Origin of the sequence: Nocardioides sp. J54 (assembly GCF_000519005.1) — a bacterium.
GTDB lineage: Bacteria > Actinomycetota > Actinomycetes > Propionibacteriales > Nocardioidaceae > Nocardioides.
In genome coordinates, this window is the sequence record NZ_JAER01000008.1 from 112,700 (window position 1) to 161,909 (window position 49,210).

49 protein-coding genes and 1 pseudogene (1 of these 50 only partly in view) are annotated in these 49,210 nt (G+C 71.9%); 11 read left to right on the forward strand and 39 right to left on the reverse strand.

All coding sequences use genetic code 11. The features are described 5' to 3' along the window. Positions 1–10, reverse strand: the 5' portion of a protein-coding gene (locus NOCJ54_RS0108060; RefSeq protein WP_028655096.1) for a DUF2243 domain-containing protein. Its footprint begins 518 nt before the window's first position; only the first 10 of its 528 coding nucleotides appear in the window; it begins with the start codon at positions 8–10; the stop codon falls past the left edge of the window. Between the two features lie 207 nt (positions 11–217). Between NOCJ54_RS0108060 and NOCJ54_RS0108065 the strand changes: the two genes are divergently transcribed. The 7 genes from NOCJ54_RS0108065 (at position 218) to mnhG (ending at position 8,214) form a co-directional block, all read left to right on the forward strand. After that, positions 218–1,843: an ABC-F family ATP-binding cassette domain-containing protein gene (locus NOCJ54_RS0108065; protein WP_028655097.1), complete on the forward strand. Its 1,626-nt coding sequence runs from the start codon at positions 218–220 to the stop codon at positions 1,841–1,843. A 64-nt stretch (positions 1,844–1,907) separates the two neighbouring features. Further along, the gene (locus tag NOCJ54_RS0108070) at positions 1,908–4,784 is read left to right on the forward strand and encodes a Na+/H+ antiporter subunit A (RefSeq protein ID WP_028655098.1); all 2,877 of its coding nucleotides are present in this window, start codon (positions 1,908–1,910) and stop codon (positions 4,782–4,784) included. Next, the gene (locus NOCJ54_RS0108075; protein ID WP_028655099.1) at positions 4,784–5,212 is read left to right on the forward strand and encodes a Na(+)/H(+) antiporter subunit C; all 429 of its coding nucleotides are present in this window, start codon (positions 4,784–4,786) and stop codon (positions 5,210–5,212) included. Before NOCJ54_RS0108070 ends, NOCJ54_RS0108075 begins: the two co-directional genes overlap by 1 nt. Next, positions 5,209–6,912: a Na+/H+ antiporter subunit D gene (locus NOCJ54_RS0108080; RefSeq protein ID WP_028655100.1), complete on the forward strand. Its 1,704-nt coding sequence runs from the start codon at positions 5,209–5,211 to the stop codon at positions 6,910–6,912. The genes NOCJ54_RS0108075 and NOCJ54_RS0108080 overlap by 4 nt, the downstream gene beginning before the upstream one ends. Then, a complete protein-coding gene (locus NOCJ54_RS24540) occupies positions 6,909–7,571 on the forward strand; it encodes a Na+/H+ antiporter subunit E (protein WP_051485605.1) in 663 nt (220 codons plus the stop codon). Before NOCJ54_RS0108080 ends, NOCJ54_RS24540 begins: the two co-directional genes overlap by 4 nt. Further along, complete coding sequence (locus tag NOCJ54_RS0108090) at positions 7,568–7,855, forward strand: monovalent cation/H+ antiporter complex subunit F (RefSeq protein ID WP_028655101.1); 288 nt, start codon at positions 7,568–7,570, stop codon at positions 7,853–7,855. The genes NOCJ54_RS24540 and NOCJ54_RS0108090 overlap by 4 nt, the downstream gene beginning before the upstream one ends. Continuing rightward, on the forward strand, positions 7,852–8,214 hold the full coding sequence (gene mnhG / locus NOCJ54_RS24545; RefSeq protein WP_036517246.1) for a monovalent cation/H(+) antiporter subunit G: 363 nt from the start codon (positions 7,852–7,854) through the stop codon (positions 8,212–8,214). Before NOCJ54_RS0108090 ends, mnhG begins: the two co-directional genes overlap by 4 nt. Positions 8,215–8,268: 54 nt before the next feature. On the opposite strand, the gene NOCJ54_RS0108100 is transcribed toward mnhG, so the two are convergent. The 17 genes from NOCJ54_RS0108100 to NOCJ54_RS24565 all read right to left on the reverse strand — a co-directional run bounded on the left by NOCJ54_RS0108100 (position 8,269) and on the right by NOCJ54_RS24565 (position 23,843). Next, positions 8,269–8,892: a TetR/AcrR family transcriptional regulator gene (locus NOCJ54_RS0108100; protein WP_198020150.1), complete on the reverse strand. Its 624-nt coding sequence runs from the start codon at positions 8,890–8,892 to the stop codon at positions 8,269–8,271. A gap of 49 nt (positions 8,893–8,941) precedes the next feature. Continuing rightward, a complete protein-coding gene (locus tag NOCJ54_RS0108105; RefSeq protein WP_028655103.1) occupies positions 8,942–9,394 on the reverse strand; it encodes a MaoC/PaaZ C-terminal domain-containing protein in 453 nt (150 codons plus the stop codon). Continuing rightward, the gene (locus NOCJ54_RS0108110) at positions 9,387–10,442 is read right to left on the reverse strand and encodes an acyl-CoA dehydrogenase family protein (protein WP_028655104.1); all 1,056 of its coding nucleotides are present in this window, start codon (positions 10,440–10,442) and stop codon (positions 9,387–9,389) included. Before NOCJ54_RS0108110 ends, NOCJ54_RS0108105 begins: the two co-directional genes overlap by 8 nt. Next, on the reverse strand, positions 10,439–11,572 hold the full coding sequence (locus NOCJ54_RS24550) for an acyl-CoA dehydrogenase family protein (protein WP_036517248.1): 1,134 nt from the start codon (positions 11,570–11,572) through the stop codon (positions 10,439–10,441). The genes NOCJ54_RS0108110 and NOCJ54_RS24550 overlap by 4 nt, the downstream gene beginning before the upstream one ends. Further along, a complete protein-coding gene (locus NOCJ54_RS24555; protein ID WP_051485606.1) occupies positions 11,569–12,633 on the reverse strand; it encodes an ABC transporter permease in 1,065 nt (354 codons plus the stop codon). The genes NOCJ54_RS24550 and NOCJ54_RS24555 overlap by 4 nt, the downstream gene beginning before the upstream one ends. Beyond that, the gene (locus NOCJ54_RS24560; protein WP_198020151.1) at positions 12,630–14,183 is read right to left on the reverse strand and encodes a sugar ABC transporter ATP-binding protein; all 1,554 of its coding nucleotides are present in this window, start codon (positions 14,181–14,183) and stop codon (positions 12,630–12,632) included. The genes NOCJ54_RS24555 and NOCJ54_RS24560 overlap by 4 nt, the downstream gene beginning before the upstream one ends. Before the next feature lie 70 nt (positions 14,184–14,253). Beyond that, on the reverse strand, positions 14,254–15,357 hold the full coding sequence (locus NOCJ54_RS29825) for a sugar ABC transporter substrate-binding protein (RefSeq protein WP_028655105.1): 1,104 nt from the start codon (positions 15,355–15,357) through the stop codon (positions 14,254–14,256). Between the two features lie 116 nt (positions 15,358–15,473). Next, positions 15,474–15,833 carry a carboxymuconolactone decarboxylase family protein gene (locus NOCJ54_RS0108135; RefSeq protein ID WP_232221714.1) on the reverse strand — a complete coding sequence of 120 codons (360 nt, stop codon included), beginning with the start codon at positions 15,831–15,833 and terminating at the stop codon, positions 15,474–15,476. Then, positions 15,830–16,978, reverse strand: coding sequence for a thiolase family protein (locus tag NOCJ54_RS0108140; protein WP_028655107.1), 1,149 nt, complete (start codon positions 16,976–16,978; stop codon positions 15,830–15,832). The genes NOCJ54_RS0108135 and NOCJ54_RS0108140 overlap by 4 nt, the downstream gene beginning before the upstream one ends. Before the next feature lie 27 nt (positions 16,979–17,005). Beyond that, the gene (locus NOCJ54_RS0108145) at positions 17,006–17,707 is read right to left on the reverse strand and encodes an SDR family oxidoreductase (protein WP_028655108.1); all 702 of its coding nucleotides are present in this window, start codon (positions 17,705–17,707) and stop codon (positions 17,006–17,008) included. Beyond that, entirely contained in the window at positions 17,704–18,150 is a 447-nt protein-coding gene (locus tag NOCJ54_RS0108150) for a hypothetical protein (protein ID WP_028655109.1), read from the reverse strand. Before NOCJ54_RS0108150 ends, NOCJ54_RS0108145 begins: the two co-directional genes overlap by 4 nt. 37 nt (positions 18,151–18,187) lie before the next feature. After that, positions 18,188–19,654, reverse strand: coding sequence for an aldehyde dehydrogenase family protein (locus tag NOCJ54_RS0108155; protein WP_036517291.1), 1,467 nt, complete (start codon positions 19,652–19,654; stop codon positions 18,188–18,190). Positions 19,655–19,704: 50 nt separating this feature from the next. Beyond that, positions 19,705–20,814 (reverse strand): LLM class flavin-dependent oxidoreductase, encoded by a 1,110-nt coding sequence (locus NOCJ54_RS0108160; RefSeq protein ID WP_028655111.1) that lies wholly within the window; start codon positions 20,812–20,814, stop codon positions 19,705–19,707. Between the two features lie 123 nt (positions 20,815–20,937). Next, positions 20,938–21,336: a RidA family protein gene (locus tag NOCJ54_RS0108165; protein ID WP_028655112.1), complete on the reverse strand. Its 399-nt coding sequence runs from the start codon at positions 21,334–21,336 to the stop codon at positions 20,938–20,940. Between the two features lie 10 nt (positions 21,337–21,346). Then, a complete protein-coding gene (locus NOCJ54_RS0108170) occupies positions 21,347–22,219 on the reverse strand; it encodes an amidohydrolase family protein (protein ID WP_028655113.1) in 873 nt (290 codons plus the stop codon). Then, positions 22,216–22,614: a RidA family protein gene (locus NOCJ54_RS0108175; RefSeq protein ID WP_028655114.1), complete on the reverse strand. Its 399-nt coding sequence runs from the start codon at positions 22,612–22,614 to the stop codon at positions 22,216–22,218. The genes NOCJ54_RS0108170 and NOCJ54_RS0108175 overlap by 4 nt, the downstream gene beginning before the upstream one ends. Positions 22,615–22,652: 38 nt before the next feature. Continuing rightward, positions 22,653–23,843 (reverse strand): LLM class flavin-dependent oxidoreductase, encoded by a 1,191-nt coding sequence (locus NOCJ54_RS24565; protein WP_051485608.1) that lies wholly within the window; start codon positions 23,841–23,843, stop codon positions 22,653–22,655. Between the two features lie 190 nt (positions 23,844–24,033). Between NOCJ54_RS24565 and NOCJ54_RS28930 the strand changes: the two genes are divergently transcribed. Next, positions 24,034–25,182 (forward strand): flavin reductase, encoded by a 1,149-nt coding sequence (locus tag NOCJ54_RS28930; protein ID WP_028655115.1) that lies wholly within the window; start codon positions 24,034–24,036, stop codon positions 25,180–25,182. Between the two features lie 49 nt (positions 25,183–25,231). Here NOCJ54_RS28930 and NOCJ54_RS30510 read toward each other — a convergent pair whose 3' ends face one another. The 15 genes from NOCJ54_RS30510 to NOCJ54_RS0108260 form a co-directional block, all read right to left on the reverse strand. Continuing rightward, a complete protein-coding gene (locus NOCJ54_RS30510) occupies positions 25,232–27,502 on the reverse strand; it encodes an ATP-binding protein (protein ID WP_051485609.1) in 2,271 nt (756 codons plus the stop codon). A 124-nt stretch (positions 27,503–27,626) separates the two neighbouring features. Then, positions 27,627–28,103: a hypothetical protein gene (locus NOCJ54_RS0108195; RefSeq protein WP_157514828.1), complete on the reverse strand. Its 477-nt coding sequence runs from the start codon at positions 28,101–28,103 to the stop codon at positions 27,627–27,629. Beyond that, positions 28,100–29,608 (reverse strand): GMC family oxidoreductase, encoded by a 1,509-nt coding sequence (locus NOCJ54_RS0108200; protein ID WP_028655117.1) that lies wholly within the window; start codon positions 29,606–29,608, stop codon positions 28,100–28,102. Before NOCJ54_RS0108200 ends, NOCJ54_RS0108195 begins: the two co-directional genes overlap by 4 nt. A 10-nt stretch (positions 29,609–29,618) precedes the next feature. Continuing rightward, complete coding sequence (locus NOCJ54_RS0108205; RefSeq protein ID WP_028655118.1) at positions 29,619–31,109, reverse strand: aldehyde dehydrogenase family protein; 1,491 nt, start codon at positions 31,107–31,109, stop codon at positions 29,619–29,621. An 11-nt stretch (positions 31,110–31,120) separates the two neighbouring features. Next, positions 31,121–32,206 (reverse strand): LLM class flavin-dependent oxidoreductase, encoded by a 1,086-nt coding sequence (locus NOCJ54_RS0108210; RefSeq protein ID WP_028655119.1) that lies wholly within the window; start codon positions 32,204–32,206, stop codon positions 31,121–31,123. Positions 32,207–32,263: 57 nt separating this feature from the next. Further along, positions 32,264–33,667 carry an ammonium transporter gene (locus NOCJ54_RS24575; RefSeq protein WP_051485610.1) on the reverse strand — a complete coding sequence of 468 codons (1,404 nt, stop codon included), beginning with the start codon at positions 33,665–33,667 and terminating at the stop codon, positions 32,264–32,266. A 104-nt stretch (positions 33,668–33,771) separates the two neighbouring features. Further along, positions 33,772–34,260 carry a flavin reductase family protein gene (locus NOCJ54_RS0108220; RefSeq protein ID WP_028655120.1) on the reverse strand — a complete coding sequence of 163 codons (489 nt, stop codon included), beginning with the start codon at positions 34,258–34,260 and terminating at the stop codon, positions 33,772–33,774. After that, positions 34,257–34,808 carry an NADPH-dependent FMN reductase gene (locus NOCJ54_RS0108225; protein WP_028655121.1) on the reverse strand — a complete coding sequence of 184 codons (552 nt, stop codon included), beginning with the start codon at positions 34,806–34,808 and terminating at the stop codon, positions 34,257–34,259. The genes NOCJ54_RS0108220 and NOCJ54_RS0108225 overlap by 4 nt, the downstream gene beginning before the upstream one ends. A gap of 108 nt (positions 34,809–34,916) precedes the next feature. Further along, positions 34,917–35,696: an enoyl-CoA hydratase/isomerase family protein gene (locus tag NOCJ54_RS0108230; protein ID WP_198020153.1), complete on the reverse strand. Its 780-nt coding sequence runs from the start codon at positions 35,694–35,696 to the stop codon at positions 34,917–34,919. A 148-nt stretch (positions 35,697–35,844) separates the two neighbouring features. Continuing rightward, a complete protein-coding gene (locus tag NOCJ54_RS0108235; protein ID WP_036517251.1) occupies positions 35,845–37,077 on the reverse strand; it encodes a cytochrome P450 in 1,233 nt (410 codons plus the stop codon). 69 nt (positions 37,078–37,146) lie between these two features. After that, a complete protein-coding gene (fdxA, locus tag NOCJ54_RS24580; RefSeq protein ID WP_051485611.1) occupies positions 37,147–37,446 on the reverse strand; it encodes a ferredoxin in 300 nt (99 codons plus the stop codon). Between the two features lie 11 nt (positions 37,447–37,457). Beyond that, on the reverse strand, positions 37,458–37,898 hold the full coding sequence (locus tag NOCJ54_RS24585; protein ID WP_051485612.1) for a nuclear transport factor 2 family protein: 441 nt from the start codon (positions 37,896–37,898) through the stop codon (positions 37,458–37,460). A gap of 2 nt (positions 37,899–37,900) precedes the next feature. Further along, the gene (locus tag NOCJ54_RS0108250) at positions 37,901–38,761 is read right to left on the reverse strand and encodes an SDR family NAD(P)-dependent oxidoreductase (RefSeq protein ID WP_198020154.1); all 861 of its coding nucleotides are present in this window, start codon (positions 38,759–38,761) and stop codon (positions 37,901–37,903) included. After that, on the reverse strand, positions 38,758–39,210 hold the full coding sequence (locus NOCJ54_RS0108255) for a nuclear transport factor 2 family protein (RefSeq protein WP_028655125.1): 453 nt from the start codon (positions 39,208–39,210) through the stop codon (positions 38,758–38,760). Before NOCJ54_RS0108255 ends, NOCJ54_RS0108250 begins: the two co-directional genes overlap by 4 nt. Positions 39,211–39,212: 2 nt before the next feature. Then, positions 39,213–39,419 (reverse strand): ferredoxin, encoded by a 207-nt coding sequence (locus NOCJ54_RS0108260; RefSeq protein ID WP_028655126.1) that lies wholly within the window; start codon positions 39,417–39,419, stop codon positions 39,213–39,215. Between the two features lie 235 nt (positions 39,420–39,654). On the opposite strand from NOCJ54_RS0108260, the gene NOCJ54_RS0108265 reads away from it, so the two are divergent. Next, positions 39,655–40,788: a sugar ABC transporter substrate-binding protein gene (locus NOCJ54_RS0108265; protein ID WP_028655127.1), complete on the forward strand. Its 1,134-nt coding sequence runs from the start codon at positions 39,655–39,657 to the stop codon at positions 40,786–40,788. A gap of 128 nt (positions 40,789–40,916) precedes the next feature. Here the strand turns inward: NOCJ54_RS0108265 and NOCJ54_RS0108270 are convergent, their stop codons facing one another. From NOCJ54_RS0108270 to NOCJ54_RS0108295, 6 genes are all read right to left on the reverse strand, one after another. Further along, positions 40,917–41,183 carry a hypothetical protein gene (locus NOCJ54_RS0108270; RefSeq protein WP_157514829.1) on the reverse strand — a complete coding sequence of 89 codons (267 nt, stop codon included), beginning with the start codon at positions 41,181–41,183 and terminating at the stop codon, positions 40,917–40,919. A 95-nt stretch (positions 41,184–41,278) separates the two neighbouring features. Continuing rightward, a complete protein-coding gene (locus tag NOCJ54_RS0108275) occupies positions 41,279–42,532 on the reverse strand; it encodes a cytochrome P450 (protein ID WP_051485613.1) in 1,254 nt (417 codons plus the stop codon). Next, complete coding sequence (locus NOCJ54_RS24590; RefSeq protein ID WP_157514830.1) at positions 42,529–43,608, reverse strand: ABC transporter permease; 1,080 nt, start codon at positions 43,606–43,608, stop codon at positions 42,529–42,531. The genes NOCJ54_RS0108275 and NOCJ54_RS24590 overlap by 4 nt, the downstream gene beginning before the upstream one ends. Then, entirely contained in the window at positions 43,605–45,167 is a 1,563-nt protein-coding gene (locus NOCJ54_RS0108285; protein WP_051485615.1) for a sugar ABC transporter ATP-binding protein, read from the reverse strand. Before NOCJ54_RS0108285 ends, NOCJ54_RS24590 begins: the two co-directional genes overlap by 4 nt. A gap of 9 nt (positions 45,168–45,176) precedes the next feature. Next, the gene (locus NOCJ54_RS0108290) at positions 45,177–45,983 is read right to left on the reverse strand and encodes an SDR family NAD(P)-dependent oxidoreductase (protein ID WP_028655131.1); all 807 of its coding nucleotides are present in this window, start codon (positions 45,981–45,983) and stop codon (positions 45,177–45,179) included. Beyond that, the gene (locus NOCJ54_RS0108295; protein ID WP_028655132.1) at positions 45,980–47,422 is read right to left on the reverse strand and encodes an aldehyde dehydrogenase; all 1,443 of its coding nucleotides are present in this window, start codon (positions 47,420–47,422) and stop codon (positions 45,980–45,982) included. The genes NOCJ54_RS0108290 and NOCJ54_RS0108295 overlap by 4 nt, the downstream gene beginning before the upstream one ends. Positions 47,423–47,670: 248 nt before the next feature. Between NOCJ54_RS0108295 and NOCJ54_RS24595 the strand changes: the two genes are divergently transcribed. Continuing rightward, positions 47,671–48,924, forward strand: a complete 1,254-nt coding sequence (locus tag NOCJ54_RS24595; RefSeq protein ID WP_084254986.1) for an NAD(P)/FAD-dependent oxidoreductase — start codon at positions 47,671–47,673, stop codon at positions 48,922–48,924. Further along, positions 48,921–49,210 (forward strand): annotated as a pseudogene (locus NOCJ54_RS0108305) (2-oxoacid:acceptor oxidoreductase family protein); the annotation flags it as partial. The gene NOCJ54_RS24595 and the pseudogene NOCJ54_RS0108305, both read left to right, overlap by 4 nt.

Below are 49,210 nucleotides of genomic sequence, written 5' to 3' on the forward strand. Positions count from 1 at the left end.
CTGCCGTCATGCCCGACGCGGTACCCGCACCGGGCGCGACAAAATCGCTGTCGCCCACCCCGCTGCGACCCGTACAGTCCACGCCATGTGCTGCTACGCGAAGAAGCCCTGGTCGAGCCGCTGACGGCGGCAGACCCCGACTGACCTCTCGCCGCCGTCCGGATACCGCCGGGCGGCCCGCGTGCTGCCCGGCTCCCGACGAGCCGAGAGATCACGCATGCTTCGCACTCCTTCATCCCTCATTGCCGGCACACCCACCGACGTCGCTGCCGACCTGTCCGCGGGCGCCGCGGCGCACCTGCGCGCCGAGGGCGTCACCGTCGCGCGCGGCGGCCGCACCGTCCTGTCCGGCGTCGACGTGACCGTCGGCGCCGGGTCGCGCCTCGCCGTGGTCGGCGAGAACGGCCGCGGCAAGACCACGCTCCTGCACGTCCTCGCCGGCGACCTCCCTCCGGACCGCGGCACGGTGAGCCGCGCCGGCACGCTGGCCCTGGTCGAGCAGACCCTCGACGTCGCCGACGACCGCACGGTCGGCGACCTCGTCCGCGACGCGGTCGGCGACGCGCTCGACGCCCTCGACCGACTGGAGGCCGCGACGGAGGCACTCGCCGCCGGGGAGCCGGACGCCGAGGACGCCTACGCACGGGCGCTCGAGGCCGCCACCCGGCTCGACGCCTGGGACGCCGAGCGCCGTGTCGACGTCGCCCTGGCCGGCCTCGGCGCGTGCACCGACCGGGGCCGGCGGCTGTCCACGCTGTCGGTCGGCCAGCGCTACCGGGTGCGCCTGGCCGTCGTCCTCGCCTCCGGTGTCGACCTGCTCCTGCTGGACGAGCCGACCAACCACCTCGACGCCGCGGCCCTCGACTTCCTGGCCCGCCGCCTGCGCGAGCACCCCGGGGGCGTCGCCGTGGTCAGCCACGACCGCGCGCTCCTGCGGGAGGTCACCACCACCTTCCTCGACCTCGACCCCAGCCGCGACGGACGGCCCCGCGTCCACGCCGGCGGGTACGACGGCTGGGTCACCGGCCGCCGGCGCGAGCGCGAGCGCTGGGAGCAGGAGCATGCCGAGCAGGTCGCCGAGCACGCAGCGCTGGAGCGGGCGGCCGACGAGGCCCGGGGGCGGCTGCGCACCGGGTGGCGCCCGGACAAGGGGACGGGCAAGCACCAGCGGGCGACCCGCGCGGGCGGCGTGGTCCGCGCCCTCAACCGGCGCGTCGGGGAGCTCGACGAGCACCGGGTCACCGTCCCGGAGCCCCCGCGAGCACTGTCCTTCCCCGCCCTGCGCGTACGACGGGGGCGGCCGTTGCTCGACGCCCGCGGGGTCGCCGTGGCCGGCCGGCTCCGGGGGCACCTGGACCTCTCGCTCGCTGGCGGCGACCGGCTCGTGCTGACCGGACCGAACGGGGTCGGCAAGTCCACGCTGCTGGCGGTGCTCGCCGGCGGGCTCGAGCCGACCGACGGCGAGGTGCGCACGCACGACGGCGCCCGGGTGGTGCTGCTGTCGCAGGAGACGTCGACCGGCCTGTCGGCCGCCGGCCACGAGGCCGCGGTGCGAGCCACCGGCCTGCTCGACGAGGAGGCGCTGCGCACCCCCGTCGACCGGCTCTCCGAGGGTCAGCGGCGTCGCCTGCACCTCGCCCTCTGCCTCGCCGCACGCCCCGACGTCCTGCTGCTCGACGAGCCGACGAACCACCTCTCGATCGCCCTGGTGGACGAGCTCACCCGAGCGCTGGAGACGACCTCGTGCGCCGTGGTCGTCGCCACCCACGACCGCCAGCTGCTGGCCGACACCGCCAATTGGCCGCGCCTGGCGCTGGGGGATCGCGGGCCGAGGACCGGGTAGAGCACCGAAGGGCGCGCTCGGTAGGATTCCGGGCACGACCCTTGAACCCCTGCCGAGGATGCGCGTGCACCTGATCGTCCTGCTCCACTTCGTGGCGGGACTGGGGGCGCCCTGGCTGGTCCGTCGCCTCGGGACGCGCGCGTTCGCCGTCCTGGCCGCCGTCCCTGCAGGCAGCCTCGTGTGGGCCGTCGCGCACACCGGGGCGGTGCGCGAGGGGGACGGCCCCACCGACGTGCTGTCGTGGGTGCCGTCGCTCGACCTCGAGGTCGCACTGACGATGGGCGTCCTGCAGTGGCTGATGTTCCTCGTCGTGGTCGGGATCGGTGCCCTGGTCCTGGCCTACTGCACCTGGTACTTCACCGACGACGACGAGGGGATCGGCACGTTCGCGGGCGTGCTGGTCGCCTTCGTCGGCGCGATGCTCGGCCTCGTCCTCGCCGACGACCTGCTGCTGCTCTACGTCTTCTGGGAGCTGACGACGGTCTTCTCCTACCTGCTGATCGGCTACGACCCGACGAAGACGTCGTCGCGCCGCTCGGCGCTGCAGGCCCTGCTGGTCACCACCTTCGGTGGCCTGGCGATGCTGGTCGGTCTGCTGGTCATCGGCCACGAGGCCGGCACGCTGCGGATCTCGGAGATCCTCGCCGACCCGCCGGGCGGCACCTCCGTGACGATCGCCGTCGCGCTGCTGCTGGTCGGCGCGCTGAGCAAGTCCGCGCTCTTCCCCTTCCACTTCTGGCTGCCCGGCGCGATGGCCGCGCCGACGCCGGTCAGCGCCTACCTGCACGCCGCGGCGATGGTGAAGGCCGGTGTCTACCTGGTCGCGCTGCTGGCGCCGGCGTTCAGCACCGTCGCCGGGTGGCACGCGAGCCTGCTCGTCCTGGGAGTGCTCACGATGGTGCTGGGCGGGCTCCGCTCGCTGCGCCAGTACGACGTCAAGCTGCTCCTCGCCTACGGCACGGTCAGCCAGCTCGGGTTCCTCATGGTGGTGCTGTCGATCGGCACCCGTCACGCGGCGCTCGCCGGCCTGGCGCTGCTGCTGGCGCACGCACTCTTCAAGGCGACGCTCTTCCTCGTCGTCGGCATCGTCGACAAGTCCACCGGCACGCGCGACCTGCGCAAGCTCTCCGGGCTCGGTCGGCGCCAGCCGGTGCTGCTCACGATCGCCGGCCTCGCCGCGCTGTCCATGGCCGGCGTGGTGCCGCTGCTCGGCTTCGTCGCCAAGGAGTCGAGCTTCGAGGCACTCGTCGACGTCGCGGAGACCGGCACCGAGCTGCCCGCGTGGGCCGGCTGGCTCGCCGTCGCCGGCGTCGTGGTCGGCTCGGTCCTCACCGTCGCCTACACCGCCCGCTTCGTGTGGGGCACCTTCGCCGACAAGCCCGCGGTGGACGACACCCCGCTGACCCCGCCCGGCGCAGGCTTCCAGGCCGCCCCGGCGGTGCTCGCGATGACCGGCCTCGTCCTCGGCTTCGCCGGCTCCCCGCTGACCAGCCAGCTCGCGCCGTACGTCGACCAGTTCCCTGCGGCCGAGAAGGAGCCCTACCTCGCGCTGTGGCACGGCGTCGGGCTCCCGCTGCTGTTCTCCGTGCTCGCCGTCGGCGTCGGCCTGCTGATGTTCTGGAAGCGCGAGCGCTTCGCCCGCGCCCAGGCCCGGGTGACCACCGACCTCAGCACCGAGCGCGGCTACGGCTGGACGATGCGGGCCGTCGACCGGGCCGCCGTCGAGGTGACCGGCTGGGTCCAGCGCGGCTCCGTGGCGGCGTACCTCGCGATCATCCTGCTCGTCGTCATCGGGCTGCCCGGGATGGCGGCACTGCTCAACGTGGACCCCGACGACCTGCGGGTCGTCCTGTGGGACTCGCCGGCCCAGGCCGCCGTCGGCCTCGTCATCGTCGTCGCGGCGGTGATGACCGCGCGGTCGCGGCGCCGGCTGCGCGCGGTGGTGCTGGTCGGCGTGACCGGCTACGGCACGGCCCTGCTCTTCCTGCTCCACGGCGCTCCCGACCTCGCGCTGACGCAGGTGCTGGTCGAGACCGTCAGCCTCGTGGTCTTCGTGCTCGTGCTGCGGCGGCTGCCGGAGTACTTCACCGACCGGCCGCTCACCTGGCACCGCTACCTGCGGGTCGCGCTCGGCGTCGGCGTCGCTGCCGGCGTCACCGGCTTCATGCTGCTGACGACCTCGGCGCGCACGCACGACCCGGTGTCGGTGGAGTTCGCCGAGCAGGCGGTCGAGTACGGCGGGGGCGAGAACATCGTCAACGTCACGCTGGTCGACATCCGCGCCTGGGACACCTTCGGCGAGATCTCGGTCCTCGTGGCGGCCGCGACCGGCGTCGCGAGCCTGATCTTCCTCGACACCCGGCTGTCCGGGATCCGGCGCCTCCGCGAGATCCCCTACCCGGTCGGCGTGACGAAGCAGCGGGCCACCGCCGGCCGCCGGGCGTGGCTGCCCGCGCCCCGGACCCTCGACGCGGACCGGCGCTCGATCGTCTTCGAGGTCGTCACCCGGCTGGTGTTCCACAGCATCGTCGTGTTCAGCATCTACCTGCTGCTGGCGGGCCACAACCAGCCCGGAGGCGGCTTCGCGGCCGGGCTGGTCACCGGCATCGCACTGATCATCCGCTACCTCGCGGGCGGCAAGTACGAGCTCGACGAGGCGGCGCCGGTCGACGCCGGCATCCTGATGGGCAGCGGCCTCGGCATCGCGGCGACGTCCGCCGTCGTACCCCTCTTCTTCGGCGGCGCCGTGCTGCAGAGCGCGATCGTCGACGTCTCGCTCGGGCCGCTCGGCAAGCTGCACCTGGTGTCGTCGACCGGGTTCGACATCGGCGTCTACCTGATCGTGGTCGCGCTCATCCTCGACCTGCTGCGCACCTTCGGCTCGCGCATCGACCGCCAGGTCCAGCGCGAGCGCCGCGAGGCAGAGGGGAGCCCTGCCTGATGGACGCGAACCTGACCCTGGTCCTCACCGGCGCCGCCATGATCGGCTGCGGCGTCTACCTCGTGCTGGAGCGCAGCCTGACCCGCGTGCTGGTCGGCCTCGTCGTGCTGAGCAACGGGGTGAACCTCCAGTTCCTCGTCGCCGGCGGCAAGGCCGGCGAGGCGCCCATCGTCGGTGAGGCCGCCGCGTCGGAGATGAGCGACCCGCTGCCGCAGGCACTGGTCCTCACGGCGATCGTGATCACCCTCGCCATGGTGGCGTTCGTGCTGGCGATGGCCTACCGCAGCTGGCAGCTCAACGACCACGACGACGTCCAGGACGACGTCGAGGACGCAGCCATCCGTCGGCTCGCGGAGAGCGACGAACAGTCCGACAGCTTCGACCTCTCCAGCGACGAGCCCGAGACCTTCGAGCAGGAGGGCGCATGAACGTCAGCCTCCTCGTCCCGCTCCCCGTCGTCCTCCCCCTCCTCGGCGCCGGGGCGGCCCTGGTGCTGTCCCGCCGGCCGCACGCGCAACGGGCCGTCAGCGTCACCGTCCTGGCCGCGATGGCCGCCATCGCCGCGGTGCTCGCCGTGGCGGCCGACCAGGAAGGACCACAGGTCGCGTGGATCGCCGGCTGGCCGGAGCCCCTGGGCATCGCCCTGGTCGCCGACCGGCTCTCCGCCCTGATGCTGCTCGTCTCGTCGCTGGTGACCCTCGCGGTCCTCACCTACTCCGTCGGCCAGGGCATGACCGGCGACGGGGAGGAGCGCACGCCGATCTCCGTCTACCACCCGACCTTCCTCGTGCTCGTCGCCGGCGTCGCCAACGCCTTCCTCGCCGGCGACCTGTTCAACCTCTTCGTCAGCTTCGAGATGCTGCTGTTCGCCAGCTACGTGCTGCTGACGCTCGGCGGCACCATGGCGCGGATCCGCGCCGGGACGATCTACGTGGTCGTCAACCTGCTCTCGTCGATGCTCTTCCTGGTGGCACTGGCCGCCGTGTACGCCGCGACCGGCACCCTCAACCTCGCGCACCTCTCCACCCGGCTGGCCGAGCTCCCCGACAGCGTGGCCCTGGTGCTGCAGCTGATCCTGCTGGTGGTGTTCGCGATCAAGGCCGCGATCTTCCCGTTGTCGATGTGGCTGCCGGACAGCTACCCGACCGCCCCCGCGCCGGTGACCGCGGTGTTCGCCGGCCTGCTCACGAAGGTCGGCGTCTACGCGATCCTGCGGATGCAGTCGCTGCTCTTCCCCGACCAGCCGCTCACCGACCTGCTGATGTGGGCGGCGCTCGCGACGATGATCATCGCGATCCTCGGCGCGATCGCGCAGTCCGACATCAAGCGCATGCTGTCCTTCACCCTGGTCAGCCACATCGGCTTCCTGGTGTTCGGCATCGGCCTGGGCTCCGCCGCGGGCTTCTCCGGGGCGATCCTCTACGTCGCCCACCACATCACCATCCAGACCGCGCTGTTCCTGGTCGTCGGCCTGATCGAGCGGCGGGCCGGCAGCTCGTCCCTGGTGCGCCTCGGCGGCCTCGCCCGGCTCGCTCCCCTGCTGGGCATCCTGTTCTTCGTCCCCGCGATGAACCTCGCCGGGATCCCGCCGTTCTCCGGGTTCATCGGCAAGGTGATGCTGATCGAGGCCGGTGTCGCCGACGGCAGCGTGCTCGCCTGGCTGCTGGTCGGCGGCAGCGTGGTCACCAGCCTGCTCACCCTGTACGCGGTGGCGAAGACCTGGTCGCTGGCGTTCTGGCGCACGCCCCTGGAGGCCCACGAGATGGCTGCCCGGCTGGTGACCGCCGAGGACGAGGCGTCGCCGCCGCGGGGCGCCAGCCCCCGCGAGGACAGGCCCGTCCGGCTCGGGCACGGCGAGGGCCCGGGGCTGGTCGCCCAGGGCCTGGACGAGGTGGAGCGGGTCCACGACCCCGACCACCCCGACCGCGACCTGCACCAGCGGCTGCAGGACGGCGACCTGCCGGACCGGCTCCCGCGCTCGATGGTGTGGTCGACGACCGGCCTGGTCGCCATCACCGTGGCCCTGACCTTCGTCGCCGGGCCGCTCGCGGGCTACACCGACCGGGCCGCGGTCGACCTGCTCGAGCGCACCCCGTACGTCTCGGCCGTCCTGGAGGACACGCCATGACCGCCGACGTGGCCCCCGCCCCGGTGCCGGACCAGCCCTCCGCCGTACGCCGGCGGCTGGCGAACGTCCAGCTCGGCGTGACGCTGTGGCTCACCGTCCTGTGGCTGGTGCTGTGGCGCGACCTGACCTTCCCGCTCGTGGTCGGCGGACTGCTCGTCGGCGTGGTCGTGCAGCTGGTGTTCCCGCTGCCGCCCCTGCGGATGCACCTGCGCCCGCGTCCGGTCGGGCTGCTCGTGCTGGTCGCGGTGTTCCTGCGCGACGTCGTCGTCGCGAGCTGGCAGGTCACCCGGATCGTGCTGCGCCCCGGCCCGGTCACCAACGCCGTCGTCGAGATCCAGCTGCGCACGCCCTCGGACTTCGTCCTCACCATCGTCGGCGAGATGCTGACCCTGATCCCGGGCAGCGTCCTGGTCGAGGCCCGCCGGGCGAGCCACACCATCTACATGCACGTCCTGGACGTCGCCGACGAGGACGACGTCGAGGAGTTCCGCCAGCTCGCGCTCGCCCAGGAGCGCCGCGTGCTGCGGGCCTTCGGCATCGACGACAGCCACCTGTCGCTGCCGCCGGAGCAGGCGCAGCAGGCCGTGCGCGACCGCGCGGCGGGCGAGGACGTGCAGGGTGTCGTCCACGGCGTGCACGACGAGGAGGGCTTCGGATGAGCGTGACCGACTGGGTGCTCGGCGGGTGCGTGGTCGTGCTCGCCGTCGCCGCTCTGCTCCTCACCGCCCGGATCACGATCGGTCCGACCACGCTCGACCGGATCATCGCCATGGACGCCCTCATCGCCGTCCTCATCTGCGGCCTCGCCCTCGACGCGGCGGTACGACGCAGCACCGACACCATCCCGATCCTGCTCACGCTCACCGTGCTGGGGTTCGTGGGATCGGTGAGCGTCGCCCGGTTCACCCGCGGGCGCACCGACATCGAGGGGGACCCGCGATGACCTGGCCCGGGGTCGCCGACGCACTCGCCGCCGTGTGCCTCTCGCTGGGCGCGTTGCTGACGCTCGTCGCAGCGATCGGCATGCTGCGCTTCCCGGACCTGCTCACCCGGATGCACGCGGTGACCAAGCCGCAGGTGCTCGGCCTGCTGCTGGTCTGCACCGGCCTCGCGCTGCGCCTGCGCGACCCCGGCGCCACGGGCCTGCTCGTGCTGGTGGTGGTCGCGCAGATGCTCACCGCACCGGTCGCCAGCCACATGGCCGGCCGCGCGTCGTACCGCAGTGGGCAGATGCGCACCGACCTGCTCGTCGTCGACGAGCTGACCGGCGTCGACCTGGAGGAGAACCGCGGCGCCCCCTGACCGTCACCGGTCGCGCACCGAACAACGGATCAGCCGACCAGCCGACCGACCCGATCAGTCGCGCGGGACCAGGCCGCCGATCAGCATCTCGGCGAACATCTCGCCGATCTCCGAGGGCGACAGGCTCCCTGCGAGGTCGAGCCAGGCGTGCGTCCACGCGCCGGTGCCGATGATGCCGAAGGCGATCACCCGCGCCGGGCCGATCCGCCGGAAGGCGCCCTCGTTCATGCCGTGCTCGATGAGGTCGACGAAGATCCGCTCGAACTCGTCGCGCTTGCGCTGGATCTCCTCGAACGTGTCGCCGTCGAGGAAGCGGCGCTCCTGCAGGAACACCGTGATCTCGGCCTTGTAGACCCCCATCGGCTCGAGGAGGGCCTCCTTGATGAGCTTGCGCAACCGGTCGGCCGGCGGCAGCCCGGGCTCCGACATCACCGCCCTGGCCTTCGAGAGCTGGTGGTCGATGAACTCGTCGTGGACGCGCTGCAGCAGCTCGTCCTTGCTCTGGAAGTGGTGGTAGAAGGCACCCTTGGTCAGGCCCGCGGCGTCGACGATGCTCTGCACCGAGGTGCTCGCGTAGCCCCTGGTCTCGAACAGCTCGATGCCGGCCTTCACCAGTGCCTTGCGCGCACCCTCGGGGTCGCGGAGCCTCTTGCGACGCCCGCTCGCAGCCTCGGCCACGGGCACCTCCTCACGTGATCGGTTCTGTCGGTCCAGACTGACCGGTACGTTAGCAACCGGGGCGGCACTGCAGCAGGTTCACCATCTCCCCGGCGTGGACGACCTCGTCACGCTGGTTGAGCACCTCGACCTCCTGCACGACCACCCCCCGGCGGCCGTCACGGGTGGGACGGAGCTCTGCAACGGTGGTGCGGGTGCGCACGGTGTCCCCGATGAGGACGGGCGCCCGCATGGTCCAGCGCCGCACCTCGAGGAACGCGACGAGCGGCTGGCCGACGAACGGCAGCTGTCCCCGTTGCCCCGTCGCGACGGAGAGGACCAGCGCGCCGTGCACGAGCCGGGTCCCGAAGGGGCTCCGGGCGGCGTGCTCGGCGTCGGTGTGGAGCGGGTGGAAGTCACCCGAGACCCCGCAGAAGGCGACGACGTCCGCCTCGGTCATGGTGCGCCCGGTGCTGGTCCAGGCGTCGCCGAGCGCCAGGTCGTCGAACCAGAGCTCAGCCATGCCCGACCCCGTCCACGAGCGAGCGCCACTGTGTCGTGAACCCGTGCTGGTCCACTGCGGCTCCCAGCTCGGCGTCCCACTCGTCGGCGGTGCCGAAGTCGGCGCGCCACGCGAGGGCCGGCATCGAGAACCGGTGCAGCTCGTGCTCGCGGGTCGTCCCGATCGCACCGAGAACCTGGTGCGCGTGCCGGGTCACCGGGGCGACGGCGTGCCCGCTGCACGACTTCGCCACGGCGACCGCGAGGTGCGCGGCACCGAGGTCCGCCATCGACCCAGCCGCCCCGGTCACCGCCGCCTCGCGGACGGCAGCGACGACGGCAGCCCGGGCCAGTGCGACCTCCGACGCCGCATCGGCGAGCATTCCCTGCACGGCCTGGAAGGCGACCAGGGGGCGGCCGAACTGGGTGCGCACGTGCGCGTGCTCCACCGCTACGTCGACGCAGCGCTCCAGCGCTCCGACGACCTGCACGGAGCGCAGCAGCGCGCCGCGGCGGCGCAGCTCGTCCCGCACCTCCCGGGCGAGTGGGACAGTCGCGGTCCCCGTCGGCACCCGCGTCCGGACCCGTCGCGTCCCGGGCAACTGGCCTGCTCGCGACCAGTCGAGGTCGCTGGCGCGGTGGCGCGACACCACCGCGCCGTCCGGGCCGTCCTCGACCAGCAGGACGGTGTCGACGTCGGCGCCCCACGGCACGGTGACCTCGCCGCCTGCCGGCCCGGCGCCGACCGTCAGCACGTCGTCGCCGACGGACCAGCCCACGTGGTCGACCAGCCGCCGGCCGAGCAGGTCGTGCTCGCCGAGCGGGAGGGGTACGGCGTGCCGGGCCGCTGCCCGGTGCAGGGCCCATGCCTCCGGCCAGCCGGCTCCGGAGCCCCCCTGCTGCTCTGAGGTCGTGAGCAGGGTGAGGCCGAGCCCGGCCACCTGTGCCCACAACCCGCGGTCGAGGGGTCCGTCCGCATCCGCGGACGCCGCGACCTCGGCGAAGAGCTTGTCGAGCATCGCATCGAGGTCGGGGTCGACGTCGAGCGCTGTCGTCGGGTCGGTGCTCACCGGGTGCCTCCCGTTCCCACCAGTCCCCTGGCGACGATGCCGCGCAGCACCTCGGTGGTGCCGCCGCGCAGCGTGAAGCCCGGACGCCGGCTGAGGGCGTCGGCGACGAGGTCCAGCCGGTCGGCGTCCACGTCGGGGCCGGCCCACTCGGCGAGGTCGTCGGCCAGGTCACCCTCGAAGCGGTTGCCCAGGCCCTTGACCATGGCCGCCGCGACGTCGGCCGGGACGCCGGCCTGCAGGCGGCCAGCCACGTCGAGGGAGAGGTGGTGCAGGGCCACCAGCCGGGCGAGGTGGCGACCGATCGCCGAGGCGCTGGCGCGCACCGGCAGCCCGTCGTCGGCGACTGCCGCGAGCGCGGCGAAGGTGGACAGGAAGCGTTCCGGCCCGCTCCGCTCGAAGCCGAGCTCAGAGGTCACCTGCCGCCAGCCCTGGCCGACCTCGCCCAGCACGTCGGCGTCGGTGACCTCGACCTCGTCGAGGACCACCTCGTTGAAGTGGTGGCTGCCGTCGAAGGAGACGATGGGGCTGACCCGGACCCCCGGGGAGTCGAGGCGGACGAGGAACTGGCTGAGGCCCTCGTGACGCCGCGCCGGGTCGAGCGGCGCGGTGCGGGCGAGGACGAAGAAGGCGTGGGCGCGGTGCGCACCCGAGGTCCAGACCTTCGTGCCCGACAGCCGCCACCCGCGGTCCGTGCGGGTCGCCCGGGTCCGCACCGACGCCAGGTCGGAGCCCGAGTCGGGTTCACTCATGCCGATCGCCCAGTAGGACTGCCCGCTGGCGATGCCGGGCAGGAACTCCCTGCGCTGGTCCTCGGTGCCGAAGCGCAGCAGGGACGGGGCGACCTGCCGGTCGGCAATCCAGTGCGCGGCGACGGGGGCGCCGGCGCAGAGCAGCTCCTCGGTGACGACGAAGCGCTCGAGGTGGCTGCGTCCCTGTCCGCCGTACTCGGCCGGGATGGTCATGCCGACCCACCCGCGCTCCCCCAGCGCCCGGCTGAAGTCCTCGTCCCAGCCCGCCAACCAGCTGTCGACGGCGGGCCTGAACGTGCCCGCGCGGCGCTGCCCGTCGAGGAAGTCGCGGACCTCCCCGCGCAGCGCGGCCAGCTGCTCGGTGCTCGTCGCGGTGCTCATCGCCCCGCCGCCTTTCGGGGACCGCGCTCGGCGACCGTGATCGCCACGGCGACGATGAGGATCAGGCCGGAGAAGACGTCGGGCGCCCAGGTGGGACCACCGACGAGCGTCAGGCCGAGGGAGCCCGTGCCGATCACGAGGACGGCGAGCACCGCCCCCCACGGGTTGAACCGGCCGTGCCGGAACTGGGTCGCGCCGAGGAAGGCAGCCGAGAAGGCGGGGATCAGGTAGTGGGCGCCCGCGTCCGGGGCGCCGGCCTGGAGCCGGGCGGCGAGGACGACCCCGGCGAAGCCCGCGAGCCCGCCCGAGACGGCGAATGCTGCGACCCTGACCCGGTTGACGCGTACGCCGGTCAGCCTGGCCGCCTCGGCGTTGTAGCCGGTGGCGTAGAGCCGCCGTCCCGCGGAGGTCTGCTCGAGGACCAGCCCCATCACCACCATGATCGCGATGACGTAGAGGAACGAGACGTTGACGCCCGCGACCTCGCCGATCGCGATCAGGTTGAACTCACCTGACATCCGTTCGGTCAAGACCTTGTCGCCGGACAGGGCGACCGCCATCGCCGCGACGATCGCTCCCGTGCCCAGGGTGGCGATGAGCGACTCGAGGCGCAGCCAGACGACTGCGACGGCATTGGCGAGCCCGACGAGCACGCCCGCGGCGATGCCGCCGATCGCGCAGAGCGTGGGCGACAACGAGGTGGTGGCGAGCAGGTGCCCGGCCACCACGCCGCCGAGGCTCATGGTGGAACCGATCGACAGGTCGAAGAGCCGGGCGGAGAGGACGACCACCAGGCTCAGCGCAGCGAGGGCGGTGACGGCGTAGTCGCTCATCAGCGTGGTCACCGTCGCGCGGTCGAGCCACAGGTCGGGGATCCACACGGCGAAGACCACGACCATGCCCAACCACACGTAGACGGCGCCGATCGTGCCGAAGCCGAGGGCGCGCAGCGGGTGTCGCCGCGCGCTGCGGCCCTCCGCACCGGTGCCGACAGGGTCGTCCCGGCCGAGGGCGGGGCTGGTCGGTGCGGGGCGCACGGCCCCCTTGATCGTGTCGCTCATCGCTCTCCACCCATCTCTGCGAGGGCGCCGACCGGGACCGGTCGGCGCCGAGCCATCGCGGCAAGAAGTCTTGCCTCGGTCACGTCCTCGCCCTCCAGCTCCTCGACGACCTCACCGTCGACGAGTACGAGCACGCGGTCGGCCATGCCGACCAGGTCGTCGAGGTCGGAGGAGCACACGACCGACGGCGTCCCGCTCGCCGCCAGCCCGCGCACCAGCGCGTAGATCGACTGCCGGGCACCGATGTCGACGCCGCTGGTGGGGTCGTCGAGGACGAGCACCTCCGGCGCACCGATCAGGCCCCGCGCCAGCGAGACCTTCTGCTTGTTGCCGCCGCTGAGCAGGCCGTAGGGGCGGGCGGGGTCGCGCGGGGAGACGCCGAGCCGCTCGATCCACTCGCGGGCGACGGCGTGCTCGCGCCGGCGTGAGACCCAGCCGCGGCGGGCGACCGCCGTCGGCCGGGCGAGGCCGATGTTCTCCGCGACCGACTGCTCGCGGACCGCGCAGGCCGGGTGGCTGTTGGGGAGCACGAGCGCCAGGCCGTGCTGACGGGCCCGCGCGACGCTGGCCTGCCCGGTCGTGGTGACGCCGCCCGCGGTGAGCGCCATGGTCGCCGGCGCCGCCCCGGCCAGGGCCTCCGCGAGGTCCTCCCGGCCGGAGCCGGCGATCCCGGCGACCCCGAGGACCTCGCCCTCGCGGAGGGTGAGGTCGATGCCCCGGACCAGGTCGGTGCGCAGGTCGCCGACGGACAGTACCGGCCGGGCGTCCGGCGGCACCGGGGTGAGGCCGGCCCGGTCCCCGACCTCCGACACCTCGCGGCCGACGATCAGCTCGGCGAGCGCGGCCTCGTCCATCCCCTCGGTGCTGAAGGTGCCGAGGCTGCGGCCGTCGCGCAGCACCGTCAACCGGTCGGCGACCCCCAGCACCTCACCCAGCCGGTGGGAGACGTAGATGATGCTCACCCCGCGGTCCCGGAGGCCTCGGACGACCTGCATCAGCCGGTCGACCTCGGCCGGCGGGAGCGCCGCCGTGGGCTCGTCGAGGACCAGGACCTTTGGTGTGCCGTGCCGGTCGTCGAGGGCTCGAGCGATCGCCACCGCACTGCGCTCGACCGCGGCGAGCCGGCCGGCCGGCCGGTCGATGTCGACCGGGACACCGACCCGGGCGAGCAGGTCGCGGACCCGGGCCCGGTGCGCCCGCCACGCGATGCGGCCGAGCTTGCCCTCGAAGCCGGCGCTCAGGCCGACGTTCTCCGCTGCGCCCAGCTCGTCGACCAGCCCGAGGTCCTGGTGGACGAAGCGCAGGCCTGCTGCCAGCGAGCCGGCCGGGTTGCCCGGATCGAGGCCGACTCCGTCGACCTCGATCCGGGAGCCGGGGTCGGGGCGGTGGAAGCCGGAGAGGACCTTGATGAGCGTCGACTTGCCGGATCCGTTCTCCCCGACCAGCGCGTGCACCTCGCCGGCGCGCACCTCGAGGTCCACATCGCTCAGCGCCCGCTGCGCGGGGAAGGTCTTGCTGACTCCTGACAGTCGCAGTCGCACGTCGTCCATCTCCGGCACCCCTCTCCTCGCCCCTGCTCTTGCCTGCTCGCCGTGCCCGTGGGTCGTCCCGCGGGATCGCTCAGGACAGGCCCCACAGGGCCAGGTACTGCTCGCGGTAGTCCTCGACCGTCGGGTAGGTCTCGGTGGCCGTCGGGAGGGTCTCCTTCGTGACGATCCACTCCGGCCACGTGGCCCGGTCCGTCGACGGCGTGGTGTCCTCGCCGTTGAAGCTGCGGATGAAGAAGTCGACCGCGCGCCACATCTCCTCGTCGCTCGCAGCGGTGAGCACCGCGGTGAGGAACTCCCCGTCGGCGAGGTACTGGTTCGCCGCGACGTTGTAGGCGCCCAGCCCGACGACCTGGACATCGGCGGGCGTGAGGCCGGCCGAGCGGAGGGCGGCGGGCAGGCCGACGACCATGTCCGAGAGGCCGATCTCGAGCCAGTTCACGTCGGGGTTGCGGCGCAGGTGGGCCGCTACCCGCGTGGGCAGGTCCTTGCCGACGCTGGTCGACGGCAGCTCGAGGACCTCGACGCGACACTGCTCGCAGGCCTCCTCGACAGTGGCCTTGTAGCTCGCTGCCATCACCTCGAGGCTCGGCAGGACCTCGCCCACCGTGACCGCGACGGCGTTGAGCTGGTCACCCGCCCTGGACAGCGTGTAGCGGGCGATGGTCTCGCCGGCCGCCTCGTAGGTGTCGCGGCCGAGCAGCACGCCCGTGACGCCGCCACCAGCCGGGTCGACCATGTTGAGCCGGAGGACGGGGATCCCCTTCGCCTCGAGCGTGCCCAGCTCATCCTCGAAGAACCGGCGGTCGTGACCGAGGCCGATGACACCGTCCGGGCCGAGCCGGACGGCCTGGGCCCAGGCGTTCTTGATCTCCTCCGGCGTCGCGCCGGTGGCGATGACCTCCAGCTCCCACCCCACGGCGGCGACGGCCTCCTTCAGCGCCTTGCCGAGTGCCTCGCACGCCGGGAGGCCGCACTGGAGGTAGGCCAGCTCCTTGTCCTTCGGCACGGACCGCACCGGGGCCTCGAGGCCGATCGACGTGGGGCGCTCCAGGAGGTCGGCGACCTGGGCCGCCATCTCCTTGCCGAGCTCCTGCCCCTCGCCGGCGTTGGCCGCGCTGGCCGTGTCCTCCGGGGCACTGCACCCCGTGAGCGCCAGACCGGCGGCGAGTGCCACCCCTGCTGCTCCTCGCACCACTCGTCGCATGACTTTTCCTCCTACTTACACACCGACCGGTCGGTTTGGTTCAGGCAACGTTAGATCCGGGTCAGGGACCCGTCAAGACCGTTCGTTCAGGTCCCGTCGTCCAGCGCGTCGGGCAGCACCTCGGCGAGCACACCGAGTGCCGACATCGCTCGCGGCCAGCCGGCGTAGAAGGCCAGCTGCAGCACCAGCTCCGCCAGCTCGTCGCGACTCACCCCGCAGGCGAGCGCGCGGGGCCCGTGAAATCGCAGCTGGTCAACGTTGCCTCCGGCGACCAGCGCGGACACCGTTGCCAGTGCGCGGTCGCGCGGGGCGAGCCCGGGACGGGCCAGCACGTCGCCGAACAGCACCTCCTCGGTCAGCTCGGCGAGGCGCGGGGAGAAGGCACGGACGGCCACCAAGGCCCGGCCCAGGTCCGCCTCCGCGCCCCGGCCGCCTCCCGGGCTCACGACGCCTCCAGCACCAGGGCGTTCGCCATGCCGCCCGCCTCGCAGATCGTCTGCAGCCCGTAGCGGATGCCCTCCCGCTTCATGCGGTGCACCAGCGTCGTGGTCAGTCGCGTGCCGGAACAGCCCAGCGGGTGGCCGAGCGCGATCGCGCCGCCGTCCGGGTTGAGCAGGGCAGGGTCGGCGCCGGTCTCAGCGAGCCACGCCAGCACGACGGAGGCGAAGGCCTCGTTGAGCTCGACGGTGCCGATGTCGTCGAGGCGAAGGCCTGCACGGGCAAGGACCTTCTCGGTGGCTGGGATCGGGCCGGTCAGCATCAGCTCGGGGTCGACGCCGACGACGGCACTGCTGTGCACACGGGCCATCGGCTCGAGCCCGAGCTCGGCGGCCCTGTCGGCGCTGGCGAGCAGGACGGCCGAGGCGCCGTCGGAGATCTGCGAGGAGTTGCCCGCAGTGACGACGCCGTCGTCGCGAAACACCGTGCGCAGGCCCGCGAGGACCTCGAGCGACCCGCCCTCACGGATCCCCTCGTCGGCCGACACCTCACCGGCCGCGGTCGGGACCGGGATGATCTCGTCGTCGTAGTGCCCGGCGTCGCGCGCAGCGGCAGCCCGGGCGTGTGACAGGAGGCTGAGCTCGTCGAGCGCGGTGCGGGAGAAGCCCCACTTGTCCGCGATCAGCTCGGCAGCCAGGCCCTGGGAGAACTCCACCCCGGGGTAACGCTCGGCGACCCGGGGGCCGCGCGCGTCACCGTGGCCACTGGTCCGAGTGGCACCCATCGGCACGCGTGACATCGACTCGACACCACCGACGACGACGAGGTCGTAGTGCCCCGCGACGATGCCGGCTGCGCCGAAGGACAGTGCCTGCTGCGAGGAGCCGCACGCACGGTCCACCGTCGTTCCGGGCACGGTCTCGGGCCAGCCGGCGGCGAGCGCCGACCACCGTCCGACGTTCGACGACTGTTCACCGATGGTGGTGACGCAGCCCCAGACCACGTCGTCGACCAGCGCCGGGTCGAGGCCGGTGCGGTGCTGGAGCGCCGAGAGCACGCGCGCGCCGAGGTCGACGGGGTGGACGGCGGACAGGCCGCCGCCGCGCCGGCCCAGCGGCGTACGGACGGCGTCGATGATCACGGCTTCAGCCATGGGTTCGCCTTTCGTGGGCGGGGAGCCTCAGGAGAAGCTGCGTCCCCCGCAGGAGTAGAGGACCTGGCCGGTCACGTACGACGCGGCCTCGGACGCCAGCCAGGCGACGGCCTCCGCGATGTCGCGCGGCTGCCCGGCGGCAGCGAGCGGGATGGCGTCGACGACGCGGCGGCGCGCGTCGGCCGGCATCGCCGCCGTCATCTCGGACTCGACGAAGCCGGGGGCGACAGCGTTGACGCGCAGGCGCGGGGCCAGCGCGAGGGCGTGGCCGCGGGTCAGCCCGATGACCCCACCCTTGGCGATGCCGTAGTTGAACTGCCCGACGTTGCCCAGCTGCGCGCGCGAGCTGATGTTGACGACAGAGCCACCGTCGGCGAGCAGCGGGGCGACCGCCTCGGTCAGTGCCCACGTGCCGCCGAGATTGACGCGGACGACGGCCCGGAAGTCCGGCTCGGCCATCTTACGCAGCAACCGGTCCCGCGTGATGCCCGCGTTGTTGACCAGGACGCGCGGCTCGTCGCGGTGCGCACGGACGGCGTCGGCGATGCGCCCGACGTCGGGCGGTTGCGAGATGTCGGCCCGCACCGCCCCCACCCCCAGCTCGCGCGCCGTGTCGTGGACCCGCTCGTCGAGGTCGACGAGGAGGAGGGCGTGGCCCGCCTCCGCCAGCCGCGACGCGATGGACCGACCGATGCCGCGGGCGGCACCGGTCACGATGGCGAGGCTCATGGCAGCAGCGCCCCCAGGTGGGCGGTGCCGACCATGACCGTCTGGCCCCGTGCGGCCCGGGAGCCGAGGAGCTGCTCGACGGTCGCGGCGACCCGGGTCGCGGGCTCGTCGGCGTCCCAGCCGACGACGGTCGCGTACTGGTCCCGCCGCAGTCCCTCGAAGGCCAGGCACCGGCCGCCGGCGACGAGGCCGACCGCGACTGCCGACTCCAGAGGTCCCGACCGACCCACGGCGGCAGCCGCGTCGACCACGAACACCACCGGTGCGTCCTCCTGCGCCGCCACGTGGGCGAGCCGGTAGGCCTCGACCAGCTGGTCCTCGGCGTCCACCCAGGATGCGACCGGGCCGGGCCGGAAGACGACCCCGTCCTCGGCGCGACCGTCGGGGGACCCGATCGCCGCGAGCGCCTCCGCGAGCGCCTCGTCAGCCACCTGCACCTTCATCACACGTTCCTCCACGTCATCGCGGGCCAGCTCGCCGTCACCAGCGGGCGACGACGAGCTTCTCCTCGGTGTAGAAGCGCAGCGGCGCGTCGCCGCAAACGTGCGTCTCGCCGAAGAACGAGGTGCCGAGCCCGCCCATCACGAAGTTCGCCGGCGGGGCGGGGAAGGTGTTGATGCCGATGTTCCCTGCACGCGAGGCGCGTTCGAACCGGCGTGCGACGGTGCCGGAGCGGGTGAAGATCGTCGACGCATTGCCGAACTCGGTGTCGTTCGCCAGGGCGATGGCCTGATCGAGGTCGCCGACCCGGTGCATCGCGATGACCGGACCGAAGGTCTCCTGGAACTCGGCCGGGTGGGTCGGGGCGAGGTCGGCGAGGACCGTGGGCCCGACGAAGAAGCCGTCGCTGGTCGCCGACGGCGTCATCGGTGCCACGCCGCGGCCGTCACGCACCGCGGTGGCTCCGGCATCGACCGCCTGCGTGATCAGGTCCTCGAGCCGGCTGCGGCTGGCGGCGCTGACGACCGGGCCCATGGTCGTGCCCTCGTCGAGCCCGGCACCGACGACCAGGGCGTCGGTGAGGGCGGCGACCCGGTCCACGAGCTCGTCGTACACCTCGTCGAGGACCACGATGCGGGTGCCGGCGAGGCAGCGCTGGCCGGCCATGCCGAAGGCGGAGGTGACGATGCCCTCGGCCGCGAGCGCGAGGTCGGCGTCGCCAGCGACGAGGATCGGGTTCTTCGCACCGCCGTTGGCCTGGACCCGCTTGCCGAGGGCACTGGCACGCTCGTGGATCGCCCGCGCGGTCGGCGTGGAGGTGATGCAGGAGACGGCGGCGACGTCGGGGTGGTCGACCAGCCGCTTGCTGACCTCGGCGCGGCCGTGCACGAGGTTGAGCACGCCATTCGGCAGGCCGGCCTCGGCGAAGAGGTGGAACAGCGCGGTCGAGGCGACCGGATCCTGCTCGGACGGCTTCACGACCAGCGTGTTTCCGGTGACCAGGGCCCACGCCGAGAACTGGCTCGGGTTCATCACCGGGAAGTTGAACGGCGTCACGGCGACGCACACGCCGAGGGGCTCACGCACGTTGCGGGCCTCGATCGGGCCGGCCACGTGACCGGAGCGGGAGTGCGCGAGCATCGGCGCCGCGATCGCGGTGTCGATGAACTCCGCGGCCCGCATGACCTCGCCGCGCGCCTCCTCCAGGGTCTTGCCCTGGTCGAGGCTGATGGTGCGCGCGAGCCGCTCGCCGTTGCTGACGACGTTGTGGCGCATCGCGTGCAGGTACTGCACGCGGCGGGTGATGGAGAGCTGGCTCCACTCGTCGAAGGCGGCCGCGGCCGCTGCCACGGCGGCGTCGACCTCGGCGTCGGTCGCCGCGGTCACCTGGGTGACCACCTTCCCGGTGGCCGGGTCGAACACGTCGATCGCGTCGCTGCCGCTGCCGGTGACGAACTCGCCGTCGATCCAGTGCTGGGGCTGGGTGACGTCCTGGGGGTTGTTCATCGGGGACTTCCTTCCGCTCGGGTCGTTCCGTTCATGGGCGGCCGCCACCCTCAGGCGAGGACCGGGGTGTCGTAGCTGACGCCCAGGTCTCCGCCGACGTCGTACGCCTTCAGTGCCGGGAGCACCTCACGCGCGATCAGGTCGAAGTTCTTGTCCGCAACATCCTGCGGCATCCCGCCGAAGGCGGGAACGAGGAGCACGCCGCCCGCGTCGAGCCGGTCGACGTAGGAGAGGAGCTTGTCGACGACCTGGTCGGGAGTGCCCCACACCTGGAGGTCGGCGAGGAAGCCGGCGAAGCCCTCCACCCCGTGCTTCTCGATGTTGCGCGCAAGGCCGGCGTAGTACTCGTAGCCGTTGATCTGGGCGAAGCCGACGTTGTCGAACTCGTAGTGCTCGACGGTCGACATGGCGTAGCGCTGGAGGTACTTGTCGCGCATCTCCTGCGCGCCGGCGGCGGTGTCGGAGACACCGGTGAAGACGCAGATGACCGGCTTGGGCGGTTGCTCGCCGTTGATCTCGACGTAGCGGCGACGGTAGGTCTCGAGCTCGGCCTCGACCGTCTCCCAGGGCTTCTGGGCGATCACCATCAGGCCGACGCCGAGCCGGGCCATGATGTCCATCGACTCGGGCGAGACCGCGGAGGCGAAGGTGCGGCCGCGGAAGGAGGCATACGGGTCGGGGCGGAGGTCGATACGCGGCTGCTGGTAGAGCTCGCCGTCGTACTCCATCACCCCGGTCTCGAGACCGGAGAGGACCGCCTCGGAGTATTCCACGAAGCGCTGCCGGGACTCGCCCATCGGCACCCGGAAGCCCTCGAACTCGACCCGGCCCAGGCCCCGGCCCATGCCGAGGATGGCGCGCCCTCCGGACAGGTGGTCGAGCACGAGGAAGCTCTCGGCGACCCGGATCGGGTCCTGCCACGGCAACACCGTGACCATCGTGCCGAGGCGCAGCCGCTCGGTCTGCGCCGCCACCCAGGTGAGCAGCTGCGGCACGTTCGGCGTGAGCTCATAGTCGGTGAAGTGGTGCTCCGGGACCCAAAGCGAGTCGAAGCCGGCGGCCTCGGCCATCCGGGCGTACCTGCCCTCGCTGCGGATCACCTCGTGGTCGCTTCGTGCGCGATCGAGGTTCTGGAACGTCAGAGTGATGCCAGTGTGCATTGACCTCATCCAGCCTGTCTGGGTCGAACCGGTAGATTCCGACCGGTCGGTTTGTTAAGGGGAGACTACGGCCCCGGGCACCCGGGGCGCAAGGGGTCCGGGACGACGCCGTCGCCAGCGCGCTCAGCGCGCGTCGGGACGGACCGCGATGACGTCCACCTGGACCCGGATGTCGGAGGCGAGCCCGACCACGAAGGTGCAGCGCGCGGGGTAGGGCCCGTCTCCGAACGCCTCCTTGAACGCCGGGATGAACTCGAAGCGGTGCTCGTCGTGGCGCAGGTAGCAGGTCGTCTTGACGATGTCGCGGCGCGAGAGGCCCGCCTCCCCGAGGATCAGGTCGATGTTCTCGAAGGCGATCCGCACCTCGTCGGCGATCGTCACGGCGTCCTCACGACGCCGGAGCGTCTTCGGGTCCATGGCCAGGCCGGTGGCGAAGGCGAGCGTCTCCGTCGCCGTGCCGGAGGAGAGCCCCACGGCGCTGTAGTCGCCGACGGCGGCGGGGTTCAGGTACTGCGTCGTCATGGTTGTCTCCTCAGCTCGGGACGATCAGGTCGAACGGGCGGTCGTGGAGGATGCCCTCGACGACCTCCCGCGGGATGGGCAGCGGCATGTCGAGGTCGGCGATCGCGAGCAAGTCGCGAGCGGCCTCGTCGGGACGGAAGGACGGGAAGTCCGAGCCGAACACCAGCCGGTCGGTGACGTGCCCCTCGATCGCGAGGCGCAGGCCGTTGTACATCTGCCAGGTCTTGACGGGCATCGTCGAGACGTCGGCGAAGACGTTGCGGTTCTTCATCATCAGCTCGACGGTCTCGTTCATCCACGGCTTGCCGAAGTGGGCGAGCAGGATGTTGGTGTCCCGGAACTCCCGGGCCACCTTGTCGAGCATGCTCGGGTAGGCGTACTCGAGGAAGCCGTCCGGCGCGAACACGCTGGCCTGGTGGAACATCAGGAAGATGCCCTCCTCGGCCGCGACCCGGTAGACCTCGTACGCCTCCTCCGCGTGCGGGTGGAAACCCTGGTACGGCGGCGAGAGCTTCACCCCGTGCAGGCCGAGCTCGCGGACCGCCTGGCGCAACGCCTGCGCCGCGCCCGGCTGCGTCGGGTCGACGCTCCCGACTGCGATGGCACGACCCTTGTTCTGCTCCAGGTAGGCACCGAGGTAGTCGTTGGGGACGAACATCCCCATCCGGGCGACCTGCAGGCCGATGAGGGCGAACTGCTCGACGCCAGCCTCCTCCATCACGCGGGAGTGCTCGGCAAGGTCGGCCTCCCCGAACGCCGGCCGGCCCACCAGCTCGGTACCGCGGTTGGTCCAGACCGGCCCGCAGTGCTCGGGCTTGAACACGTGCGTGTGCCAGTCGACGAAGGGGCGGAGCGGCCGCTCCGGGCCAGGCACCGGGCTCATCCCGCCTGCGACCGCGGCCGCACCGCGATCGCGTCGAGCTCGACACGGCAGCCGCCGGCGATCCCCACGGTGTAGGTCACCCGCGACGGGTACGGGCCCTCGCCGAAGAACTCCTTGTACGCCGCCCAGAACTCGGGCCGATAGGCATCGTCGCTGAGGTAGCAGGTCATCTTCACCACGTCGCGCAGCGTGGCCCCCGCCGCGTGCAGGATCTCCTCAACCTCGGCCAGGCACAGCCGCGTCTCGTCGGCGACGGTGACCGCGTCCTCGCGCCGGGACATGGTGTCGAAGTCGAAGGCCATGCCGCCGGCGAACACCCAGTCCCGCGTCGCCGTCCCGGGATTCATGCCGTACTCCGGGTAGGGCAGGCCCGCGGGGTTCAGGTACTCCGTCATGTCGCGCTCCTCGTCCGTCGGTGTGTCGGTGGGTCCGGTCAGTGCAGCGTGCTCGCGGGCAGCTGGTCGCCGGCCTCGCGCAGCGCGGGCATCACGTGCTCGGCGAACAGGCGCATGGCCTTCGAGAGGGCCTCGTTGCTGTCGATGCCGGGGACGCCGAACTGCAGCAACCAGTTCTGCACCTGGTGCGACTCGGTCATCCGCAGCATCTGGTCCCGCACCGTCTCGGGCGAGCCGATGAAGAGGTGGTCACGCTCGTACAGGAAGTCCCACGCCTCGGCGTCGGTGAATGACTCCCAGTCGACACTCGCGGGGTCCTCGTCGGCGTCGAGCCAGACCGAGATGTCGCGCACCTGGCACACGAAGCGGAAGAAGTCGGCGATCGCGGACTCCGTGACGGTGCGCGCCTCCTCGTCGGTGTCGGCCACGAACGCCATGCGCAGGACGGAGGTGTTGACGCCGAGCGGCAGGGTCTCGCCGTGCGCCTGGCGGTAGGTCTCCTGATAGGCCTCGTTGAGGCCCGCGAGCACCTTCCCCGTCGGGTACCAGGTGATCGCCCCGATGCCCTTGCGGGCGGCGTCGCGGAAGCCCCGTTCGGACTCGGTCACCGCGAACAGCGGCGGGAAGGGGTCCTGGAAGCACTTGGGGTACATCGAGAACGCCACGAGGTTGCCCTCGTCGTCGAGCCAGCCCTCGGGCTCCGGGGCACCGGGAGCGTGGATGTACCGGGTGTCCGGCGTCGGTAGGGTGTAGCGCTTGCCCTGGTAGCTGAAGACGTCCTCGGTCCAGAGCTTCTGGACGATGTCGTACTTCTCGTCGAAGATCTCGATGCTGCTGTCGGCACCGCCCCAGCGGTCGGCCTCCGGGTTGAGGTTCTTCACCTCGATCGGCAGGATCCCGCGACCGAAGGCGACGTCGAGCCGCCCACCGGCGAAGTGGTCGAGCATCGCGAGGTCCTCGGCGACGCGGATCGGGTGCCACAGCGTGATCGACACCGCGGCCATGCCGAAGCGGATCCGCTCGGTGCGCGCCGCGAGGTCCGCGGCGAGCAGGATCGGGTTCGGGCTGGCGTCGGTGCCGTCCACGTCGAAGTGGTGCTCTCCGAGCCACACGCGGTCGAAGCCCAGCTGGTCGGCCTGCTGCACGTGCTGGCGGGCGGCCTGCAGCACCTCCTGCCAGGACATCTCGCCGGTCCGGTTGGTCAACGCGTAAAGCAGGTCGATCTTCATCGCAACTCCTGGTGGCCAGTTCTCCGCCCGTATCTACGAACGGACCAGTCGGTATCTTTCATCAGTGCCCAATCGCCGTCAAGGTGGTAAAGGAACCCGATATCACGGGTGACTTCCAACGGTTGCGGTGTGAGCGAGACCACCGTAACATACCGACCCGTCGGTTTGTATAGCGTCGGAGAGGACGACCATGAACACCATCACCAGCCAGCAGTTTCGCGAGGTGCTCGGGCAGTACCCAACCGGCGTGTGCGTCGTCACCGCCGCGTCGGGGGACGGACCGGACGCCGGCTTCGTCGTCGGCTCGTTCACGTCGGTCTCGCTCGACCCACCCCTGGTCGCCTTCTTCCCGGACAAGAGGTCGTCGACCTGGCCGCGGATCGCCGCTGCCGGGCACTTCTGCGTCAACATCCTCTCCGCCGACCAGGAGCACCTCTGCCGGCAGTTCTCCTCCAAGGCTCCGGACAAGTTCGAGGGCGTCGACGCCCGTCCCGCCGGCACGGGCGCCCCGATCCTCGACGGCGCGGTCGCGTGGATCGACTGCGACATCGAGTCGGTGTCCGAGGCCGGCGACCACTGGTTCGTGCTGGGTCGGGTCCGTGAGCTGCAGGTCGAGACCGGCTCGTTGCCGTTGCTGTTCTTCCAGGGCGGCTACGGCCGCTTCGCCCCGCTGTCGATGGCGGCCGACGCGACGCGCGGCGCCCTCGGCGAGGAGCTGCGCGAGCTCGACCTGGTCCGCAGCGAGATGGAGGCGCTCGCCGCCGACCTGTCCTCCCGGTGCGTGGCGACCGTCATCGACGGCGACGACCTCGTCGTGCTGGGCAGCGCCGGCAGCCCGGAAGCCAGTGGGCGCGCGACCCTCGTCGGCGTGCATCTGCCCTTCGCGCCCCGGTACGGCGCAGCCTTCGCCGGCTGGTTCGACGACGACCGGCTCGAGGCGTTCCTGGGCCAGGCGCCGGACGCCGACCGTGCCGAGGAACGGCGACGCATCGGACGGGTCCGCGGGCGCGGTTACTCGGTCGGCCTCATCAACGGGGCCCAGCGCGAGTTCGCCTCGGCGCTCGACCAGCTCGAGCACGACCCCCACGCCCGGGACCGTGACGCGCTCAAGCCGCTCGTGGAGCAGCTGCACTACGACCCCGAGGTGCTCACCGACGAGGCCAAGGCCGACGTCCGCGTGATCGCCGCCCCGGTGTTCCGCAAGGGTGGCGAGGTGGCGATGGCCCTGACCGTCTACGGGTTCTCCAAGCCCCACGGCGCGGTCGACGACTACGTCGAACGGCTGCTGGCGGCGACCCGACGCGCGTCGGAGCTGCTGGGCCACGACGACACGGACTGAGCCCCGGCCGGGCCGGGCGGCCGGGGGCCGGGGAACCGGTGCTCCCCGGTCACCCGTCATCGCCGTCCCGCGCCATCCGGGCCGCGAGCTGCACGCGGTTGGAGAGGCCGAACTTCCCCAGGATGTGGTCGACGTGCTTCTCCACCGTGCGCACCGAGATGAAGAGCTCGGCGGCGATCTCGCGGTTGGTACGGCCGTCCGCGACGAGCTCGGCCACCTCCTGCTCGCGCCGGGTCAGCCGGGTCGCGTCGCCGCGCTCCCCCGCCGCTGACGCCGGTGCGGAGGACGCGGTCGGGTCGGCCTCTCCCAGTGCGAAGCGGACGGCGGTGTCGACGTCCCACGCCGCACCCTCCCCGTAGGCCGCCTCCACGCGCCGGTCGTCCGGCCGCAGGACCTCCTGGGCCTCGCGGTGGTAGTCGAACATCGAGTGGCTGGCCTCGATCGGCATGCCGACCTGGCGCAGCACCGTGTCGGCGGCTCCCATCAGGCGTCCCGCACGGACGGGGTCGCCGCTGGCGGCCGCGATCCAGGACATCGCCTCCAGGCACACCCCGACCCCGAGCCGGTCGTCCAGTGCCCGCTTGACCCGGAGCGTCTCGCGCTGGACCTCCTCGGCGCCGGCGACGTCGCCCTGGCGCCACAGGTCGATGCCGTAGGCCCACAGCGAGAAGGAGCGCCACCAGGACTCGCCGACCCGGCCCGCCAGCTCCTGGCAGCGCTGCTGCCACTCCACCGCGCGGTCCACGTCGCCGGCGAAGCCGTGGGCGATGCCGAGCTCGAACATCGTGTGGATCTCGCCCGTCAGGTGGTCCAGCCGGGAGAAGTCCTGCACCGCCGCCTCGAGCCGTGCCGTCGAGGTGGCGAGGTCGCCCTGGAACATCGCGAGCAGGCCCCATGCCTGCTCGACGTAGGCGGCGAGGACCGGGGTGTCGGTGGCGGCGGCGATCCGCGACGCCTCCTCCAGCAGCCCGGGTACGACGGCATGGTCGTTCTGCAGCACGGCCAGCCACGCACCCAACCGGAGCGCGCGCCCCCGCTCGACCGACGGTGCGGGGTCGGCGGTCAGCAGCGAGTCCAGCCAGGTCCGGGCCTCGCTCAGGAAGCCGGCGGCGAGCCAGAAGTTCTCGATCCCCACCGCCAGCCGCATGCCGAGGCGCGGGTCGTGGGCCAGGCAGGACTGGAGGGCGACGCGGAGGTTCGGGTAGTCGGCGCGCAGCCGGGCCAGCCAGCCCACCTGGTCGGGTCCCGACCACTCCTCGTCCGCGCGGGTGGCGAGCGCCGCGAACCACTCCCGGTGGCGTCGGTGCAGCTCGTCGAGCTGCTCGTCGTCGAGGCGCTCGGCGCCGTACTGCCGGATCGTCTCGAGCATCGCGTAGCGCGGCTCCCCGGCCTGCAGGACCCGCGTGACGATGGACTTGTCGACGAGGCCGGCGACGAGGTCGAGCACGCTGTCGGCGGCGCTGGCGTCGGCCGCGACCGTCTCGGCCGCGCCGAGGGTGAAGCCGCCGGAGAAGACGGAGAGCCGCGCCCACAGCTCCTTCTCCTGCGGGGTGCACAGCTCGTAGGTCCCGTCGATCGAGGCGCGCAGGGACTGGTGGCGGGGCGGCGCGGTGCGGCTACCCTGGGTGAGGAGCCGGAAGCGGTCGGCGGTGCGCGCCACCAGCTCGCCGAGCGGCAGCAGGCGCAGGCGGACGGCGGCGAGCTCGATCGCCAGCGGGATGCCGTCCAGCAACCGGCACAGCTCGGCGATCTGCTCGCGCTCTTCGGGCGTCACCGCGAGGCCCGGCACGGCAGCCTGGGCACGATCGAGGAACAGGAGCACCGCGTCGCTCTCGCCGTCCTGGTCACGGTCGGCGCTCGCGGCGATCGACAGCGGCGGCACCCGGACGGCCACCTCGCCGTCGAGGCCGAGCACCTGGCGGCTGGTGGCCAGCACGGTGAGGCCGGGGCAGGACCGCAGGAGGCTGTCGGCCAGGGACGCCACCGCGTCGACGAGGTGCTCGCAGTTGTCGAGGACGAGGAGCACGCGCCGGTCAGCGAGGAATTCGACCACTGTCTCGAGCTGCCAGCGGGCCGAGCGCTCGCGCACGCCGAGCGCCGTGTTGATCGTGTGACCGAGCAGTGCGGGCTCGAGGACGTCGGCCAGGCGCGCGAAGCACACCTCGTCGAAGGCACCCTCCGCCGCGGATGCGACCTCGAGTGCGAGGCGGGTCTTGCCGACGCCGCCGAGGCCGATGAGGGTCACCAGCCGGGAGCGTCGCAGCGCGTCCCGGGCCAGGCCCTGCTCGCGCTGCCGGCCGATGAAGCGCGTCAGCTCCACCGGCACCGCCCCCGGCGGATCTCCGTCACCACGTGCACCGGTCGAGGTCGGGACCACGCGGGTAGTCTGCCCCACCTCGGCCCGGACGGGGGTGGGTCGGCGACTTCCCCAGAGGTCGACGACGTCAGCTCGCGATCCCGGCACCGGTGGCCACCTCGCAGGTCTGCAGGTCCTCGGCCAGCACGGCCGCGACGGCTCGTCGTAACCACGCGGCCTGTCCGTCGAACCGGGCCAGCCGGTCCGGACGCACCCAGCGGTGCGCGACGTGCCCGTCGCCGGGCACCAGCCGTCGGCGGTGGGTCTCGGCGACCACCGTGTGCAGGGCAGCCGGGCCGGACGCGTCGACGACCGGGAGCACCGGCCCTGGTTGCATCCGGACCAGGTCGGGGACGGCGAGCCCGGTGGTTCGACGCAGCAGGTGCGCGGCGGTCACGAGCAGTTCCTCGCCGGGCACCAGGTCGGTGCTGGGGCAGGTCCAGCGACAGCCGGGAGCGTCCGGAGCAGGCGGCTGGAGGAGCCCGACGCGACCGCGCCACAGCAGCGTGACCGCGACCAGCTGCCGCACCCCTTCGAGCACCCCGTCGACCGCCACGTCACTCACCGCCCCCGGGCCAGGTCGGCCGCCCGCTCGGCGATCATCACCGTCGCGGCGTTGGTGTTGCTGGACGCGATCGTCGGCATCACCGACGCGTCGGCCACGCGGAGGCCGGCCAGGCCACGCACCCGGAGCTGCGGGTCGACGACGGCGTCGGGCCCGGACCCCATCCGGCAGGTACCCGACAGGTGGAAGAAGCTGCTCACCGAGTCCCGGACGACCCGCTCGAGGTCTGCCCGGCCGAGCTGGAGCAACGCGTCGGTCTGCGACTTCCCGCCCCACTCGTCGAAGGCGCCCGTACGAACCAGCTCGTCGACGACGCCGATGCCGGCGACCAGCTGGTCGACGTCGTGCTGCTCGCTGAGGTAGCGGGGGTCGATCAGCGGTGCCACGTCGGGGTCGCGCGACACCAGCCGGACCTCTCCCCTGCTGCGCGGCTGCATGTGCCCGATCCCGAAGGTGAAGGCGTTCTGGAGCGGGGGCTGCCACGGCAGGTGGTAGTCGACCTGCACCTGCACGACCTGCAGCTCCGGGCGCACCTGGGCGGGGTCGGTGCGCAGGAAGAGCGTGGACTCGGCGTACTGCCCGCTGGGGGCGGGGAGCGGGCGCTCGGCCTGGACCCGGACGCCGGCGAGCATCACGTGGTCCTGCAGGTTGCGGCCGACCGGCAGGTCGAGCACGGGCCTCACCCCGGCGCGCTCGAGGTCGGCTGCCGGACCGACGCCCGACAGCATCAGCAGGTGCGGCGAGCCCACGGCGCCGGCGCAGAGGATGACCTCGCGATCCGCCGACACGCGCTCGGTCGACCCCTCGCGGACGTACTCGACGCCCCGGCACCGTCCGGCGTCGACGATCAGCCGGTGCGCGCGGGCGCCGGTGACCACCGTGAGGTTCGCCCGCCCCGCCGCCGGACGCAGGTACGCCGTGGCCGTGCTCTGCCGCCGGCCGTCCACGATGAGCAGGTCGTGCGTCGCGGCCCCGGTCAGCTCCCCGTCGTTGAGGTCGTCGGCGAGCGGGTACCCCGCCCGGCGCGCGGCCTCGACGTGCGCGAGGCTCAGCGGGTGCGGGTCCGTGATCGGCGCGGGCCGCAACGGCCCGTCGCTGCCACGGAAGCGCGGGTCACCGTGCGGCACGGACTCCGAGCGCATGAAGTACGGCAGCACGTCGTCGTACCCCCAGCCGTCGGCGCCTTCGTCGCGCCACCGGTCGAAGTCCGACCGGTGGCCGCGCAGGTGCGCCATCACGTTGATCGAGCCCGAGCCGCCCAGGACACGGCCCCGGTGTGCCGGCACGGACCGACCGGTCGCCGCCTGCACCGTGGTCTCGTAGTCCCAGTCGACGTCGCTGCCGAGCAGTGCAGGCCACGCGCCCGGGGCCGTGACGTCGTCGCGACGGTCGTCGCCGCCTGCCTCGAGGAGCAGGACGGCGACGCCGGGGTCCTCGCTGAGGCGCGCCGCGAGCACGCTCCCGGCGGACCCCCCGCCGACGATCACGTAGTCGTAGGTGGACACCACGCCCCCGTCAGAGGTGGACCACGACGGTCTTGAGCTCTAGGAAGTCGTCGAGGCTCTCCTTGCAGGTCTCGCGCCCCCAGCCAGACTGCTTGTAGCCGCCGAAGGGCAGCGCCGCGTCGACCGCCTGGTAGCAGTTCACCCACACCTGGCCGGACTCGATGCTCGCCGCCATCCGGTGGGCGCGGCCGACGTCCTTTGTCCAGACGCCGGCGCCGAGGCCGTAGTCGGTGGCGTTGGCGAGCGCGGTGACCTCCTCCTCGGTGTCGAAGGGGACGACCGACAGCACGGGACCGAAGATCTCCTCGCGCAGCACCCGGGAGTCCGGGCGCAGGTCCGTGACGACGGTCGGCTGCACGAAGTAGCCTTGGTCGCCCCACGCCTCACCGCCGGCGACGACGCGTCCCTCCTGCTTGCTGAGGTCGAGGTAGCCCACGACCTTGTCGCGGTGCTCGGCAGAGACGAGCGGGCCCATCTCGGTGGTGTCGTCGAGACCGGGGCCGAGCCGGATGCTGCTGGCCCGCTCGGCGAGCCCGGCCAGCACCTCCTCGTACACGCCCCGCTGGGCGTAGAGGCGAGAGCCCGCGATGCAGCTCTCCCCCTGGCCGGCGAAGATCGCCATCCCCGCGGAGACGATGGATCGCTCGAGGTCCGCGTCGTCGAAGATGATGTGCGGGGACTTGCCGCCGAGCTCGAGCGAGACCCGCTTCAGGGTGCCGGTGGCGGCGCGGGCGATGGCCTTGCCGGTCTCGACGGAGCCGGTGAACGTCACCTTGTTGACGCCGGGGTGGTTCACCAGTGCGGCGCCGGCTGCCTCGCCGAGCCCGGTCACGTAGTTGACGACACCTTCCGGGATGCCGGCCTCCAGCACCAGCTCGGCGAGGCGCGCCATCACTAGCGGCGTCTGCTCGGCCGGCTTGACGACGATGGTGTTGCCCGTCGCCAGGGCCGGGGCGAGCTTCTTGACCGCCATCATCAGGGGCAGGTTCCACGGGATGATCGCCGCGACGACGCCGACCGGCTCGCGCCGGGTGTAGGCGTGGTAGGGACCGCCGAAGTTGTGCGGGAACGACACCGGGATCGTGTCGCCGGTGATCTTGGTCGGCCACCCCGCGTAGTAGTGGAGGATGTCGACCGAGAACGGCACGTCGATGTAGCGCGCCTCCATGATCGGCATGCCGACGTCCAGCGACTCCAGCCGGGCGAGCTGCTCGGCGTTCTGCTCGACCAGCTCGGCCAGGCGGGTGATCATCCGGCCGCGCTGGATCGGCGTCACCTTGCTCCACGGCCCGTGCAGGGCGGCACGGGCCGCAGCGACCGCGCGGTCCACCTCGGCCGCGCCACCCGCGGCCGACTGCGCGACGACCGCGCCGGTCGACGGGTCGAAGACGTCGAGCGTCTGGCCCGACGCGGCCTCGACCCACTCGGCGCCGATGAGCATCCGCGACGCCTTGGCGACGTCAGCACGCAGCTCGTCGGGCAGGGGTGAAGTGATGGTCATGACCGGCTCCTTCAGGCACGCGCCGCGGCGGCGACGTTCGGCGGGGTGAAGTTCTTCATCAGCGGGAAGACCTCGCTGCCCATGCGCTTGATGTCCTCGACGTAGTCGGTGAGCACGAGCATGTAGCCGGCGACGTCGATCTCGGCCCACTCGTCGAGCTGGCGCGCGATGCTCGCCGGCGAGCCGGTGATGAAGTCGGTCGAGAACTGGACGAAGCCCTTGGTGTCGACGCTGGCGAGGATCTCCGACGTGCCGCCGGCAGCGCTGTCGGTCGCGGCCTGGCCGAGCATGTACTCCATGACGCCCCGGTCCGGGTTGTCGATGTAGTTCTGCAGCTTCGCCTCGGCTTCCTCGTCGGTGTCGGCCATGACCACGCCGAGGGCGACGTACGGACGGATGGTGCGCCCCGCCTCGTCCATCTGCGCGTTGAAGCGGTCCACGACCTCGCGCAGCGCCTCCGGACCGCCCCAGGCGAGGCGGAACGAGTAGTCGGCGTACTGGGTCGTGAACTTGATGGCGTCGTCGGAGGCGCCGGCGCACACGATGTTGATGTGGCGCTCGGGCTGCGGGCCCATCCTCAGGTCGTCGTACTGGAAGTGCTCGCCCTTGAAGTTGGAGACGCCCTTCTCCCAGAGCTCGCGCACGACCTGGCAGTACTCGCCGGCGTACTGCCAGCGGTAGTTGTTGTACTCGTAGCCGGGCCAGACGTTCATGACCTCGAGCTCGCGCGGGTGCCAGCCGCCGGGGACGATGTTGAGCGAGAAGCGCCCGTCGCTGATCTGGTCGATCGTCACGGCCATCCGCGCCGCGATGGCGGGGTGGATCGCGAGGATGTTGACCGACCCGATGAGCTTCATGAACTCGGTGTCACGGGCCAGGGCGGCCATCTGGGTCATCGACTCGAGGGCGTCGTCCCAGAAGCCGGTGGTGCCGCCGTGACCGCGCAGGGCCGAGAGCGAGAGGGCGAAGGAGAAGCCGTTGGCCTCGCCGGTCTGGCAGATCTCGCGCATGTGGTCGTAGGTGGGCGAGTACTGCGGTGCCGTCTCGGAGATGATGTAGCCGTTGCGGGCACTCGGGATGAAGATGCCGAACTCCATGGGAGGGGTTCCTTTCCTGTCAGGTCTTGCTGGGGGCTTGCTGTCGGGTCGGTGCGGTCAGTCGGTGGCGACCTGGCCGGCCGCGGACGGCTCGTCGTAGCCGGCGAGTCCGAGGACGGCCCGGTCGAGGTCGGTGTCGAGGCCGTTGTCGACGCGCTCGTCGCGCAGGCCGAGGAGCTTCTCGACGACACCGACGACGAGGAGGGCGCTGAGCAGGCCGAGGGCGATGAACGCCACGACGCCGAGGGCCTGCTGGCCGATCCCGATCGTGGCGTGCTGGAAGGCGTAGTCGCCCTCGAGGCCGAGGTAGCCGCCCTGCCGGGTGCCGCTGGCGACGAGCCCGGTGGCGAGTGCGCCGTAGATCGCGGGGCCGAGGGCGATCGGGACGATCTTGACGTCGTCGAGGCGGGCCTTCTTCATCAGGTGGTAGGTGCCGACGACGACGAGGGGCGCGAACAGCGCGACCAGACCGCTCTGCCACGGGTCGACCACGTCCATCGACGCCGACGCGGCAACCCAGGCCGCGATGGGCGAGACCAGGAAGAAGTAGACGTTGCCGGTGGCCCGCCACGCGACGAGGCCACCGACACCGCCGGCCATGATCGTCATCATCAGGTTGGTCAGCACGACGCCGATGCCGGACTCGTTGAGGGTGATGCCGAAGAAGCCGGCGTCCTGGACGATGAAGCCGTTGAGCAGGACGTAGCCGCAGAGACCGGCGACGAACAGCAGCATGCCGAGGACGACCAGCGTCATGTTGTGCGGCAGGGGCATCGCGCCGGGCGCGGTGGCGAAGGCGCCGGGCCGGGCCTTGGCGCGCCACACCAGGACGAGCGACCAGGTGCCGAGCAGGATGTAGAAGAACGCGCCGCCGAAGTCGTGCGTACCGGCGTTGGAGAGCGGGCCGACCGGGCCGTAGACCAGGTAGGCGCCGACCGGGATCACGAGCCCGGCGAAGACCACGGCGACCGCGACCAGGGCGCGGGTGCGCACCCGCTCGATCACGGAGCCGGCAAGGAGCGCGGAGAAGAAGGCGCCGAAGATGATGAAGATGGCGTAGAACGCCTGGAAGGCCTCGGCGTCCGGCACGACCTCGTGGTCGAGCTGGTGCGAGAAGGCGTTGATGTTGTCGCCGAACAGCCACCACGACTGGATCGCGTCCTTGACGGGCGAGTCCGAGCCGAAGGCCTGGGTGAACTGGACGTCCCAGATCGCGAAGCCGAGGAAGGCCATCGCGAGGCCGCCGGCGACTGCCGCGGCGAGCTTCTGGGTGAGCGTGTGCAGGACGTTACCCCTGCGGCTCAGGCCGGCGTCGAACATGAAGACGCCGGCGACGGCCAGCGCGATGGCGACCAGGCCGACGACGTAGTAGGCCGTCGCGACCTGCGCGTGGGTCGAGACCTGGGCCTCGTCGAATCCGTCCGCGGCCGCGACGCGTCCGGTGAGGTGGGCTGTGAGCACGTGGTTCCTTCTCTCGTCAGGTGGAGGGAGCAGGCAGGATGAGCAGGGTGAGGACGGGGTGATCGGGGCTGAGCGGGAGGGCGGACGAAGGTCGCTGGTGCGGCTCAGGCGCTGGCGGCGAAGAACTGGCGGCGGGCGTAGGCGAGGACCGGGTGCTCGTCGCGCGCGCACCCTTCCTCGACCTCGCCCACCGCGATGACGTGGTCACCGGCCTCGACGAGGGCGGCGACCACGCACACGGCGTGGGCGGCGTTGCACCCGAGCAGCACTGGTCCGCCGGCGCCGCTCGCGGAGCGCTCCCAGGCCCGCCCGGTGAACTTGTCGTCGGACTTGGTCGCGAATGCGAGGGCGACGTCCTCGCAGCCGTGGCGCAGGTAGTTGACCGTGAACGACCCGGTCTCCCGGATCGCGGCGAGGGTGGTCGAGCCGCGGTCGAGACAGGCCAGCACCATCGGCGGGTCGAGGGAGACCGAGCAGACCGCGGACATCGTCAGCCCGCGGGGTGTGCCGTCGGCGGCCATCGCGGTGACGACGGTGGCCGGACCAGCAGCGCTGGCCATGACCGCCTTGAAGTCGGCCTGGGAGATGGTCATGCCGCGCCTCCGGCGGCGACGGTGGCGCGGGCCGCTCCGACCGAGGCCCGGACGGCAGCACCGCTGGCCGTCCACCACCGCTCGGCGACGGCGTCGGCGTCGTCGACCTCGCCGTCCAGGACGAACAACCCGCGGCCGGGAACCACCGCGCCTAGCTCCACGAGGAGCGGGCGCAGGTGGACCTCGACCGCCAGCGCGTGGTGCGCCGACGCGCCGACCATCACGGGGATCGCGGTCACGCCGGCGAGACCGTCGCCCTCGTACCGGTCGAGGAAGGCCTTCAGCAGCCCCGTGTACGTCGCCTTGTACGTCGGCGACGCGACCACCAGGACGTCGGCCGATGCGGCCGCGGCGCGGTCCCGGTCCACGGCCGGCGCGGAGGCGGTGAACAGGTCACCAGCGTGCCCGGCCAGCTCGATGGCGCTGCTGACCCCGGCCCCGCCCAGCTCCTGGGCGACGCGGGCCGCCACGGCATGGGCGACCCGTGAGGTACGGCTCGCCGGGCGGGGGTTGCCGACCAGCGTGGCGATGTTCGTGGCAGTGGGCATGCCTCACCATGACGCGGGTCACACTGCCGGCGGAGCACGGAAAACCCCCACCGGACTACGTATCTTCGTGCGTACGTAGTGCCCGGGGGGCGCGCGGCGGGCGGTCGGTCAGGCGGTCGTCGCAGCCCGGGCCGGGCCGCGGCTGTTCCAGGCGTCCTCGCCCTTGCGGGCCATCGACCACATCTGGGCGCCGCGCTCGACCTCGAGGGCCTGGGCCCAGCCGACGGGGGCGCCGAGCTCGAGCTGGAGGCTCGACTTCACCCGACGGGTGAGCACCGGGTCCTGGGCCGCGACCGCGACCACCTCGCGCGCGAGGTCGTCCAGCTCCTCCCGCGGAGCGCACCGGAACGCCCAGCCGAGCTCGTGCATGCGTCGCCCGGTCAGCGGCTGGCCCAGCAGGACCATGGCGGCGGCGGTGGGGCGCCCCACGGCTCGCCCGAGCAAGCTGATGTGGCCACCGCCCGGGTGGATGCGACGGGCCAGGAAGCCGCTGTCGAACACCGCGTCCTCGGTCGTCAGCAGGACGTCGGCGGCCAGGGCGAGGTTCATCCCCGCACCGACGGCACCGCCGACGACGACCGACACCGTGGGCACAGGCAGCTGTGCGATCCGGCCGAAGACGTCGTACACGGCGGAGATGGTGGCGACCGCCTCCGACGAGGCGGGGTTGCGCGAGGCGGCGGCGAGGCTGCGGGTGTCCGCGCCGCTGCAGAAGTAGTCACCCTCGGCCCGGACGACCACCGCGCCGACGGACTCGTCGCGCTCGATGGCGTCGCAGTGCGCCACCGCCGCAGCGGCCATCTCCGGCGTGATCGCGTTCTTCCGGCCGGGGTTGTCGAAGGTCAGGGTGGCCACGCCGTCATCGACGGAGAGGTGGACGTTCGCCATGGAATGCCTTCCGGGAGAGCGGAGGAAGAGTGGAGACCTTAACATACCGTTCGGTATGTAATGGGATTCGACGGGTCACCACGACAGCCGCCCGGCGTCCTCGTCGACGCCGGGCGGCTGCTTCGTGTCCGGGGGCTCCCCGGTCGGGTCAGGCCCGGGTGTCCCACTCCAGCGGCAGCGCCTCGAGGCGGAGCTGGCCGCCGCGCTCGCGCAGGTCGGCGTCCGGGGCGATCCGGTAGTGCGGGATCTGGCGGTGCCACTCCTCCAGCGCGATGACCAGCTCGCGGCGGGCCAGGTGCATGCCCAGGCAGCGGTGCTGGCCGGCGCCGAAGGCGATGTGGTTGTTGAGGTTCTCCCGGTGCATGTCGAACTGGTCCGGGGCCTCGAACTTGCGCGGGTCGCGGCAGGCCTGAGCGACGCCGAGCCAGATCATGTCGCCCTTGCGGAGGTCGAGGCCCTCGTACTCCATGTCCTCGGTGACCTGGCGGCCGACCTGCAGCACCAGCGGGTAGAGGCGGATCGCCTCCTCGACGAACTTCGGCCACAGCGACGGGTCGTCCAGGCACTCCTGGCGCGTCTCGGGGTGGGTCGCGAGGTGGTAGAGCATGTAGCTCAGCGCCGAGCGGGTGGTGTCGAGCCCGGCCGCGAGGGTCGACATGCAGATCGTGACCAGGTCGTCCTCGGGGACGGGCGCACCCAGCACCTGGCCCTGGATCAGGCGGGTGATCAGGTCCGTGGTCGGGTCACCGGGGTTCTCCCGGCGCTGGCGGATCGCCTGGCGGAGGTACTCGTTGAGCTGCTCGGTGGCCTCCTCGGCCGTCATGCCCTCGGCGCCGTCGCCGGCCGAGAGGACGCCGCCGAAGATCGCCTCGATCCACGGCAGCAGCTTCTCGCCGTCCTCGAGCGGGAGGCCGAAGATCTCGAGGAAGACCTCGGTGGGGAACAGGATCGCGAAGCCGCTGGCGACGTCGGTCGCGCCGCTGCCGGCGAACTCGGTGATCATGTCGGCGATGCGCTGGCGGGCGATGCCCTCGACCCGCTTGACCGCGGCCGGCGAGAAGTACGGGTTCAGCAGCCGGCGCACGTCGGTGTGGTGCGGCGGGTTGATCCCCTGCGGCATGAACTTCACGGCGAGGTTGTCGGTGTAGGCGGTCGGCTGGTCGGAGTTGAACTCCTCGTACCGCTGCATGATGTCGACGACGTCGTCGTACCTCTGCACCATGTAGTAGCCGTGGTCGAGCGCAGTGCTCCAGCTGAAGCGGTGGGCCTCCCGCTCCGCGTCGAGCAGCTCGTAGGTCTCGAAGGCCTTGCGGCCCACGGTGTAGTCGGTGCTCGTGATCGGGCACCGGCCGACGTCCTTCAGTTCCGAGCGCTTGGTCATGGGTCCTCCTCCGGGGGCGCGGTGCGCCAGGTCTGTGTCGCTGGGTGGGCTGGGTGAGCCGGGGTGGGCTCAGGCGAGCTCGGTGATGTCGAGGGGTGCGGTGGGGGCGTTGCGGGCACCGCCGGGCGAGCCGAGCGGCTCGAGCGCCCGCCGGTTGACCTCGAGGTACGACGACCACTGCTCCGGCACGGAGGCGTCGTCGAAGATCGCCTCGACCGGGCAGACCGGCTCGCACGCACCGCAGTCGACGCACTCGTCGGGGTGGATGTAGAGCATCCGGGACCCCTCGTAGATGCAGTCGATCGGGCACTCGTCCACGCACGCCTTGTCCTTGGTGTCGACGCACGGGGCAGCGATCACGTAGGTCATGTCGTGCTCCTTCAGCCCAGCGGCTCGAGGAAGCTCATCTCCGCCTCGCGGCGGGTGATCTTCCACTGGCCGTCGACGTTGCGGTACTCGTCGCGGTAGCTCGCGGCGGCGCGCTTCCACTCGCCGCTCGCCAGGCGGACCGTGGAGTCCACGTCGCAGAGCCCGGTCGCCCGGTCGCCGTCCACCTCGATGACGTGGTTCGCGGTCCAGTGGTGGGTCAGCTCGTGTGCCTCCCAGATGCCGCGGGTCATCTCGGCGATGGCGTCGTGGCCGGTCGGCCGGACGTCCTCGCCCAGGACCCACTCGGCCTTCTCGTCGAAGACGCCCAGGAGGCGGTCGAGGTCGCGCTTGTCGATGCCGTGGCAGTAGTTGGCGGCCAGCTCGCGGATCTGCTCGCGCGCCACCAGCTCGGCGAGGACGTCGGTGCTGTCCTGGCTCGTCGTCTGGCTCATCGTCAGCTCCTCCGCCCGGCCTCGAACATGCCCACCGGGTTCTCCCACTGGCCGCCGGCGAAGGCCGACGGCCCGGGGGCGGTGCACATGCCGGCGTCGACGTTGAGGGTCACGCCGGTGATGAAGCGCCCGTCGTCGCTGGCCAGGAAGGCCGCGGCGCCGGCGATGTCCTCGGGCAGGCCGGGACGGTCGATCAGGTTCCAGTCCGCGAGCAGCTTCTCGGCACCGTCCAGGTCGTTCGCGTCGCCGGTGAGGATGTCCGCGTTCATGGCGGTCAGCATCGCGCCGGGGACGATCACGTTGGCGCGGATGCCGAGCGGGCGCACCTCCGCGGCCACCGACTGGGTGAGGCCGATGATGCCGGCCTTCGTCGCGCTGTAGACGTGCGGGCCGGGCCCGCCCTGCAGGCCGGCCGGGCTGGAGGTCGCGAGCAGCACGCCGCTGCCCTGCTCGGTCATCACCCGGGTGGCGTGCTTGAAGGAGAGCAGCACCCCGCGCAGGTTGATCGCGATCGTGGCGTCGACGTCCTCGGTGCGCAGCTTCGCGATCGGGCCGAGCGCGCCCATCACGCCCGCGTTGGCGTAGAACACGTCGATCCGGCCGAACTCCTGCACCGCGGCGTCCACGAGCGCGGCGACGTCCTCCTCGACGGAGACGTCGGTGCGCACGAAGATGGCGCGCTCGCCCAGCTCGGTGGCCAGCTCCTTGCCGGCCACCTCCTGGACGTCGGCGATGACGACGGACGCGCCCTCCGCGTGGAAGCGGCGGATGGTGGCCGCCCCGATGCCGGAAGCGCCACCGGTCACCACGGCGACCCGGCCGGCGAAGCGGTCGACGACGGGCTTGACGTGCACGGCGCTCACTTGGCCCACCCCTGGTCGAGCGTGGTGCCCATGTGCACCTCGATGGTCTTCTCGACGAACAGCGGGGACTCGCCGCTCACGTCGATGGTGTCGTCGTAGGTGCCCCACCCGATGATCGAGGCGTCGTCGCCGCGACCGACGTAGAGGAAGTACGACTGCAGCCGGACCACGCCGGGCTCCAGCGACTCGGACTTCGCGTTGGCCAGGAAGTGCCGCTTCAGCGAGGTGTCGGCGGCGAAGGCCTCGCCGTAGAACTTCTCGATCGCGTCGCGACCCTCGAAGCTGCCCATCGGGGTGTGCAGCTTGCCGTCGACGGCGAACAACGCGGCGACGGTGGCCGGGTCCGGCACGTCCAGGGTCTCGGCATAGGTGTGGAAGAAGCCCCGGGCCGCCTCCACGTCCTCGAGCCGCCCGAGCCGGGCGGCGAGCTCCTCGATCGTCACGCTCATCTTCAGTCCTCCACAACGATGGTCATGGCGCCCTCGGGGCAGGCGGCGGCCGCCTGCTGCGCCAGCGAAACCTGGTCGGCCGCGATCACGAAGTCCTCGTGGCGGGCCTGCACGAAGCCCTCCTCGTCGTACGGGAGGAGGTCCTCCGCAACCGAGTAGCAGCGGCCATGTCCGGTGCAGCGGTCGTAGTCCACGACGACTCGAGCCATCTCAGGTGTCCTTTCGGTCCCGCCTCGCCGGCGGTGCGTCCCCCAGTGAGGGAGATCACGGGTTGATCTGCGTCACGCAACCCTGCCTACCATGAACATCAATGTCAAGCGTCACACCGGAACGTCTCGCCGCAAGTGAAAACCTGCGTGATTTCGTTGACAACCATGCGAATGGTATTTACGGTTCCCTTGATCCATCAGCGTGACCCACGTCACTCACCCCGAAAGTCGACACATGATCACGATTCCCCTCACCCGGTCCCGCCGGGCCGCCTCCGGCGCGCTGGCCGCGCTGGTCCTCCTCACCGCCGCGGCCTGTGGCTCCAGCACGGCCAGCAGCGTCTCCGACGAGGACGTCAACCAGGAGGGCCTCCAGCAGGCGCGTGAGCTGGTGGCCGAGTTCAGCAAGCAGCCCACCCGGATCCCCAACGCCACCCCGATCGGCAAGCCGGTCCCGAAGGGCAAGCGGGTCACCTTCCTCTCCTGCGGCACCTCGACCTGCAACCTCGAGGCCGACATCATCAAGCAGGCCACGGACGCGCTCGGCTGGGAGTTCACCGCGATCGCCAACGACGGCACCCCCGAGGGCATCAAGAAGGGCTGGCAGCAGATCCTTCGCGACAAGCCCGACGGCGTGCTCTACCCGGCCACCCCGGTCTCCGCCTTCAAGAACGAGCTCGACCAGGCCGCGGAGATGGGCATCGAGGTCGTCGCGTGCTGCACCACCGACCCGGCCGACGGCGAGAAGCTGGACTTCGTCATCGGCACCCCGGAGCAGTCCGAGCGCCCGGGCGAGCTGATGGCGGCGTACATCGTCGACAAGAGCGACGGCAAGGGCAACGCGGTCTTCGTCAACGTCTCCGCGTTCGAGATCATCGGCTCGATCAAGAAGGGCTACGACAAGGTCTTCGACGAGACCTGCGAGGCCTGCGGCAACGACGTCATCGACATCCCGATCACCGCGCTCGGCAAGGACGTCCCGGACCGGATCGTGTCCTACCTGCGCTCCAACCCGAACACGAAGTACGTCGCGCTCAGCATCGACGGTGCCCTCGGTGCCGGCCTGCCGGCCGCGCTCAAGGCCGCCGGCCTCAACGACGTCACCGTGATCGGCGTCGGCCCGGACGAGACCACGCTGCAGTACATCTCCGGCGGCCTCCAGGAGGCGACCATCACCTTCCCGTACTACGAGGAGATGTTCTCCATGGTCGACGCGCTGGCCCGCAAGTTCGCCGGCGTGGAGCCCGACCCGGACGTCGAGGTCCCGGACTGGATCGTCACCAAGGACACGCTCCCGACCGACAAGGAGATCTTCCCGGTCGTGGCCGACGTCTCCGACCAGTACTTCAAGCTCTGGGGCGTCAACTGACGCACCGCTGCCCCACCTGAGGGTGGGACCTGACGGAGGGCCCGTCACCTCGACGAGGTGGCGGGCCCTTCGGCGTTCCTGCGACGACCCTCGACGGCCGCGCCGGGGCCGGGTCCCCGACGACGGGCTCACCCAGCAGCAGTCGGGTCGGACGAGTGCTCACCGATCGCGTACCGGAGGCGCAGACCGATGTCGCTGAGGGCCTCGGCCACGTCGGCACGACGGTGCGGGCCGGGCCCCTCCAGCAGGCCGACGTCGGCGCACTGGTCAGCCAGTCGCTGGAGGCCGTGGTCGTCCACGTCCCCTCCGCGCACGGCAGCCTCGTAGCGAGCGAGGACGACCATCAGCACCATGACGTCGGCCTGGCCGACGGGGTTGGTGGTGGGTGGGTTCATCCGGGCCATGCTGCCACCCCGGACCGGCAGGCAACGCACGAAGCCGCCCGGCCAGAGGGCCGGGCGGCTGGTGCGTGATGACTACCTGAGTCGGGTCAGTCCCACTCGAGGACGAGCGACTGGAGGCGCAGCTGGCCGCCGCGCTCGCGGAGCTCCTGGCCGGGAGCGATGCGGTAGTCGGGGATGCGGGCGTGCCACTCCTCGAGGGCGATGACCATCTCGGCGCGCGCCAGGTGCATGCCGATGCAGCGGTGGTGGCCGATGCCGAAGCCCATGTGGTGCGACAGGTTCTCCCGGTCCATGTCGAAGCGGTCCGGGTCGGGGAACTTGCGCGGGTCGCGGTTGGCGGCCGCGAGCCCGAGCCAGACCATGTCGCCCTTCTTCATCTCCATGCCGCGCCAGGTGATGTCCTCGCCGACCTTGCGGCCGTCCTGGATGAGCAGGGAGTAGAGCCGGATCGACTCCTCGATCGCCTTCGGCCAGTCCTCGGGGTGGGCGGTGAGGTGGTGCCGCAGCTCCTCGTCACCGGCGAGGTGGTGGAAGACGTAGCCGAGCGCCGAGCGGGTGGTGTCGAGGCCGGCCGCCATGAGGGTGGTGCAGATGACCACGATGTCGCGGCGCGAGATCTCCTGGTCGCGGATCTTCGAGACCAGCAGGCGGGAGATCAGGTCCTCGGCGGGGTCGCGCGGGTTGGTGACCCGGTCGTCCACCGCCTTCTCGAAGTACTCGTCGATCGCGGTCGTCGCGGCGACGGCCTTGCGCACCGACTCGTCGTCGTCGTTGAAGAACCCGAGGAACATGTCCTCGACCAGCGGCAGCAGCCACTCGCCGTCCTCGACCGGCAGGCCCATCAGGGCCAGGAAGAGGTCGGTGGGGTACTGCATCGCGAAGCCCTCGGTGATGTCGATCCGCTTCGCACCCTCGAGCTGGTCGACCAGCTCCCGCGCCCGCTCCCGGGCGAAGCCCGACAGCCGCTTCACCGCCGCCGGCGAGAAGTACGGGTTCAACACCCGACGCAGGTCGGCGTGCTCGGGCTGGTTGAGGTTCTGCGGCAGCAGCGGGGCGGCCTGCTCGGTGATGAAGGCGCTGGTGACGTCGTTGGTGAAGACCTCGTGCATGCCGAGGGCCTCGCGCACGTCGTCGTACCGGTTGACGACCCAGAAGCCCGCCGACGTCGAGTCGTTCCAGGCCGCGGGCGCCTCCTCACGGTCCTCGTTCAGCAGCTGCCAGGTCTCGAACGCCGGGCGCTCGACGCGGTAGTCGGTGTGGATGACCGGGCACCGGCCGACCGCCCGGCCCTGGGCGTTCGCGCCGTCGCGCGCGATCCGCTCGTCGGTCGTGCCGGTCATGCGGCAGCCTCCGTGTGCTTGCCCTTGCGGCGCAGGCGGAACGAGCGGCCGCCGCTGCGCTCGACCGTGGTGACGGCCAGTGCCGCGATCAGCACGATGCCGGTGAACATGTTGGCGGCCCACGGCGGCGAGGCGGCGAGCGCGAGGCCCGTCGTACCGGCGCCGAGGGTGATGACGCCGAGCATGGTGCCCCAGGCGTTGAAGCGGCCCGGGCGCAGCTGGGTCGCGCCGAGGAAGGCGGCGGCGAAGGCCGGCAGGAGGTACGGCGTGCCCGCGGTCGGCGAGCCGGAGCCCAGCACCGCGGCCAGGGTGATGCCGGCCCAGCCGGCGAGCACCGCGGAGACCAGCAGCGAGCAGAACTGGATGCGCTTGGTCGGGATGCCGGACAGGCGGGCGGCCTCGGTGTTGAAGCCGGTGGCGTAGATGCGGCGACCCATCGCGGTGTGCTCCATCAGGAACCACAGCGCCGCGGCGAGCACGAACATGTAGATGACCGGCAGCGTCACGCCGAGCGCCTGCTTCTGGCCGATGTCGGAGAACGAGCCGTAGAGGGCCGAGCCGGTGATCGGGACCTCGTTGGTCACGAAGGTGATGAACGCCTGGATGAGCGACCCGGTCGCCAGTGTGCCGATGAGCGAGTCGACGCGCAGGATGACCACGACGAAGGCGTTGATGACGCCGACCACGAGCGAGACCGCCAGCGCTGCGGCGATCGCGGTGCTGGTGGACCACTCGCGCTCGACCACGAAGTACGCCGCGGTCACGCCGGACAGCGACATCGTGTAGGCGAAGGAGAGGTCGAAGACGCGCGCGGACAGCGGGATCACGATCGACAGGGCCGCGAGGCCGATCACGGCGTTGCCGTTGAGCACCTGGCTGACCGTCGCCGACTTCGGGAAGGTCTCCGGCACGCGGATCGAGAAGAAGATGACGATGACGGCCAGGACGTAGAGCGCACTGACCTTGTTAGGGCTGAGCATCCCGAGGACCCGGGTCCCGACGGACGGGCCCGACGTCGGCGGCCGCTCCGGGGTCGGGATCTCCACCGACTCGGGGGTGGAAGTCGTGAGTGTCACTGGTCTGCCTCCATGGCTGCGAGAAGGGACTGCTCGGTGACCTCGGGGCCACGCAGTTCGGAGCCGACCCGGCCGTTGCGCAGCACGATCACGCGCGAGCACAGGGCGAGCAGGTCGGTGGTGTCGGTCGAGGTGACGACGACGGCGAGGCCGTTGTCCGCCAGCTCGCCGACGAGCTCGTAGATGGCCTGCCGGGTGCCGACGTCGACGCCGGCGGTCGGCTCGGCGAGGATCACCAGGTCGGGCTTCGACGCCAGGCAGCGGCCGAGGATGACCTTCTGCTGGTTGCCGCCGCTCAGGCTGGTGATGGCGTCGTCCGGGCCGGACACCTTGATCTCGAGGCGCCGGATCCAGTCGTCGACGAAGGACCCCTCCTTCTTGCCGCTGGTCCAGCGCAGCGGGGTGCCGAAGCGGCGGACCACGCGCAGGGTGAGGTTCTCCGCGACGCTGAAGTTCGGCACGACCGCCTCGCCGACCCGGTCGGCCGGGACCAGCGGGAAGCCGGCCTGCTCGAGTGCCTGACGAGCGGGCTCCCAGTCACCGGCACCCCGTCGTACCTCCCCGGCCTCGGCGGGTCGGGCACCGGCGAGCACGTACGGCACCGTCTCGGCGCCGGAGCCCGCGAGCCCGGCGAGGCCGATGACCTCACCGGCACGGACGCTGAACGCCAGGTCCTCGAGCGCGCCCGAGGCGAGCCCCCGGACCTCGAGCACCGTGCCCGCGCCGACCGGCTCGGGACGCTCCAGCCGGAACGAGGCGTCGACCTTGTCGCCGACCATCAGCTCGGCGAGCTTCTGGGTGTCGAGCCCGGTGAGGTCCTGGCAGGCGCTGACGAGGCCGTCGCGCAGGACGGTGACCCGGTCGGCGATCGCGAAGATCTCGTCGAGGCGGTGGGAGACGTAGAGCACCGAGGCGCCGAGGCCGCGGATCTCGCGCACGATGTCGAGCAGGCGGTCGACCTCGGTGTGCGGCAGCACGGCGGTCGGCTCGTCGAGGACGAGCAGGCCGCGGTCGGCCTCCCAGTTGGTGAGCGCGGCCGCGATGGCGACGACCGTGCGCTCGACCGGGGTGGCCTCGGACAGCGGCTTGTCGACGTCGAGGTCGACGACCCCGAGCCGAGCGAGCATCTCCCGGGTACGCCGGGCCTGGGCCTTCCAGTCGACTCGACCACCGAGCGTGGTGATGAAGCCCGCCGTGAGGGCGAGGTTCTCCACCGCCGACATCTCCAGCACCAGGCCGAGGTCCTGGTGCACGAAGCGCAGCCGCTCGTACCCCTCGGCACCGCGGTGGCCGAGCACGAACGGCTCGCCGTTCAGCTCGGCGTGCGAGCCCGGGTCCGGCAGGTGGTAGCCCGCGAGCGTCTTGATCAGCGTGGACTTGCCGGAGCCGTTGGCCCCGACGAGGGCGTGGATCTCGCCCGGCGCGATGTCGAGGTCGACGCCCTTGAGGGCGCGGACACCGGTGAACGTCTTGCAGACGTCGCGCAGCGCCAGGACGGGGACGTCCGGGGCGACCGCGGTCGCAGGCCCGGCGGGCCGGGCGCTCAGGTCACTGCTCATGCCAGCTCCTCAGTTGGTCCCGCGCCAGGCGAGCGAGCCGCCGTCGACGGTGATGACGGCGCCGTTGACGAACGAGGCCGCGTCGGAGACGAGGAAGGAGACGAGGTTGGCCACCTCGTCGGGGCGGCCCGCGCGCGGGATGAGCGAGGAGGCCGCCATCATCCGCTCGGCCGCCTCGCGGTCGGGGGCGACGTCGAGGAAGCCGTCCCGCATCGGGGTGTCGGTCGAGCCGGGGCAGTAGGCGTTGACCCGGATGTCCGGCGCCAGGTCGACGGCGGACGCACGGGTCAGCTGGACGACGGCGCCCTTGCTGGCGCAGTACGCCGGCCCCATCGGGTAGCCGGTGAGCCCCGACACCGACGCGCAGTTGGCGATCGCGGGGTTGTTGCCGCGGCGCAGGTGCGGCGTCGCCAGCTTGGTCAGCAGCCACATCGCCTTGACGTTCACGTCGAAGACGAGGTCCCAGTACTCCTCGGCGAGGGTGTCGACCGTCGACTCGTCGGTCAGTGCCGACTCGATGACGCCGGCGTTGTTGACCAGCACGTCGAAGCCACCCATCGCGGCGACGGCGTCCTCGACGAGCTGCGTGATCTCCTGCGTGCTGCGCAGGTCGGCGCCGATGACCGTGGCCTCCGAACCGGCGGCGCGGACCAGGTCCGCGGTCTCCTTGGCGAGCTCGACGTTGCGGTCGGTGACCACGACGTGCTCCGCCCCCTGCTCGGCGAGGGTCACGGCGACGGAGCGGCCGATGCCCTGGGCGGCGCCGGTGACCAGGCAGCGCTTGGAGTCGAGCGGAGCGGCAACGGTGCGGCTCATGCGACCACCGTCCCGGCGGGCAGGGCGATCGACTTCTTCTCGAGGTACGACTGCAGGCCCTCGGGGCCCATCTCGCGGCCGATGCCCGACTGCTTGAAGCCGCCGAACGGGGTGCCCCACGACTGCGGGGCACCGTTGATGCTCACCATCCCGGTGCGCACCTGGCGGGCGACGCCGAGCGCCACCTCCGGGTCCGAGCCCCACACGGAGCCGGACAGGCCGTACGGACTGTCGTTCGCGATCTTCACGGCGTCCTCCACGTCGTCATAGGTGATCAGGGACATCACGGGGCCGAAGATCTCCTCCTGGGCCACGCGCATGGCATTGGTGACGCCCGCCAGGAGCGTCGGCTCGACGTACCAGCCCGGCCCGGCAGCGGGGGCGGCGCCGCCCCCGACCGCGACGTCGGCGCCCTCGGCGCGGGCGACGTCGAGGTAGCCGAGCACGGTGTCGCGCTGCTGCTGGCTGACCAGCGGGCCGATGAAGGTGGCGGGGTCGAGCGGGTCGCCCACCTTCAGGGCGGCGATGGCGGCGGCGAGGGCGTCGCGCACGTCGTCCTCCATGTCGCGGGGGACGAGCACCCGGGACTGGGAGATGCACAGCTGTCCGTTGACGCTGAACGCCATCGGCAGCAGCGCCGTGACCATCGCGTCGACGTCGGCGCCGCGCAGCACGATGGCGGCGGACTTGCCGCCGAGCTCGAGGGTGACGCGACCGACCCGGTCGGCCGCCGTACGGGCGATCATCTTGCCGACCTCGGTGCTGCCGGTGAAGCCGATCTTGTCGACCTCGGGGTGCCGGATCAGCAGGTTCCCGGCCTCGCGGTCGGCAGGCAGGATGGAGAGCACACCCTCCGGGAGGCCGGCTTCGGCGAAGGCCTCGCCGAGCGCCATGATCGTCATTGGGGTCAGGGTCGCGGGCTTCACGACCACCGAGCACCCGGCGGCCAGGGCCGGCGCGACCTTGATGGTCGGCGAGCTCAGCGGGCCGTTCCACGGGGTGATGGCGCCGACGACACCGACCGGCTCGTCCACGACGAGGGACCGGTTCACCCCGTCGGTGCGGGCCTCCTCCAGCGGCGTGTTCTCGATGAGGTCGGCGTAGTAGCGCAGGTGGCGCACCGGGTTCGGCACGTGCGCCTTCTCGGAGAACCAGATGGGGCAGCCGAGCTCGGAGGTGAGCAGCCGGGCGAGCTCGGGGATGCGGGCCTCGATGTGGTCGGCCGCGCCGCGCAGCACCGCTGCGCGCTTCTCCGGGGGCTGGTTCCGCCAGACGCCGTCGTCGAACGTCGACCGGGCCATGCCGATCGCGCGCTCCATGTCGCCGACCCCGGCGACCTGGATCTCGGCCAGCTCGGTGAGGTCCGCGGGGTTCACCACCGTGGTGGTGCCACCGTCGCGTGCCGACTGCCACCGGCCGCCCATCCACAACTGCTGCATCTCCGGACTGCTCCTTCGGTTCGGGACGATCGATCAGCGGCGGCCGCACGAGCGGACCTGTGCGTGGAGCGGGCGTGCCGGCTCCCGCGGCCACCTCCGAGAGCGGGTGGCCTGCGTCACAATCTGGCGCAATCATGCATACCATTCACATGGACGTCAACAGGGTGATGCAGTTCACGAGAAAGCGTTGACGAAGTGACGGGCCCCACATAACATCCCGGATCATTATCATCGTTTGAGGGAGTGTGATGAGCCGTCACGTGGTCATCGTGGGGGCCGGGGTCGCCGGGCTCCGCGCCGCTGAGGCGACGCGCCGCCACCACCCCGACGTGCGGGTGACCCTGGTCGGGGAGGAGCCCTGGGCGCCGTACCAGCGGCCGCCGCTGTCCAAGGAGCTGCTCACCCGGGTCGACGACCCTGCGGAGCCGGTCCCGCTCAACCAGGCCCTCGACGCCGACGACCCGCTGGTGGTGCGGCGCCTCGGGGTCCGGGCGACGGCGCTGGATCCCGCGGCGCGCACCGTTACCCTCGACGACGGCTCGTCGCTGTCGTGGGACCGGCTGGTCATCGCGACCGGTGTCCGGGCAGCCGTCCCGGCAGCCTGGCGGGACGTGCCCGGTGTCCTCACCCTGCGCACGTTCGCGGACCTCGGCGCCCTCCGCGACGCCTTCACCCGGGCCCGTTCAGCTGTCATCGTCGGAGCCGGCGTGCTCGGCTGCGAGGTCGCAGCTGCGGCACGGCAGCGCGGGTTGTCCGTCGACCTCGTCGACGCCGCCGACCAGCCGATGCTGCGGATGCTGGGCCCTGAGGTGGGGCGCTTCGTCGCCGGGCTGCACCACGAGCAGGGCACCCTGCTGCACCTGGGGCGGCACGTGGCCGACCTGGCCGACTTCGACGGTGGCCCGGTGGTCACCCTCGACGACGGGGTCGCCCTCCGCCCCGACGCCGTGGTGGTCGCGGTCGGCGCGGCGCCCGACCTCGGCTGGCTGGACGGTGCCGGCCTCGAGCTGGACGGCGGGGTCGTCGTCTCCGCCACGCAGGCGACCAGCCTCCCGGACGTGTTCGCCGTCGGCGACGTCGCCGTGCTCCGAGACGGTGCCGACGACGGCCGGCCGATGCGCCACGAGCACTGGACCTACGCCGGTGACTCCGCCGCGACCGCGGCGACCAACCTCTTCCTCGACCCCGCCGACCACGTGGCGACCACGGCGCTGCCGTACGCCTGGAGCGACCAGTGGGGCTGCAAGGTGCAGACCCTCGGCCGGGTCAGCGGCCCGCCGACCCTGGTCCGCGGCAGCTTCGAGGACCGGAGGTTCCTCGCCCTGTTCGCCGAGGACGGCGTCGTCGTCGGCGCGGCTGCGTGCAACCACGTCCCCCACCTGATGAAGGCGCGGTCCGTGATCGAGCAGGGCCGGACCCTGCCCGACGCCGTCGAGCACCTCGGCGACCGGACCGCCGCCCCGACACCGACCACCACCCTCCAGGAGACGAGGCCCTCATGACGACGACCACGGTCCACGGCGACAAGCAGGTCAAGCAGCTGGACCGGGTGATCATCCGGTTCGCGGGTGACTCCGGTGACGGCATGCAGCTGACGGGTGACCGGTTCACCCAGGAGTCGGCGGTGTTCGGCAACGACCTGGTCACGCTGCCGAACTTCCCCGCAGAGATCCGNGCCCCCCAGGGCACGATCCCGGGCGTCTCCTCGTTCCAGGTCCACTTCGCCGACCACGACATCCTCACCGCCGGCGACCGTCCCGACGTGCTGGTCGCGATGAACCCCGCCGC

Coding starts and splice junctions, on each gene's coding strand:
- NOCJ54_RS0108065 (WP_028655097.1), top strand. CDS start 218: ATGCTTCGCACTCCTTCATCCCTCATTGCCGGCACACCCACCGACGTC.
- NOCJ54_RS0108075 (WP_028655099.1), top strand. CDS start 4,784: ATGGACGCGAACCTGACCCTGGTCCTCACCGGCGCCGCCATGATCGGC.
- NOCJ54_RS0108175 (WP_028655114.1), bottom strand. CDS start 22,614: ATGACGGAGTACCTGAACCCCGCGGGCCTGCCCTACCCGGAGTACGGC.
- NOCJ54_RS0108165 (WP_028655112.1), bottom strand. CDS start 21,336: ATGACGACGCAGTACCTGAACCCCGCCGCCGTCGGCGACTACAGCGCC.
- NOCJ54_RS0108230 (WP_198020153.1), bottom strand. CDS start 35,696: ATGGCGAACGTCCACCTCTCCGTCGATGACGGCGTGGCCACCCTGACC.
- NOCJ54_RS0108235 (WP_036517251.1), bottom strand. CDS start 37,077: ATGACCAAGCGCTCGGAACTGAAGGACGTCGGCCGGTGCCCGATCACG.
- fdxA (WP_051485611.1), bottom strand. CDS start 37,446: ATGACCTACGTGATCGCTGCCCCGTGCGTCGACACCAAGGACAAGGCG.
- NOCJ54_RS24560 (WP_198020151.1), bottom strand. CDS start 14,183: ATGGACGACGTGCGACTGCGACTGTCAGGAGTCAGCAAGACCTTCCCC.
- NOCJ54_RS24595 (WP_084254986.1), top strand. CDS start 47,671: ATGAGCCGTCACGTGGTCATCGTGGGGGCCGGGGTCGCCGGGCTCCGC.
- NOCJ54_RS0108150 (WP_028655109.1), bottom strand. CDS start 18,150: ATGAAGGTGCAGGTGGCTGACGAGGCGCTCGCGGAGGCGCTCGCGGCG.
- NOCJ54_RS0108275 (WP_051485613.1), bottom strand. CDS start 42,532: ATGACCGGCACGACCGACGAGCGGATCGCGCGCGACGGCGCGAACGCC.
- NOCJ54_RS0108155 (WP_036517291.1), bottom strand. CDS start 19,654: ATGAACAACCCCCAGGACGTCACCCAGCCCCAGCACTGGATCGACGGC.
- mnhG (WP_036517246.1), top strand. CDS start 7,852: ATGACCTGGCCCGGGGTCGCCGACGCACTCGCCGCCGTGTGCCTCTCG.
- NOCJ54_RS0108265 (WP_028655127.1), top strand. CDS start 39,655: ATGATCACGATTCCCCTCACCCGGTCCCGCCGGGCCGCCTCCGGCGCG.
- NOCJ54_RS0108270 (WP_157514829.1), bottom strand. CDS start 41,183: ATGAACCCACCCACCACCAACCCCGTCGGCCAGGCCGACGTCATGGTG.
- NOCJ54_RS0108220 (WP_028655120.1), bottom strand. CDS start 34,260: ATGACCATCTCCCAGGCCGACTTCAAGGCGGTCATGGCCAGCGCTGCT.
- NOCJ54_RS0108105 (WP_028655103.1), bottom strand. CDS start 9,394: ATGGCTGAGCTCTGGTTCGACGACCTGGCGCTCGGCGACGCCTGGACC.
- NOCJ54_RS0108295 (WP_028655132.1), bottom strand. CDS start 47,422: ATGCAGCAGTTGTGGATGGGCGGCCGGTGGCAGTCGGCACGCGACGGT.
- NOCJ54_RS0108255 (WP_028655125.1), bottom strand. CDS start 39,210: ATGAGCGTGACGATCGAGGAGCTCGCCGCCCGGCTCGGGCGGCTCGAG.
- NOCJ54_RS28930 (WP_028655115.1), top strand. CDS start 24,034: ATGAACACCATCACCAGCCAGCAGTTTCGCGAGGTGCTCGGGCAGTAC.
- NOCJ54_RS24550 (WP_036517248.1), bottom strand. CDS start 11,572: ATGAGCACCGCGACGAGCACCGAGCAGCTGGCCGCGCTGCGCGGGGAG.
- NOCJ54_RS0108170 (WP_028655113.1), bottom strand. CDS start 22,219: ATGAGCCCGGTGCCTGGCCCGGAGCGGCCGCTCCGCCCCTTCGTCGAC.
- NOCJ54_RS0108160 (WP_028655111.1), bottom strand. CDS start 20,814: ATGCACACTGGCATCACTCTGACGTTCCAGAACCTCGATCGCGCACGA.
- NOCJ54_RS0108285 (WP_051485615.1), bottom strand. CDS start 45,167: ATGAGCAGTGACCTGAGCGCCCGGCCCGCCGGGCCTGCGACCGCGGTC.
- NOCJ54_RS0108090 (WP_028655101.1), top strand. CDS start 7,568: ATGAGCGTGACCGACTGGGTGCTCGGCGGGTGCGTGGTCGTGCTCGCC.
- NOCJ54_RS0108205 (WP_028655118.1), bottom strand. CDS start 31,109: ATGACCATCACTTCACCCCTGCCCGACGAGCTGCGTGCTGACGTCGCC.
- NOCJ54_RS24540 (WP_051485605.1), top strand. CDS start 6,909: ATGACCGCCGACGTGGCCCCCGCCCCGGTGCCGGACCAGCCCTCCGCC.
- NOCJ54_RS0108225 (WP_028655121.1), bottom strand. CDS start 34,808: ATGCCCACTGCCACGAACATCGCCACGCTGGTCGGCAACCCCCGCCCG.
- NOCJ54_RS0108210 (WP_028655119.1), bottom strand. CDS start 32,206: ATGGAGTTCGGCATCTTCATCCCGAGTGCCCGCAACGGCTACATCATC.
- NOCJ54_RS0108080 (WP_028655100.1), top strand. CDS start 5,209: ATGAACGTCAGCCTCCTCGTCCCGCTCCCCGTCGTCCTCCCCCTCCTC.
- NOCJ54_RS24585 (WP_051485612.1), bottom strand. CDS start 37,898: ATGAGCCAGACGACGAGCCAGGACAGCACCGACGTCCTCGCCGAGCTG.
- NOCJ54_RS24565 (WP_051485608.1), bottom strand. CDS start 23,843: ATGAAGATCGACCTGCTTTACGCGTTGACCAACCGGACCGGCGAGATG.
- NOCJ54_RS24555 (WP_051485606.1), bottom strand. CDS start 12,633: ATGAGCGACACGATCAAGGGGGCCGTGCGCCCCGCACCGACCAGCCCC.
- NOCJ54_RS0108260 (WP_028655126.1), bottom strand. CDS start 39,419: ATGGCTCGAGTCGTCGTGGACTACGACCGCTGCACCGGACATGGCCGC.
- NOCJ54_RS0108145 (WP_028655108.1), bottom strand. CDS start 17,707: ATGAGCCTCGCCATCGTGACCGGTGCCGCCCGCGGCATCGGTCGGTCC.
- NOCJ54_RS0108290 (WP_028655131.1), bottom strand. CDS start 45,983: ATGAGCCGCACCGTTGCCGCTCCGCTCGACTCCAAGCGCTGCCTGGTC.
- NOCJ54_RS0108140 (WP_028655107.1), bottom strand. CDS start 16,978: ATGGCTGAAGCCGTGATCATCGACGCCGTCCGTACGCCGCTGGGCCGG.